We start from the raw sequence: 57,671 nt of genomic DNA, 5'->3' as shown, positions 1-57,671 counted from the left end.
CGCCGGGCGTCCCCGTGCCGCAGCACGTTCGTCGTCCCCTCCCGCACCACCCAGGCGAGCGCCGACTGGACCCGCGCCGGCAGCTCCGCCTCCGCAGAGGCCTCCGCCGCGTCCACCGTGCACGCGATCCCGGCCGCCGCCAGCACGCTCCGCGCGCCCTCCAGCTCCGTGTGCAGATCGGCCTCCCGGTAGCCGCGCACCACGTCCCGCACCTCCCGCTGGGACTCCTGGGCGATCCGCTGCACCTCGGCCATCTGCTCCACGGCCACCTCCGCCTTGCCCCGCCGGGCGAGCTGCACGGCGAGCTCGCTCTTCAGGGCGATCACGGACAAGTTGCGGCCCATCACGTCGTGCAGGTCCCGCGCGAACCGCAGCCGCTCCTCCGCGACCGCGAGCCGAGTCTGGAGCTCCCGCGCCGCGTCCAGCTCCCACACCGCCCGCAGCAGCCAGCCCGAGAACCCGCTGGTGAACGCCAGCATCAACCCGCCCATCAGGAACCCCACCGCGAACCCGGCCGCCTCCCCTCTGGACAGCCCGAGCGCCAGGCTGAACAACGCGACGCCCGCCCCCGTGGCCAGCACCAGGTACAGCATGTGCCGCACCTTGGCCATGCACAGCACCACCGAGGCGACACAGAAGCTGAGCGCCCCGATCACCACGGTGCCGGCGGTCCCCATGTCCTTGTCCAGCGCGCCGAACCTCCACAGCGCCAGCGCCCCGGCCGCCACCACCACCGACAGCGCGCCGTGCGCCGCGATGAGCCGGTACGGGCGCTCCCGCCGGCCCACGGTCCAGTCCAGCGCCCGCGACGACAGCACCCCGCCCAGCACGGCGTGGCCGCACGTCAGCAACAGGAGCCAGCCGCCCAGCGGCTGCGGCGCCCCGGTGAACGCCCGCAGCCCGATCGCGCCGATCTCGATCAGCACGAACAGATGGAACGACCAACGGGTGTAGAGCTCGACCTTCTCCGGGTTGCTCCGCCGGCTCCACCAACCAGTCAGTCCCACGTCCCGCTCCCCCTCAGCGCCGTGGCTCCCAGCGGAACCACCGTTGCACAGCAAACACCGAGATCACCGTCCAGGCCAGCGCCGTCAGCGCCGCGCCCACCAGCTCCTTCGCATCGCCCCCGCCACCCAGCCAGCCGGCCCGTACGAGCGTCATCACGCCCGACAGCGGCAGCAGTTCGCACACCGAGGCGACCCTCTCCGGGAGTATCTCCAGCGGGACGAACAGCCCGGATCCGAACGCCGAGATCAGGAACAGCGGCATGGTGGTGATCTGGGCGCTCTCCACGGTCCGGGTGACCGCCGCCGTCGCCCCGGCGAGCGCGATCAGCATCACCACACCGAACAGCACGCCGCCGGCGAAGAGTTCGGGCCGCTGCGGCGCGCCCACGTCGAAGGCCGCCACGCCCGTCACCACCATCAGCACGGTCTGCGCCACCGCGAGCACCACGGCGGGCAGCGCGGTCCCGGCGAGGATCTCCCGGTCGGACGCCTCGCCCGCGCGCAGCCGCTTGAGCACCAGCTCCTCGCGCCGCGCCACGTACGCCGAGACGAGGTTGAGGTAGACGACGAGGATCAGCATCATCACCACGCCGCCGCTCAGCGCCGCCTCAAGCGCGGTCATCCCGACCCGGTCGAGGTCGACCCGGTCGAGCGAGGACCGCAGCACCCCCACCATCAGCACGGGCATCAGCAGCGCGGTGAACAGCGCGTACCGGTTCCGTACGAGGAGGGTCAGCTCGGCCCGCCCCAGCGCGCCCATCCGCGCCGTCATCGTGGTCGCCACGTCACACACCCACCGTTTCGTTCCGCGCGATGTCGAGGAAGGCCTCCTCCAGGGAGGCGGACCGGGCGTCCAGCCCTTCGAGCCGTACGTCCGTCTCGCGGGCCCACAGCAGCAGTTCGCCGAGCGCGTCCTGGAGTTCGTGGGTACGGATCTCGACCCTCCGCCCCGTCGCCGCGGCCCGCAGCGAAAGCGGCAGCCGCCCGGCCGGGACCCCTTCGGGAAGGACGAAGCGGATGCGGGCCGGCCGCGAGGCCGTCACCTCGGCGGGCGTGCCGGCCGTCACGATCCGCCCCTGGTGCATGATGGCCAGCCGGTCGGCGAGCGCCTCGGCCTCTTCCAGGTAGTGCGTGGTGAGCAGCACGGTCGTGCCGCCGTCCCGCAGCGCCCGTACCAACTCCCAGGTGTCGCGCCGTCCTTCCGCGTCCAGGCCGGTCGACGGCTCGTCCAGGAACAGCACCTCGGGGCGGCCGAGCAGGGCCAGCGCCAGGTCCAGCCGCCGCTTCTCGCCGCCGGACAGTTGCTTGACGCGCACCCCGGACCGGGCGCCCAGCCCGACCATCTCCAGCGCCTCCCCGGCCGGCCGCGCACCGGTGGTGCAGCCGGCCCACATCCGTACGGTCTCGGCGACCGTGAGGTCGGAGGGGAAGCCGCCCTCCTGGAGCATCACGCCGATCCGGGGCCGGACGGCGGCGCGTTCGGCGTACGGGTCGTGGCCGAGGACCCGTACGGTGCCGCCGCTCGGGCGGGCGAGGCCCTCCAGCAGTTCCACGGTGGAGGTCTTGCCCGCGCCGTTGGTGCCCAGCAGGGCGAAGATCTCGCCGCGCGCCACGGAGAAGGTGATGCCGGTCACGGCCTCGAACCCCCCGGCGTAGCTGCGCCGGACGTCTTCCGCCTCGATCACGTTGGTCATGTCTCAAGGCTTCCGCCGCCCGCCGCCCGGGGGCAGGCCGCGCTGTCACCGGTTGTCGATGACAAATGTCATCGGAGCCGAAAGCAGCGCGACACGACGAAGGCCCCGGTCGTGATGACCGGGGCCTTCGTACTCTGAGCGGACGACGAGATTCGAACTCGCGACCCTCACCTTGGCAAGGTGATGCTCTACCAACTGAGCCACGTCCGCATTGCTCCCGACCGGCTCTCACCGGGCGGTGCGAACACCACTGTACCTGATTGACCGGAGTGGTCGGTACGTGATGCAGAGCGGGTGACAGGAATCGCACACTGCGCCTTCCCCCTGGAAGGGGGATGTTCTACTACTGAACTACACCCGCACGCTGCGTGAGGTTCGGGGCCTTCCGGCCTCGCCCCTCGGCGTGATCCAGACTCTAGCGGATCACCAGGGGTGTCGCGCAACTCGGTGCTTCCAGGGGGAGGCGGCGGTGCGTCAGCTCGCCTCGCGGAACGCCTCGTAGACCCGCTTCGGGATCCGGCCGCGGGCGGGGACGTCCATCTTGTTGGACTGCGCCCAGGCGCGGACCGCCGCCGGGTCGGGTTCGAGCGAGGTGTGCTTGTACGAGGCGCGGGACTTGGCGCGGCCGGTTCCGGTGCCGCCGCCGACGGACCGCTTGCGGCCGGCCTCCACGTACGGCTCAAGGGCCTTGCGCAGTTTCTTTGCATTGGCGGGGTTGAGGTCGATCTCGTACATCTTGCCGTCGAGGCCGAAGGTGACCGTTTCCGCCGCTTCTCCTCCGTCGATGTCGTCGAAGAGCGTGACCACTACGCGTTGCGCCACGGATATCGGTCCTTTCCCGCGGTGTGCCGCCCTGACCTGCTTGACATGCCTGACGTGACATGTCTGACATGCGGCTATACCGGATTTACGGCTGTTGACGGGCAATGCTGCTTTCCGCTGTATTCCTTTGTACAGCGGATCACATGGCATTGTGAAGCCCAGGCAATTGCATCAGCGTGTCCGGCGGCAATGGCCGGTGGCATTCTTTTCCGGGATTTTTCCTGCTGGATCTCGGTGTGTTCTTGCGTCCTTTTGTAGGGTCCTCCAGATGTCTACTCGCGTAGATTTTGGAGACAGGTACGCTGAGGGAACCGCCCACGCAACACACCACCGGGAGTGCCAGTGGCACGCGTCGTAGTCGACGTCATGCTCAAGCCGGAGATCCTCGACCCGCAGGGACAGGCGGTGCAGCGCGCACTGCCCCGCCTCGGTTTCGAGGGGATCACCGACGTCCGTCAGGGAAAGCGTTTCGAGCTCGATGTGGAGGGGCCGGTCGATGACGCCGCCCTCGCCCGCATCCACGAGATGGCCGAGACGTTCCTCGCCAACACCGTCATCGAGGACTTCGTCGTGAAGGTGGAGTCGTGACCGCTCGGATCGGGGTCGTCACCTTCCCCGGGACGCTCGACGACCGGGACGCGCTGCGCGCGGTCCGGCTCGCGGGCGCGGAGCCCGTCTCGCTCTGGCACCGTGACAAGGACCTCAAGCAGGTCGACGCGGTCGTCCTGCCGGGTGGGTTCTCCTACGGCGACTACCTGCGCGCCGGTGCCATCTCCCGGTTCTCGCCGGTGATGGAAACGATCATCGAGCAGGCCAGGGCCGGAATGCCGGTCCTCGGCATCTGCAACGGCTTCCAGGTGCTGACCGAGTCGCACCTGCTGCCCGGCGCGATGCTGCGCAACAACCACCTGCACTTCATCTGCCGCGACCAGAAGCTGCGGGTGGAGAACGCGGAGACCGCCTGGACCGCCGATTACGCGCGGGGCCAGGAGATCCACATCCCGCTCAAGAACATCGACGGCCGGTACGTCGCCGACGAGCGCACGCTCGACGAGCTGGAGGCCGAGGGGCGGGTCGTCTTCCGGTACCAGGACTTCAACCCGAACGGCTCGCTGCGCGACATCGCCGGCATCACCAACGCCGCCGGCAATGTCGTCGGCCTGATGCCGCACCCGGAGCACGCCGTGGAGCCGCTGGTCGGTACGGGCCGTACCGACGGGCTCGGTTTCTTCACCTCGATCCTCAAGAAGCTGGTCAACGTCTGATGAGCCTCGACACCGTCAAGCACGCCACCGAGACCCCCGACGTCGAGCAGCCGTGGGCCGAGCTCGGCCTGAAGAAGGACGAGTACGAGCGCATCCGGGAGATCCTCGGCCGGCGCCCGACCGGTGCCGAGCTGGCCATGTACTCGGTCATGTGGTCGGAGCACTGCTCGTACAAGAGCAGCAAGGTCCACCTGAAGCAGTTCGGCGAGAAGGCCCCCGAGAACGACGCGATGCTCGTCGGCATCGGCGAGAACGCGGGCGTCGTCGACGTCGGCCAGGGGTACGCGGTGACCTTCAAGGTCGAGTCGCACAACCACCCCTCGTACATCGAGCCCTACCAGGGCGCGGCCACCGGCGTCGGCGGCATCGTCCGCGACATCCTCGCCATGGGTGCCCGTCCGGTCGCGGTCGTCGACCCGCTGCGGTTCGGCGCGGCCGACCACCCCGACACCAAGCGCGTCCTGCCGGGCGTCGTCGCGGGCATCGGCGGCTACGGCAACTGCCTGGGCCTGCCGAACATCGGTGGTGAGGTCGTCTTCGACTCCTGCTACCAGGGCAACCCGCTGGTCAACGCCGGCTGCATCGGTGTGATGAAGCACGAGGACATCCACCTCGCCAAGGCGTCCGGCCCCGGCAACAAGGTCATCCTGTACGGCGCCCGCACGGGCGGCGACGGCATCGGCGGCGTCTCGGTCCTCGCGTCCGAGACCTTCGACGACACCAAGCCCACCAAGCGGCCCGCCGTCCAGGTCGGTGACCCGTTCCAGGAGAAGCTCCTGATCGAGTGCACCCTTGAGATCTTCAAGGAGAAGCTCGTCGCCGGCATCCAGGACCTCGGTGGCGCGGGCCTGTCCTGTGCGACCAGCGAGCTCGCCTCCGCCGGCACCGGCGGCATGCGGGTCGAGCTGGACACCGTGCCGCTGCGTGACGCGTCGCTCTCGCCGGAGGAGATCCTCATGAGCGAGTCGCAGGAGCGCATGTGCGCGATCGTCGAGCCGCAGCACGTCGACCGCTTCATGGAGATCTGCGAGAAGTGGGACGTCATCGCCACCGTCATCGGTGAGGTGACCGACGGCGACCGGCTGGAGATCTTCTGGCACGGCGAGCAGATCGTGGACGTGCCCCCGGGCACCGTCGCCCACGAGGGCCCGACCTACCACCGGCCGTACGAGCGGCCCGCGTGGCAGGACGCGCTCCAGGCCGACGACGCGAACAAGCTCCCCCGGCCGTCCTCCGGCGAGGAGCTGCGCGAGCAGGTCCTCCAACTGGTCGCGCACCCGAACCAGGCCTCCAAGGCGTGGATCACCGACCAGTACGACCGGTTCGTGCAGGGCAACACCGTCCTCGCCCAGCCCGAGGACTCCGGCATGATCCGGATCGACGACGAGACCAACCTCGGCGTGGCGATCGCGACGGACGGCAACGGCCGGTACGCGAAGCTCGACCCGTACACGGGCGCGCAGCTCGCGCTGGCGGAGTCGTACCGCAATGTCGCCGCGTCCGGTGCCAAGCCGCTGGCCATCTCCGACTGCCTGAACTTCGGCTCGCCCGAGGACCCGGCGGTGATGTGGCAGTTCGCCGAGGCCACGCGCGGTCTGGCGGACGGCTGCCAGCAGCTCGGGACGCCGGTGACCGGCGGCAACGTGTCGCTGTACAACCAGACGGGCGACGTCGCCATCCACCCCACCCCCGTGGTGGCCGTGCTGGGCGTGATCGACGACGTCAACCGCCGTACGCCGATCGCGTTCGCCGAGGAGGGCCAGCTCCTCTACCTGCTGGGCGACACGCGTGAGGAGTTCGGCGGCTCGGCCTGGTCCGAGGTCGTCCACAACCACCTCGGCGGCCTGCCGCCCAAGGTGGACCTGGACCGGGAGCGACTGCTCGGCGAGATCCTGATCGCCGGCTCCCGCGACGGCATGATCGATGCCGCCCACGACCTGTCGGACGGTGGCCTGATCCAGGCGGTCGTCGAGTCCTGCCTGCGTGGCGGGAAGGGCGCGCGCCTGATCGTCCCGGACGGTCTCGACGCGTTCACGTTCCTGTTCAGCGAGTCGGCCGGCCGCGCGGTCGTGTCCGTCCCGCGCAGCGAGGAGCTCCGCTTCACCGACATGTGCGGCGCGCGCGGGCTGCCCGCGACGCGGATCGGTGTCGTTGACGGCGACGAGATCGACGTACAGGGCGAGTTCAGCATCGCGCTGAGCGAGCTGCGTACGGCGCACGAGGCGACCATCCCGGGTCTGCTGGCCTGATCGCACCCTTCTGAGAGAGCCCCTGTCCGGACCTCGTGGTCCGGGCGGGGGCTCTTTCGTCAGCTCTTCCGTCGCTGCCTTGCACGTAATTACGTAACTACGTATTCTCTGCGTCATGGAGCTGGAGGAGCGCGTCGCGGAACTGGAGCGGCGCATGGCGGCGCTGGAGAGCGGCGACCGTGCCGTACCGCCCGTCGGGGAGGGCGACTTCTGGGCCCTGGAAGGGCTCAAGGCACAGCTCGCCCAGGCGGGCGTGCCCGACGGCGGGGTGCTGTTCACCGGAGCCGTACGGCTGCCGACGGGGGAGCAGTACGAGTGGCAGTACGGCGTCCTCACCGACGAGCAGTTGGACGGCGACTGGACGGAGGCCGCCGAGTCCTTCGCGGCGCTCGGCCACCCCGTCCGGCTCCGGCTGCTGCGCGAGATCGTCGGCGGCCGGCGCACCGCCGCCGAGCTGGCCGCGCTGGAGGAGATCGGCACGACCGGCCAGATCTACCACCACCTGCGCCAACTGACCGGCGCGGGCTGGCTCCACACCGCCGGGCGCGGCCGCTACGAGGTCCCGGCGGGCCGCGTGGTGCCGCTGCTCGTGGCCCTGGCCACGGCCCGGCCGGAAGGCCCGTAAGGCCGTGACGACGTAAGGCCGTAAGACGTAGGACCGCAATCGAACACGGGGGAACACCATGTCCATGCGCAAGACCGCGGCGATACTCACCCGCGTCCTGTGGGCGCTCTTCATCGTCCAGGCGCTCGCCTCGCCCTTCGTCGACCTGCCGTACGACTACTGGGTCGGCTGGCTTCCGGCCCTGGCCGCCGTCGCCATCCGTATCGCGCTGAACCGCACGGAGGAGCGCCGTACCACCGGCACCGCACCCGCCGCACACGACGCGGTCGAGGTGGACCCGCCGGTCGCCGGCACCTGGTCCGCCCTGAACAGCCCGGCGGACAAGGTGCCGAGCCACGGCACCCACTACCTGGGCCAGACGTACGCCATCGACATCGTGGCCGAGTCGGAGACGAGCCCGAGGCCGCCCTTCGCCCCGCTGTGGCCCATCGTGCGGCGCAACGGCGACTTCCCCGCCTTCGGCGCCCCGCTCCTCGCGGTCGCGGACGCGACGGTGGTGCACGCCGAGGACCGCCAACGCGACCACCTCAGCCGGAACTCGCTGCCCGCGCTGCCGTACTTCCTGCTGGTGGAGGGCCTGTTCCGGTCACTGGGCGGGCCGCGTCACATCATCGGCAACCACATCGTGCTGGACCTCGGCGACGGTACGTACGCGATGTACGCCCACCTCCGGCGCGGCTCGCTGCGGGTACGCCCGGGTGACCGGGTCGCCGCCGGGCAGCCGATCGCCCACTGCGGCAACTCGGGCAACTCCACGGAACCGCACCTGCACTTCCAGCTCATGGACGGCCCCGACCCGCGCACCGCCCGTGGCATCCCGTTCACCTGGCGTGGTGTCGGCGTCCCGGCGGGCGGCGAGACGTTCACGGTGGGGGCGGGCGCCTACTCGGCCTGACCCCAGAAGGCGTCGGCCTCGTCGATGTCCTCGACGCACTCGTCGACGTCGGAGAACTTGCCGCCGAGGAGGGTGACGAAGAGGCCGCCCTTCATCTCGATGCCCCGGTCACCGCGGTCGCCGTGCCACTTGTGGACGGCCATGACGTGGCCCCGGCCGTCCGCGAAGACGTCCTGCAGCTCCACACGGAAGGTGCCGTGGGTCAGCTCCATGAGCTTGCCGAAGTGGGCCATCACGTTGTCACGGCCCTTGATGTGCCCGGACATCTGGCTCTCGCCGGGCGCATGGTGCGTACAGTCACCCGTCATCAGAGAGGCGACCGTATCCATGTCTCCTGTGGTGAACGCTTCGTAGGCCTTGCGCACCAGTGCGGCGTCAGGGTGTTCCGCCATGATCCTTCCACCCCTCTCGTAACCCCCCTTCCAGTCTCCGCCGGGGGATACGGCCCTGCCACACGGCGACGCGGCTAGCCTCGGCCCATGCCTCCCGCCAAGAAGCGCACCCGCAGCTACGACCCCGCCAAGACGCGGGCCGCCGTGCTCGCCCAGTTCGACCACGTACGCCAGGGGGTCCTGACCCTCACGCCCGAGCAACTCGCCCTGCCGACGCGGCTGGGCGAGTGGACGGTCCGCGAACTGGCCGCGCACATCACCATGGCCGTGCGCTCCGTGATCCGGGGCGTGGCCGCGCCCGAGCCGGCCACCCGGGACCTGGCCCTGCTCGACTGGCCGCTCGCCACCCGGAAGTACGCCGGGGACGTCGACCACGACACCCGCGAGATCGCCGAGGCGGCAGCGGAAACCCCGGGCGCGCTCGCCGAGCTGTACGAGGAGACCGGGCGGCGGCTGGCCGACGTGCTGGTGGCGGCCCCGGACGAGCGGCTGATCGTCACCCGCTTCGGCGGAGTCCGCCTCGCCGACTTCCTGGTGACCCGCACGGTCGAACTGATCGTCCACACCGACGACCTGAACGCCGCGACCGGGCTCGACCTCCCGTACGACCGCCAGGCGCTGGCCGCCTGCACCCGGCTGCTCGCCGACGCGCTCGCGGTGAAGGCCCCGGGCGGGTCGGTGGAGGTGCGGGTGCCGCCGCACGCGGTGGTGCAGTGCGTCGAGGGCCCCCGGCACACCCGTGGGACGCCGCCGAACGTCGTGGAGACCGACCCGCTGACGTGGATCCGGCTCGCCACGGGCCGCACCACGTGGGCGGAGGCCCTGTCCGCGGCGCGGGTCCACGCGAGCGGCGAACGGGCGGACCTGTCGGCCCACCTCCCGGTCCTCGGCTGAGCCCGCCCCCGGCCAACGCCCCCGGACGGCCTTGAACCCCCGGACGGCCCTGAACCCCCGGGCGGCCCTGAACCCCCGGACGGCCCTGAAACGGAACCGGCGCCCCACCCCGTCCGTCCCATCACCATGCCGACCATGCTGAAGAAACCCCCGCACCTCCCCCGGGCCGCCGCCGCGCTCGTCCCGCTCCTCGCCCTGGGCCTCACCGCCTGCGGCACCCAGAGCGGGAACGGATCGGGCGCGGGCGACGGCAGCGCCTCCGTACGCCCCGACGTGCCGGTCACCGGGGTGCACTGGACCGTCGAGAGCGTCACCGTCGACGGCAAGAAGACCGCCGCCCCGGCCGGCGCCCACGTCGAGATCGACCCCAAGGGCCAGGCCAAGGGCAACTTCGGCTGCAACCACTTCAACGCCAGGGCGGCCGTCGAGGGCGACACGATCACCCTCAGCGACACGGGCATGACCGAGATGGGCTGCCCCGAGCCGCTCCAGGGCTTCGAGGACGCGCTGAAGTCCGCCCTCACCGGCAAGCTCAAGGCCAGGCTGACCGACGGCGAGCTGACGCTGACCACCACCGACGGCGACTCGATCCGGCTCAGCGAGCAGCCCCCGGCACCGCTCGTCGGCACCAAGTGGACGGTGAACTCGCTGGTCTCCGGCCAGGCCGCCACCTCCCTGCCGGCCGGCACCGAGGGCAAGGCGTCCTTCGTGTTCGGCAAGGACGGCTCCGTACGCGGCAACCTGGGCTGCAACCGGTTCAGCGCCCCCGTCACCACCGACGGCTCGACGCTGACGTTCGGTCGCGTCACCAGCACCCGCAAGCTGTGCCCGGGCCCCGCGATGGAGCTGGAGCGTGCCCTGCTGGAGACGATGAAGGGCAAGGTCACGTACAAGATCGACCACCGCAGCCTGACGGTCACCGCGCCCGGCGGGACCGGCTTCGCGGCGGGCGCGGAGGGCGCCGAGTAGGGTCTCGCCCGGCTGCGAGGTCCGTCACACCCGGCGCGACCCGCAGCGGGCCGAGCGCCCCTGGTCAGACCCGGGCCGGGCCCCGTCCGGCCCGCTCATCGCCTACTCAGCCGCTGGTCAGGAGCCCATCGGCGGGGCGCAACCGGAATGGAGCGATCCGCTGCGCCTCCCGCCCGCTTCCCGCTCCGTCCCGTCCCCAATTCGGACCAGTGGTCGACCTCGCCTACACTCGGTGGCGTGCCACGTGGTGACGGTCGACTCAATCACGATCTGCTTCCCGGCGAGAAGGGCCCCCAGGACGCTTGCGGCGTCTTCGGTGTCTGGGCTCCGGGTGAAGAGGTCGCAAAGCTCACGTACTTCGGGCTCTACGCCCTCCAGCATCGGGGTCAGGAATCCGCGGGAATCGCGGTCAGCAACGGCTCCCAGATCCTCGTCTTCAAGGACATGGGCCTGGTCTCCCAGGTCTTCGACGAGACCTCCCTCGGCTCCCTCCAGGGTCACATCGCGGTCGGACACGCCCGCTACTCGACCACCGGCGCCTCCGTGTGGGAGAACGCGCAGCCGACCTTCCGGGCCACCGCCCACGGCTCCATCGCGCTCGGCCACAACGGCAACCTGGTCAACACGGCCCAGCTCGCCGAGATGGTCGCCGACCTCCCCAAGAAGGACGGCCGCGCCACGCAGGTGGCCGCCACCAACGACACCGACCTCGTCACCGCGCTCCTCGCGGGCCAGGTCGACGACGACGGCAAGCCGCTGACCATCGAGGAGGCGGCCGCCAAGGTCCTCCCCGAGGTCCGGGGCGCCTTCTCCCTCGTCTTCATGGACGAGCACACCCTCTACGCCGCCCGTGACCCGCAGGGCATCCGCCCGCTGGTCCTCGGCCGCCTGGAGCGCGGCTGGGTCGTCGCCTCCGAGTCCGCCGCCCTCGACATCTGTGGCGCCGCCTACGTCCGCGAGGTCGAGCCGGGCGAGATGATCGCCATCGACGAGAACGGCATCCGCACCTCGCGATTCGCGGAAGCGAAGCCCAAGGGCTGTGTCTTCGAGTACGTGTACCTGGCGCGCCCCGACACCGACATCGCCGGCCGGAACGTGTACCTCTCCCGCGTGGAGATGGGCCGCAAGCTGGCCAAGGAAGCCCCCGTCGAGGCCGACCTGGTCATAGCGACGCCCGAATCCGGCACGCCCGCCGCGATCGGCTACGCGGAGGCCAGCGGCATCCCCTTCGGCGCGGGCCTGGTGAAGAACGCGTACGTCGGCCGGACCTTCATCCAGCCGTCCCAGACCATCCGCCAGCTCGGCATCCGGCTGAAGCTGAACCCGCTCAAGGAAGTCATCAAGGGCAAGCGCCTGGTGGTCGTGGACGACTCGATCGTCCGCGGAAACACCCAGCGCGCGCTCGTCCGGATGCTCCGCGAGGCCGGGGCCGCCGAGGTCCACATCCGGATCTCCTCGCCGCCCGTGAAGTGGCCGTGCTTCTTCGGCATCGACTTCGCCACCCGCGCCGAGCTGATCGCCAACGGCATGACGGTCGAGGAGATCGGCAAGTCGCTCGGCGCCGACTCCCTCTCGTACATCTCCCTCGACGGCATGATCGAGGCCACCACCATCGACAAGCAGAAGCTGTGCCGCGCCTGCTTCGACGGTGAGTACCCGATGGAACTGCCGGACCCCGAGCTGCTCGGCAAGCAGCTCCTGGAGACCGAGCTGGCCGCCGGTCCGGCCGCCACGGCCGCGGCCGACGCGCTCCGTCGCCCGTAGGACCACCCGCAATCCCTGCAGTACGACACGAAAGTTCTCACAGTCATGTCTGAGACTGAGACCACCGGTGCCAGCTACGCAGCCGCGGGCGTCGACATCGAGGCGGGCGACCGCGCCGTCGAGCTGATGAAGGAGTGGGTGAAGAAGACCCAGCGCCCCGAGGTCCTCGGCGGCCTCGGCGGCTTCGCCGGTCTCTTCGACGCCTCCGCCCTCAAGCGCTACGAGCGCCCGCTGCTGGCCTCCGCGACCGACGGCGTCGGTACGAAGGTCGACATCGCCCGCCAGATGGGCGTCTACGACACCATCGGCCACGACCTGGTCGCGATGGTCATGGACGACATCGTCGTGTGCGGCGCCGAGCCGCTGTTCATGACGGACTACATCTGCGTCGGCAAGGTCCACCCCGAGCGGGTCGCCGCCATCGTCAAGGGCATCGCCGAGGGCTGCGTCCTGGCCGGCTGCGCCCTGGTCGGCGGTGAGACCGCCGAGCACCCCGGCCTGCTGGGCCCGGACGACTTCGACGTCGCCGGCGCCGGTACGGGCGTGGTGGAGGCCGACCGGCTGCTGGGCGCCGATCGCATCCGTACGGGTGACGCGGTCATCGCCATGGCGTCCTCCGGCCTTCACTCCAACGGGTACTCGCTCGTCCGCCATGTGCTGTTCGACCGGGCCGGGATGCGCCTGGACCAGCAGGTCGAGGAGTTCGGCCGCACCCTCGGCGAGGAGCTGCTGGAGCCCACCAAGATCTACTCGCTGGACTGCCTGGCGCTCACCCGGACCACCGATGTGCACGCGTTCAGTCACATCACCGGCGGCGGCCTCGCCGCGAACCTCGCCCGGGTGATCCCGGACGGGCTGCACGCCACGGTCGACCGGTCGACCTGGGCCCCCGGCGCGGTGTTCGACCTGGTCGGCAAGGCCGGTCAGGTGGAGCGGCTGGAGCTGGAGAAGACCCTGAACATGGGCGTCGGCATGATGGCCGTCGTCCCCGCCGAGTCGGTCGACGTGGCGCTGACCACGCTGGCGGACCGGGGCGTGGACGCCTGGGTCGCCGGTGAGATCACCGAGCGCGGCGAGCACACCACGGGCGCGACCCTGACCGGGGAGTACGCGAGCTGAGCAGCACAGAACCCGGTCCGGGGCGGGGCCCCGGACCGGGTTGAGTGAAATCAGGCGTCAAGCACCGCGACGCTGTGCCGACGGACCGGACTCGTCGTCCTCGTCATCGTCGTCGTTGTACAACTCCGCGTAGCGGGCGTACGGGTCGTCTTCCTCGTCATCGTCCTCGAAAGGCTCGCCATTCGGCGGCTGCGAGAGCGGTTGCGGAGTAGAAGCGCCCAGCTCGCTGGCCAGACGCGACAGGTCAGTCCCGCCGCTGTTGTACTTCAGCTGGCGGGCGACCTTCGTCTGCTTGGCCTTGGCCCGGCCGCGCCCCATGGCTCGACCCCCTCGGTGACGGGGCTCGACGGCCCCAGAGTCTTGACACGCGTTCATGATTCGGAACGGACTCTCCGTGGAGAGACCGGCCCGTAGGGCTTCAACGGTACCTGCTTCCGCGGCCATACGGTACGCCGCCCGCATGACGCGCCTCGGAACAGGACCGACGAGGAGCCCTGTCCTCGCTGGTCAGCAGCGATTTTAACCTCTTCTTGGCGGTCGACCCGCCGACCGGCGTGAGCCATGTCTCCCTCCGGGGAAACACGCTCACGACGGCCGGCGGGTCGACGCTGTCAACCACGGCTCACCACGGAATTACCCGCGGCGTGCCTCCGCCATGCGCTGCTCGGCGATCCGGTCGGCCGCGGCGGCCGGCGGAATCCCGTCTTCCTTCGCACGTGCGAATATCGCCAGCGTGGTGTCGAAGATCTTCGCGGCCTTCGCCTTGCACCGGTCGAAGTCGAACCCGTGCAGCTCGTCGGCCACCTGGATCACGCCACCGGCGTTGACGACGTAGTCGGGGGCGTAGAGGATCCCGCGGTCGGCGATGTCCTTCTCGACGCCCGGGTGCGCGAGCTGGTTGTTGGCCGCGCCGCACACCACCTTCGCCGTCAGTACGGGCACGGTGTCGTCGTTCAGCGCGCCGCCGAGCGCACACGGGGCGTAGACGTCCAGGCCCTCGGTGCGGATCAGCGCGTCGGTGTCCGCGACCACGGTGACCTGCGGGAACTTGTCGGTGATCCGGCGCACCGACTCCTCCCGTACGTCCGTGATGACGACCTCCGCGCCGTCCTCCAGCAGGTGCTCCACCAGGTAGTGGCCGACCTTGCCGACGCCCGCGACACCCACCTTGCGGCCGCGCAGCGTCGGGTCGCCCCAGGCGTGCTGGGCGGAGGCGCGCATGCCCTGGAAGACGCCGTAGGCGGTGAGGACGGAGGAGTCGCCGGCGCCGCCGTTCTCGGGGGAGCGGCCGGTGGTCCAGCGGTTCTCCCGGGCGATGATGTCCATGTCAGCCACATAGGTGCCGACGTCGCAGGCCGTGACGTACCGGCCGCCGAGCGAGGCCACGAACCGGCCGTACGCGAGCAGCAGCTCCTCGGTCTTGATCAGCTCCGGGTCACCGATGATCACGGCCTTGCCGCCGCCGTGCTCCAGGCCGGCCATGGCGTTCTTGTACGACATTCCCCGGGACAGGTTCAGCGCGTCGGCGACGGCGTCTTCCTCGGAGGCGTACGGGTAGAAGCGGGTACCGCCGAGGGCGGGGCCCAGGGCGGTCGAGTGGATGGCGATGACGGCCTTCAGGCCGGAGGCACGGTCCTGGCACAGCACGACTTGTTCGTGGCCCCCCTGCTCCGATCGGAACAGGGTGTGCAGGACGCCGTCGGTCACATCGGTCACGGTGGTGACTCCCAAGTACGAAGCGGCGGATGAGGCCCTCCTGCGGGTGGGGGAGGACCTTGACGGCAAGAGAGTAAGTCCTACCTGCGCGTAGATGAGAGCCAGTGCCGCGGATCACCCCCTCGCGGAGTACGGGCGTGGAAGGATTCGTGACATGCCAGCCGTCTCCTCGGTCCTCATCCCGTACGCGTCGTACCTGCGGGTGTACGAGCCGCTGGCGGCCTTCCCCGAGCCGGAACGCGGCCACTGGGCCCGGTACGCGCGCCGGGGTACCGCGCCGTCCGCCCAGGACGAGCTGCGCCGCTCGCTGGTGGGCCTGCTGGCCACGCCGCCGGTCGCGGTGCCCGTGCAGGAGAGCGCCGACGCCTTCGTGGTGGAGGTGGACGGCGTGGTGTGCGTGTGCCCGTGGCGGACGCGGTTGCGCGGCTGGCTGGCCCTGGAGGAGCTGCCGGGCACGCTGCCGCCGGCGGTCCTGGACGCGGCGCTGCCGCCGGTGGTGCGGGAGCAGGCGGAGGCGGACTACGAGCGGTGGCGGGAGCGGAACCCGGACGCGCGGCCGTGGATCCGTACGGCGGTGTGGCAGGTGCCGGTGCGGTGGTTCGCCCTGTTCTCGGACGAGGAGCGGGAGTACGTCGCGGCCGGCGGCCCCGGCAAGGCGCCGGTGCTGCGGTACCGGACGCCGATGGTGCAGGCCCGGCGGCGGGTGGCGCGGGCGCTGAAGACGCTGCGCGAGTCGATCGACGAGGGGCCGCTGACCGAGGGCCTGGTGGACGTGGGGCGCTGGCTGGAGGAGTTCCACCCGCGCTCGCTGGTCGAGCTGGACTACGGCGGGCTGGTGCACGCCCTGCCGGAGGAGCTCCTGGCCGAGGACCGGTCGGCGGCGGACGTGGCGGCGGGCATCGCGGCGCTGAGGGCCGGGGACGGCGAGGCGGCCGGGAAGGCGTACGAGCGGCTCACGGAGCGGTGGCGCGCGGTGCGCGACCGGCAGCACGCCAACTGAGATGATGATCTTGGTCTGAGGCGGTCCGCCACCGGGGACCGCCGGGGATCGCCGAAGATCGCCGAAGATCGCCGAAGACTACGGATTCCGCTATGGATCTGGCGGGCGTTCTACCGGATGATCTCGCTCCGAGGACATTCGGGTGTTCCGGTGGGGCCCTTGGTCCCGATCCGGGCCTTTGTGTCAAGGGTGACGGATAGCACTAACAGGGCTCTTGCGCCCATCGCCCAACCTCATGCCAAAATAGGACAAGGAGTCCGGGGAGGGCTCCTTCCGTCCAAGTATGGGCGGAAGGCTCAGCATTGCACGCTATGGGGGGTCCTGTTGACTCCTGATCGCTCTGTGACTGATCGTCACTGTGACGTGACTGTCCGCTATGGCATGGTCCATCGGCTTCCGCCGCTGATGAACACCTGAGAGGGCAATTCCATCGGTTTGGCCGAACGTGGCTGGACAGATGGTGTAGTTGTAGTGCCGAGGACAAGCCGTTCGTCCTATAACCGACTCGGCTCGCGTCCGCCATTTCGGGCAACGCGGGTCAAGGTGCAGAATTTAGAGGAAAGAACCGAGAAGGTTCGGTTCTCCCGAGGAGGCCGCTCATGACCGCTCGCACCCCTGATGCCGAGCCGCTGCTGACCCCCGCTGAGGTTGCCACGATGTTCCGCGTGGACCCGAAGACGGTGACCCGCTGGGCAAAGGCGGGCAAGCTCACGTCCATCCGCACGCTTGGTGGACACCGCCGGTACCGCGAGGCAGAGGTCCGCGCACTGCTTGCGGGTATCCCGCAGCAGCGCAGCGAGGCCTGAACACCCCGATGAACCGGGCATTTCCGGGTCCCCCAACCCGGTCCGCCCGCCCATAGCTCCACCGACGTGAGCCCGCCCCAACGGGCCTTCGTCATCGATCGCGCTGGACTCCGCCGGGTCCAGCGCGATCTTTTTGTGCGCCTATCGCCGGCCGGTGCGGTGATGGTGCCGGGCCGTCACGGCGGTTGCCGGAGGCCCTCCGGGCAGGTGCAATTGCACATATTAAATGGGGTGGTTGTAGGGAGGGTGTAAGTTGAGCGGTTTTCAAAAGAGGTTTCGTGACTCGCGTCACACTCATTCGGCGCCGTTCGCGGGGTCCTCGGACCGCTCCTCGGCCCCGTTGCCGTCGCTCTCCGGCTCCTCCTGGACCGGGTCCGGGTACTCCATGGCGAGCCTCAGGAGGCGGTGACAGACGGGGCAGTGGCGCGTGATGTGGCGGTAGCCCGATGCGGCCGCCAGATGGGCGCGGAGCAGCGCGCGTGTCTCGTGCCTGGCTGTGGATGCCGCCGCCATGCGCGTCACCTCCGGTGAAGGGCCCCCGCTTCCCTGTTGCTTGGGTACCGGTGGCAGATGACCGCGTCAAGGCGTACAGCAGAAGGGCCCGCATCCCTGGGGGATACGGGCCCTTCTGTTACTTCCGGTTGCGATCCTGACGGGACTTGAACCCGCGACCTCCACCTTGACAGGGTGGCGAGCTAACCAACTGCTCCACAGGACCTTGATTCGCGGCCGACCGCGCGGCTGCGAATCACACTGTACAGCAGGTCAGAGGGTCCGGTCGACCTCACTCATGGCAACCTGCCGGTCACTCCTAGGGCGCCGCCGCGTCGATGGCCTTGATGATGCGCTTGTCGGAGACCGGGTGGGCCGTGCCCAGGGCGTGGGCGAAATAGCTGACGCGCAGCTCCTCGATCATCCAGCGGATGTCCAGCACCTCCTGCGGGACGGGACGGCCCTTGGGGAGCTGCTCCAGCAGCCAGGCGTACTCGTCCTGCATCTCGTGGACCTTCTCCATCCGCGTGGTGTCGCGCTGGACGGACGTCGGCATCTGCTGGAGCCGCCGGTCCACCGCCACCAAGTAGCGCATCAGGTCCGGCAGCCGCCGCAGGCCGGTCTTCGTCACGAAGCCGGCCGGCATGAGGGCCGCGAGCTGCTCGCGGACGTCCTGAACGTTGTTCACCAGGGCCAGGCTGTTCGTGGCCTTCAGGCGGCGTTCACAGGCCTGCCAGGCGGCCAGGATCTGCTGCACCTGGTCCACCGTACGGATCGTCAGCTCGACGAGGTCGGCGCGGACCTTGTCGTACAGCTTCCGGAACGACTCCTCGTCCCACACCGGGCCGCCGTGGTCGGCGATCAGCCGGTCGGCGGCGGCGGTCGCGCAGTCCTCGAACAGCGCCTGGACAGAGCCGTGCGGATTGCGGGAGAGGGCCAGCTTCTGCTGGTTCGTCAGCCTGTCGGAAGCGAACTTGGCGGGGTTCACCGGGATGTTCAGCATGATCAGCTTGCGGGTGCCGCGCCACATCGCCTGCGCCTGCTCGGCCTCCGTGTCGAAGAGCCGTACGGAGACGGTCTCGCCGGCGTCGACCAGGGCCGGGTAGGCCTTGACGGGCTGGCCGGCGCGCCGGGTCTCGAAGACCTTGGTGAGCGTGCCGATCGTCCAGTCCGTCAGCCCCGTGCGCTCCAGGGACTGCCCGGAGCCCGAAGGGCCGGCGGTGGCGGCCTTGGCGGCCTTGGAGAGCGCCTGGCGGGCCTTGGGGCGCAGTTGCAGCTTCAGCGCCTCCAGGTCCTTGTCCTCGGCCAGTTGCCGGCGCCGCTCGTCGACGATCCGGAAGGTGATCTTCAGGTGGTCGGGGACGCGGGAGAGGTCGAAGTCGTCGGCGTCGACCGGTACGCCGACCATCCGCTGGAGCTCGCGGGCGAGCGTGACGGTGATCGGCTCCTGGAGGGGATGGGCGGTATCCAGGAACCTCTTCGCGAAGTTCGGCGCCGGGACGTAGTGGCGGCGGATCGGCTTGGGCAGCGAGCGGATCAGTTCCGTGACGACCTCCTCGCGCAGGCCGGGGATCTGCCAGTCGAAGCCCTCGTCGGTGACCTGGTTCAGCACCTGGAGCGGGATGTGCACCGTGACGCCGTCCGCGTCCGCGCCCGGCTCGAACTGGTACGTGACGCGGAACTTGAGCGCGCCCTGCCGCCACGAGTCCGGGTAGTCGGCCTTGGTGACCGCGCCCGCCTTCTCGTTGATGAGCATCTCGCGCTCGAAGTCGAGCAGGTCCGGCTCCTCGCGGCGCTTGTGCTTCCACCACGAGTCGAAGTGCGCGCCCGACACGACGTGTTCGGGCACCCGCTGGTCGTAGAAGTCGAACAGCGTCTCGTCGTCCACGAGGATGTCACGGCGCCGGGCCCGGTGTTCCAGCTCCTCGACCTCCGTCAGGAGCTTGCGGTTGTCCGCGAAGAACTTGTGGTGCGTGCGCCAGTCGCCCTCCACCAGCGCGTTCCGGATGAACAGCTCGCGGCTGACCTCCGGGTCGATGCGGCCGTAGTTGACCTTGCGCTGGGCGACGATCGGCACGCCGTACAGCGTGACCTTCTCGTACGCCATGACCGCCGCCTGGTCCTTCTCCCAGTGCGGCTCGGAGTAGGTGCGCTTCAGCAGGTGCCCGGCCAGCGGCTCGATCCACTCGGGCTCGATCTTCGCGTTGACCCGCGCCCACAGGCGGGACGTCTCCACCAGCTCGGCCGACATGATGAAACGGGGCGGCTTCTTGAAGAGCGCCGAGCCGGGGAAAACCGCGAACTTGGCGCTGCGCGCGCCCAGGTACTCGTTCTTCGCGCCGTCCTTGATGTCCTTCATCCCGATGTGGGAGAGCAGCCCGGCGAGCAGCGAGACGTGCACGCGGTCCTCCGGCGCGTCCTCCTCGTTGAAGTGGATGCCCATCTGCTTGGCGACCGTGCGCAACTGCGTATAGATGTCCTGCCATTCGCGGATGCGCAGGTAGTTGAGGTACTCCGACTTGCACATCCGGCGGAAGGCCGAGGACGACAGCGCCTTCTGCTGCTCGCGGATGTAGCGCCAGAGGTTCAGGAACGCGAGGAAGTCGGACGTCTCGTCCTTGAAGCGGGCGTGCTGCTGGTCGGCCTGCGCCTGCTTCTCGGCCGGCCGCTCGCGCGGGTCCTGGATGGACAGGGCGGCCGCGATGACCATGACCTCGCGCACGCAGCCGTTCTTGTCGGCCTCCAGGACCATGCGGGCCAGGCGCGGGTCCACCGGGAGCTGGGCGAGCTTGCGGCCCTGCTGCGTGAGCCGCTTCTTGGGGTCCTTCTGCGCCGGGTCGATCGCGCCCAGCTCCTGGAGGAGCTGCACGCCGTCGCGGATGTTGCGGTGGTCCGGCGGGTCGATGAAGGGGAACTTCTCGATGTCGCCGAGCCCGGCCGCCGTCATCTGGAGGATGACCGACGCCAGGTTCGTCCGGAGGATCTCGGCGTCCGTGAACTCCGGGCGGGCGAGGAAGTCGTCCTCGTCGTACAGCCGGATGCAGATGCCGTCCGACGTACGGCCGCAGCGGCCCTTGCGCTGGTTGGCGCTGGCCTGGCTGATCGGCTCGATCGGCAGGCGCTGCACCTTGGTGCGGTGGCTGTAGCGGGAGATGCGGGCGGTGCCCGGATCGATGACGTACTTGATGCCGGGGACCGTCAGGGACGTCTCGGCGACGTTCGTCGCCAGGACGATCCGCCTGCCGGAGTGCGGCTGGAAGACCCGGTGCTGCTCGGCGTGCGAGAGGCGGGCGTAGAGGGGGAGGACCTCGGTGTTGCGGAGCTTCTTCTTGATCAGCGCGTCCGCCGTGTCGCGGATCTCGCGTTCACCGGAGAGGAAGACCAGGATGTCGCCCGGGCCCTCCGCCTGGAGTTCGTCGACCGCGTCGCAGATGGCGGTGATCTGGTCGCGGTCGGACTCGTCGGAGTCCTCTTCGAGCAGCGGGCGGTAGCGGACCTCGACCGGGTACGTACGGCCGGAGACCTCGACGATCGGCGCGTCGCCGAAGTGGCGGGAGAAGCGCTCGGGGTCGATGGTCGCGGAGGTGATCACGACCTTGAGGTCGGGGCGCTTGGGGAGGAGCTGGGCGAGGTAGCCGAGCAGGAAGTCGATGTTGAGGCTGCGTTCGTGGGCCTCGTCGATGATGATCGTGTCGTACGCGCGCAGCTCGCGGTCCGTCTGGATCTCGGCGAGCAGGATGCCGTCGGTCATCAGCTTGATGAAGGTCGCGTCCTGGTTCACCTGGTCGGTGAAGCGGACCTTCCAGCCGACCGCCTCGCCCAGCGGCGTCTTCAGTTCGTCCGCCACGCGCTCGGCGACCGTGCGGGCGGCGATGCGTCGGGGCTGCGTGTGGCCGATCATGCCCCGGACGCCGCGCCCCAGCTCCAGGCAGATCTTGGGGATCTGGGTCGTCTTGCCGGACCCCGTCTCACCGGCGACGATCACGACCTGGTGGTCGCGTATCGCCTCCAGGATGTCGCCCTTCTTCTGGCTGACCGGCAACTGTTCGGGGTACGTGATCTCCGGCACCCGTGCCGCGCGCTCGGCGGTGCGGGCAGCGGCCTTCCCGGCCTCTGCGGCGATCTCGTCCAGCACGGCCTGCCGGGCTTCGGGCTTGCGGATGCGGCGGGCGCCTTCGAGACGGCGGCCGAGCCGGTGCGCGTCGCGCAGCGAGACCTCGGCCAGCAGGGTCTGGAGGTCGGCGAAGGAAGTAGACATACCTGATCCAGGATCTCACTCGCGGCGACGGAGTGGCGAACCGATTTCCCCGTACCATTTCCGGCGAGTCGACGACCCCCGGATGACCTTGGAAGGCGGTGCCCATGCCTCGTGCCGGCAGCCGGTGGTGCCGCCTCGCCGCCGCCGCGCTCGTGCTGCTGGGCACGCTGCTGGTGTGCGGCACGGTCGCCGGTCAGGGCACCGGTCACGCCGGGCACGACATCGGGCACGACGTGGTGGCCGCCGCCGGTGCGTCGGGCCAGACGCCCGGGTGCGACCCGCTCGACGACGAGGGCGGACTGGCGCCCGCCGTGCCGCCCCGCCCGGGCACCCTCTGCGAGCTGCTGCCCGCCCTGCACCACGCGCGCGTGGCGACCGGCGCGTGGGTCGTGGACGAGACGGAACCGGACGTCCGGCCGCGGCGGGGGCCGCCGCCGCTCGTGCCGCTCTCTCCGCTGGACCTGTCGATCCTGCGCGTATAGCCGGCGCGGTATCCCCGGCCGGTCACTTCCCCATGCGTACAGGAGCTCCACCATGCCCAAGTCCAAGCCCTACCTCATCGGCGCCGGTGTCGTCGCCGCCGCCGCGCTGCTCGGCGTCGTCTCGTACACCGCCACCAAGCCGTCCGAGCCGTCCGCGTCGCCTTCCGTCGTCGTCGAGCAGACCGTGGAGCCGCGCTCGTCCGCGGAGCCGCAGTCCGGCGTCTACCCCGAGCTGGAGAAGTACGCCCGGCGCGACGCCAAGGACCCGCTCGCCGTCGGGCGCGCCGACGCCCCCGTCGTACTGATCGAATACGCCGACTTCAAGTGCGGCTACTGCGGCAAGTTCGCCCGCGAGACCGAGCCGGAGCTGATGAAGAAGTACGTCGACGAGGGCACCCTGCGCATCGAATGGCGCAACTTCCCGATCTTCGGCGAGGAGTCCGAGCGCGCGGCACGCGCCGCGTGGGCGGCCGGGCAGCAGGGGCGGTTCTGGCAGTTCCACAAGGCCGCGTACGCCGAGGGCGCGAAGGAGAAGGGCTTCGGCAAGGACCGGGTGCTGGCGCTCGCGCGGGAGGCGGGCGTGCCTGATGCCGACCGCTTCGGCCGTGACCTCGACAGCGAGGCGGCGCGGCAGGCCGTGGCGAAGGACCAGGAGCAGGCGTACACGCTGGGCGCCACGTCCACGCCGTCGTTCCTGGTGAACGGCCGGCCCATCGCGGGCGCCCAGCCCATGGAGACGTTCACGACCGCAATCGAATCGGCGCGGCGCGAGGCGGCGAAGTGACGGACATCGGCTACCTGGCGGCGTTCCTGGGCGGCCTGCTCGCGCTCCTGAGCCCGTGCAGCGCGCTGCTCCTGCCCGCGTTCTTCGCGTACTCCATCGACACCCCGGCCCGGCTGCTCGCCCGGACCGGCATCTTTTACGCCGGTCTCGCCACCACGCTCGTCCCGCTGGGCGCGGCGGGGTCCTTCGCGGGGCGGCTCTTCTACGGCCACCGAGACCTGCTGGTCGCCGTCGGCGGCTGGACGATCGTCGCGCTGGGCGTGGCGCAGATCCTGGGCCTGGGCTTCGCCTCGCGCCGGACCGCCGAGGTGAGCGGCCGTATCCGCCCGGTGTCGGCGCTCTCCGTGTTCGCCCTGGGCCTGGTCTACGGCCTGGCCGGCTTCTGCGCGGGCCCGATCCTGGGCAGCGTCCTGACCGTGGCGGCGCTCAGCGGCAGCCCGGCGTACGGGGGCCTCCTGCTGGCCGTGTACGCGCTCGGCATGGCCGTACCGCTGTTCCTGCTGGCCCTGCTCTGGGAGCGCTACGACCTGGGCCGGCGCGGCTGGCTGCGGGGACGTGCCCTGCGCGTGGGGCGCTTCGAGCTGCACAGCACGTCGCTGCTGTCGGGCCTGTTCTTCATCGCCCTCGGCGCCCTCTTCCTCGCCTTCGACGGCACGACCGCCCTCCCGGGCCTGCTGTCGGTCGACGACTCGTACGCGGTGGAGGAATGGGCGTCCGGTCTCGGCCGCGCGGTGCCGGACTGGGCGCTGCTGGTGGGGGTCGTCGCCGTCGTCGCGATCACCCTGGGCGTCCGGGGCTGGCGCGGTCGCGAGCGCGTCTGACCTGGCACGTCTTGCACCTCACGTAACGTGACGCCCTACCGTCCCCGGTCATGAAGATCATCGTTCATGACACGGAGTCCGCCATGTCCGCCCTCCTACGGCGCCCCCTGGAGGAGCGGCCCGACGCCCTCCGGGAGCTGCTCGGCCCGCTGCACGGCGTGCTGTCCGCCGTGGGCGTGGACGTGGTGCGGATGCACCGGCTGGGCAGCGGCTTCCGGGTCGATCGTGACGACCCGCGCCACCTGACGGCCCTGGAGCGGATGCGGGACGCAGGGGTGTGGGAGCGGATCGAGGAGTGCCTCGCCACGGCGTGGGAACGACTGAGCGGTGCGGTGCCCGGGGTCAAGGGCGCCGACACCGTGCACGTCGTGCTGGTGCTCGGTGATCCCGACGACGAGCTCCTGACGGTGAGCAACGCGGGCTACCTCGGTATGGGCGGCATCCCGGGCGCCATCCACCTGACGATGTGGCCGACCGAGACCAGCCTGGCGAAGATCGGCCACGTCGCCGCGCACGAGCTCCACCACAACGTGCGGTACGCCAATGTGGTCTGGAACCCGACGACGGTCACCGTCGGCGAGCAGGTCGTGGCCGAAGGGCTGGCCGAGGCGTTCGTACGGGAACTGGCGGGCGAGTGGGCCATGGGGCCCTGGGCGACGGCACTGTCCGGCGCGGAACTGGACGACGCCTACGAGAAGGTCACGGCCGCGATCGACGTGGCCGGGATGTCGAACCTGCCCGCGTACGTTTACGGCGACGCCACCGCGCGGCGCATGGGGCACGCCCCCGTGGGCCTGCCCGACTTCGCCGGCTACGGGGTCGGCCTCCGCATCGTGGACGCCCACCTCGCCGCCTCCGGCCTGACCGCCGCCCAGAGCACCACACTCCCGGCCCGCGAGATCCTCACGAACGCGGGCGTCCCGACGAACACGTGACGTGCGCGGCGGTACGGCCACGGGGTGGGGGTACGACGAAGGCCCCGTCCATCGGACGGGGCCTTCGTGGCGGTGGCTGGGGCCGGGGTCGAACCGGCGACCTTCCGCTTTTCAGGCGGACGCTCGTACCAACTGAGCTACCCAGCCACGCAGCTCTTTCGAGCCGCAGCGGTCCTGACGGGATTTGAACCCGCGGCCTCCACCTTGACAGGGTGGCGAGCACTCCAAACTGCTCCACAGGACCAAGCAATGTGCGAAAACCAGTCTCGCACACGGTGATGCGTGCCCCCAACGGGATTCGAACCCGTGCTACCGCCTTGAAAGGGCGGCGTCCTGGGCCACTAGACGATGAGGGCTGATGGCCCGCCTGGGCGCTTCGTCAGCGCGTCGGGGACGTGAGAAGCATATGGGATGCGAGGACGGTTCGCCAAAACGGTTATGGGGAGCGGGGTGGGGAGGGGCTTCCGGAGCGGGGTGCCGAGGGGGTTCCGGAGGGGGTGGCCGGGGCGTTCTCCTCGGGGACGTGGCGGCTGACCTCGGCGGTCGTCAGGCCCAGGCCGCCCAGGGTGATCTCGTCCCAGGCCTGGAGGCGGCGGGTGTCCCGGTCCAGGTAGAGGACGGAGGCGTGGACCTTCTCGGGCTGGTCGCCCTCCAGGGCGCGCAGGCCGCCGCCGCCCGTGGAGCCCTCGATCTTGAGGCGGGTGCCGTCCGGCAGGAGCTTGTTCACGCGGCGGTGGACGTGGCCCGCCAGGACCAGGGGGACGTGGCCGTCGGTCTCCTGGGCGGCCACTGGGTTGTGGGCCACCGCGATGTCGGCGGGCGTGCCCCGCCGGGCCTGCTCGCGCAGGGCCGCCGCAAGCCGGGCGCCCGCCGCCCGCTCGGCGTCGTCGCCGGCCGCCACCACCGAGCGGTCCGGCGTGAACTGCGGGTCGCCGGTGCCGGCCACCCGGAGGCCGGCGACGGTGACGGCGCGGCCCTGGTCGAGGACGTGGACGTTCCGGAGGCCGGCCAGGTACCGCTGGGTGACCTGGGAGTCGTGGTTGCCGCGCACCCAGACGTACGGCGCGCCGAGGTCGCTGATCGGGTCGAGGAAGCCGTTCTCGGCTGCGGTGCCGTGGTCCATGGTGTCGCCCGAGTCGATGATCACGTCGATCCGGTACTGCTCGACGAGCGAGCGGATGATCTCCCACGCGGCCGGGTTCAGGTGGATGTCGGAGACGTGCAGCACGCGCATGGTGCCCGGGTCCGGCTGGTACGTCGGGAGCGTGGAGGCGGCGTCGTACAGCTTCGTCACATTGGTGACGAGACGGGCGAGTTCCTTCTGGTAGACGTCGAACTCGGTCACGATCGAGCGGGCGTTGCCCACCACGGACGGCGCCGACGAAAGGAGCCCGGAGAACTTGGGCTCCAGCACGGACTTGGGGTTCCACGTGGCGTACGCGGACGCCCCGGAGGCGGCCAGCAGCGCGAGCGCCAGGCCCCCGGCCGCCAGGGCGCGGCGCGGGCGGCGGTAGACGGCGAGCCCGAGGGCGGTGGCGCCCGACACGACGGCGACGCAGGAACGCCACGCCAGCTCCCGGGTGCCGTCGGCGACGTCCTGGGTGATCTCGTCCTGGAGGCCGGTGATCCGCTCGGGGTGCTCCACCAGGGCCTGGGAACGCACCGGGTCGAGCTGGTCGACGTCCACGTCGAGGCGGATGGGCGCGGTGTGCGAGTCGAGCTCCAGCGCGCCCAGCGGCGAGACGTTGATCTTCGTACCGCCGGAGAGGGACGGGCGCAGGGTCATGCTCGTGTCCATCGGCCCCACGGGCGTACGGACGCTGCCGACGATCAGCAGGCCGAGCCACGCCCCCATCAGTACGACGGCGACCAGACCGAAGGCGCGGGCATATGGGTGAGGGGTGTGGACCAGGGCGGAGGTGGGGTCGGTGTGGTGGGAGCGGTAGTGGCGCAGCAGGCGGGCGTACGTGGTGCGGAGGGCAGCTCGGGCGGCCATGGGCGCCGTATGCCCATGAGGACCGGTCACTATGCCCGGCCATCCCTGACAATGGCCGGGTGCTGGAGATGACACGCGAGGAGTTCGAGGAACTGGTCGCCGAGGCGCTGGACCGGATCCCGCCCGAGCTGACGCGGCTGATGGACAACGTCGCGGTGTTCGTGGAGGACGAGCCGTCGGCGGACGATCCGGATCTGCTGGGTCTGTACGAGGGGACTCCGCTGACCGACCGGGGCGAGTGGTACGCGGGCGTGCTGCCCGACCGGATCACCATCTACCGGGGGCCGACGCTGCGGATGTGCGACTCGCGGGAGGACGTGGTGGCCGAGACCGAGGTGACCGTCGTGCACGAGATCGCCCACCACTTCGGGATCGACGACGAGCGGCTGCACGAGCTCGGGTACGGCTGACGGCCCCCGCGTGCGGGCGTGTCCTTGTGGGGCCTGGGGAGTTGGGCAGGGAAACCCCGTCCAGCACCCATGGAGGTGCCCTCGTGCGCCATTTGCCCGTCCCCGTCCGATGGGCCGTCACCGCGCTGGCGGTAGCGGCCTCCGCAGGCTCCGTCAGCGGCTGCATGAGCGTGTCCGACGCGGGCGCCAAGCCGGGCCCCGCCCGGTCCGCCGGCCCGTCGGGCGCCGCGGCGGCCGAGCCGGACGGCGGTGCCGACGCGCCGGGCGGCCGGCACGACGTACGCACCGGGCCGGGGCTGGAGGGCGAGGCGGGCGCGCCGGGCGAGGAGGACGGTGCCTCGCCGGAGCCGGGCGACGGGACCGGTTCGGCGGAGCCGTCGGGGGCGCCGTCCGGGAAGCCGTCGGCGGACGGCACGCCCGGGGCGCGGCCCGCGCGGCCGCCCGCTCCCTCGCCGACCGGCGACGGTGGCGCAGGCGGTGGCACGGGTGGCGGTGGCGGTGCCTCGCCGAGCCAGCAGCCGACGCCGCCGGAGCCCACGACGCCGCCGGAGCCGACGCCCCCGTCGACGCCGCCCGCCGAGCCGAGCCCCGACCCGTCGGACCCGCCGTCCGCCTCGCCGGCCGCCGACACGCGGACGCAGGCAATGGGCGCGCCGGAGGACCGGTGGGACGGGCCGGGGGCGGAACCCGAGGCGTCGCCGCAGGTGGCACCGGCGTGAGTGACGTGGCGGGCGCGGCGCGTGGCGGGGCTTCGCGCGTGGCGGAGGGCGCGTGGCGGAGCCTTCACGGGTGTGGTGCGTGGCGTGGCGGAGCCTTCACGGGCGTGGCGGGGCTTCGTCGGCGTGGCGCGGGCGGTGGTGAGGCGGACGTCACAGACGGGGTGACGTGGGCCGGTTTGCGCTGAGTGGGGGAGAGTGCGTATGGTGGTAGATCGTTTGATCCCATGTTCCCCTTTGCCCGGCGCCACTACCGAGAGCGCCGCGTGTGGCGCGTACTCTCCCTTGCCGTGGCTGACCGCATAGAGGCGGTCGAATTGCGAAACACGGAGTTGACGGGCGCGTGCCGAGACTCCGGAAGGTTTCGCATTTCGCATGTCCATTTTCAGTCCTGACCACGCCGTCATGCCCGAGAACGCCGACCTCGACGAGAGCGTCGCTCTCGCGGACGAGGCTCCTGAGGCGCCCGAGCAGCAGACCGCCGACGAGCCCCAGATCACCTTCGGCGACCTGGGCCTGCCCGAGGGCATCGTCCGCAAGCTCGCCCAGAACGGCGTGACCACCCCCTTCCCGATCCAGGCCGCGACCATCCCGGACGCCCTGGCCGGCAAGGACATCCTCGGCCGCGGCCGCACCGGCTCCGGCAAGACCCTCTCCTTCGGTCTGCCGCTGCTCGCCACCCTGGCCGGGGGCCACACCGACAAGAAGAAGCCCCGCGGCGTTATCCTCACCCCGACCCGTGAGCTCGCGATGCAGGTCGCGGACGCCCTCCAGCCGTACGGCGACGTCCTCGGCCTCAAGATGAAGGTCGTCTGCGGCGGTACGTCGATGGGCAACCAGATCTACGCCCTGGAGCGCGGCGTCGACATCCTCGTCGCCACCCCGGGCCGGCTGCGCGACATCATCAACCGCGGCGCCTGCTCCCTGGAGGCCGTGAAGATCGCGGTCCTCGACGAGGCCGACCAGATGGCCGACCTGGGCTTCATGCCCGAGGTCACCGAGCTGCTCGACCAGATCCCCGAGGGCGGCCAGCGTCTGCTCTTCTCCGCCACGCTGGAGAACGAGATCGACAGCCTGGTCAAGCGCTACCTGGTCGACCCCGTCACGCACGAGGTCGACCCGTCCGCCGGTGCCGTCACGACCATGACCCACCACGTCCTGGTCGTGAAGCCCAAGGACAAGGCGCCGGTCACCGCCGCGATCGCCGCCCGCAAGGGCCGCACCATCATCTTCGTCCGCACCCAGCTCGGTGCCGACCGCATCGCCGAGCAGCTCCGTGAGGCGGGCGTGAAGGCCGACGCGCTGCACGGCGGCATGACGCAGGGCGCCCGTACGCGCACCCTGGCGGACTTCAAGGACGGGTACGTCAACGCGCTCGTCGCCACCGACGTCGCCGCTCGCGGCATCCACGTCGACGGCATCGACCTGGTCCTGAACGTGGACCCGGCCGGTGACCACAAGGACTACCTGCACCGTTCGGGCCGTACGGCCCGTGCGGGCAAGTCCGGCGTGGTCGTCTCGCTGGCCCTGCCGCACCAGCGCCGCCAGATCTTCCGCCTCATGGAGGACGCGGGCGTCGACGCCACGCGCCACATCGTGGGCGGTGCCGGGGCGTTCGACCCGGAGGTCGCCGAGATCACCGGCGCCCGGTCGCTGACCGAGGTGCAGGCCGACTCCGCGAACAACGCCGCCAAGCAGGCCGAGCGCGAGGTCGCCGACCTCACCAAGCAGCTCGAGCGGCTCCAGCGCCGTGCCGTGGAGCTGCGCGAGGAGGCCGACCGCCTGGTCGCCCGTGCCGCCCGCGAGCGGGGCGAGGACCCGGAGGCCGCCGTCGCCGAGGTGACGGAGGCCGCGGAGGCCGAGGTCCAGGCCGCGATCGCGTCCGTACCGGCGCAGCCGGCGCGCGAGTCCCGTGACTCCCGTGACGAGCGGGGCAACTTCGAGCGCCGCGACCGCCGCGACGACCGGGGCAACTACGAGCGCCGCGACCGCGACGACCGTGGTGGCCGTTCGTTCGAGCGCCGTGACGACCGTGGCGGCTTCCGCCGTGACGACCGTCGTGACAACGACCGTGGTGGCCGTTCGTTCGAGCGCCGTGACGACCGTGGCGGCTTCCGTCGCGACGACCGCCGTGACAACGACCGTCCGTCGGGCGGCTTCCGTCGTGACAACGACCGTCCGGCCTCCGGTGGCTTCCGCCGGGACAACGACCGCCCCTCGGGTGGCTTCCGTCGTGACAATGACCGTCCGGCCTCCGGTGGCTTCCGCCGGGACAACGACCGTCCGGCCTCCGGTGGCTTCCGCCGCGACAACGACCGTCCCTCCGGTGGCTTCCGCCGCGACGACCGTCGCGACGACCGCCCCACCGGCGGCCACCGCGGCAGCGACCGTCCGTTCAACCGTGACCGTCGAGACGACCGTCCCTCGGGCGGCGGCTTCCGCTCCGGCGGCCACGAGCGCCCCTACGGTCGCCGTGACGACCACCGCGGTGGCTCGAACTCCGGCTCCTCCTTCGGCCGCCGTGACGACAAGCCGCGCTGGAAGCGCAACGGCTGACGCGTGACGCACTGACGCGTAAGCACTGATCAGGGCCCGTATCTCGCACAGAGATACGGGCCCTGTCCTGTTACGATCCCGCTCACTCGCTGCGGGGGTCGCGTCCGGGGGGATTTTCAAGCCGGCGCACCGTTCCCGCACTTTTCCTGGGGAGGAACCTGAGTGCCTCGACGCGCTCTCATACGCCATTCCATCGCCGCCGTCGCGGCGGTGACGCTCATTTCCGGGATCGGGCCGCTCGCCCCGGCCGCGGTCGCCGCCGACGCGCCCGGCGCCGTCTTCGAGGCCACCAAGGCCGCCCACCCGAGGAGCGTGATCCCGCTCTCCGCCGGCCCGAACGGGTACCTGCGGTACGAGGAGGGCCGCGGCCACTTCTGGGCCACGTACTCGGGGACGACGTCTCCCGTGTACAACGAGGCCGAGGGCCCCGAGGAGGGCGCCACCTACGGCGCCGGTTCCGATGTCGTCGCCGCGCACGGGACCGGCCCCACCAGCGCGGGGCGCGTCCGTCTCTTCGACCCCGTCGCGGGAACCAACCAGTACATCGACGTGCCCTCCGGTCACCGGTACGTCGGTACGTACGGCTCCACGGTCGTGACGTACAGCCAGGCGAGCAGCACCGCCGAGCCCGAGTGGCACACGCACCGCCTGTCGGGCGGCACGGTGTCGAGCACGCAGGTCACCGGCTGGCCCACGGGCGCCGAACGGCCGTACAAGATCCAGTCGGCGGACGCCGCCGGAGTGGTCACGGTCTACCGCAAGGACGGTGTGACCCGCCCGGTCTGGATCAGTGGCGGCCAGGTGAGGCAGCTCGCCCGCACCACGGCCGCCGAGACCGCCGGCACCGTGCTCACCCCCGACCACGTCGTGGAGTGGACCAAGGACGGCAAGGTCACGTTCTACGCCAAGAGCGGCGTGACGCCCGAGGGCGCGCTCACGCAGGCCCGGACCGCTGACCTGCCGTACCGGGAGGGCGACAAGCTCCTCGGCGTCATCGGCGACCAGGCGTTCGTGGCCCGCCAGTCGGGGCTGGGCGGCACCGCCCCGTACCGCGTCGTGACCGTACCGCTGTCCGGCGGGGCGGAGACGACCGTCCTCGCGTACGCACGCGCCCACGCACAGCCCACGCCCGACGGCACGCAACTGCTGCTGGTCGGCGGGGACAGCGCCGACGCGCTGGGCGTCCAGCTCGTCGGCGTCACGGACTCCGCGCCCACGGTCCGCAAGCTGACCGACATCACGCCCCTGACGTCCCTGCCCCGGTCCTCCAGCTTCGCCAACGGCAAGCTGTACTCGCTGGAGCGGATGCCGGACGCGAGCAACGCGTTCCGCACCCGGACCGTGTCGGTCACCGGCGCGCTGACCGCCGGTGCCACGGACGACCTCGGCACCCTCGGCATGGACCTCACCGGCTGCACGGACAGCGAGGGCTGCCCGGAGATCACGGCCACGGGCGACGGGCGCCTGCTGCTCCGGCCGGACGGCAACCACGGCGACTTCCCGCTGCTGGTGCGGCCCGGCGCCACCCAGGGCACACCGGTGACCGCGGGCCTCGCCCGGCTCGGTGCGGTGGACGCGTCCGGCCGTTACCTGGCCGCCACCGGCGAGCGTGCCGACGGCTCGTACACGGGCCTGATCACGGTCGACCTCGACACCGGTAAGCAACTCGCCTCCTTCCCCGGCGTCAACGCGTGGGACTCCGACCTGTACGGGGACACCGTCTGGGCCGCCGGTGAGGTGGCCGGCACGGTGAAGGGCTACGACGCCAGGACCGGCGCGGTGAAGCGGACCGTCAACCTGGGCAGCGGCTGCAAGGCCGAGTCCATCAAGGTGACCGCGCACTGGCTGAGCTGGGACTGCGCGGGATGGCCCACCAAGCGCGGTGTCTTCGACCTCGACAAGGGCGTCAACCACACCACCACGGAGCCGGTCTCCGAGCTCGGTGACGGCTATGTCGTGTGGGGCAACGGCTCCGACGTCAAGGTGACCGACATCCGGGGTGCCCAGCCCGTGCATGTCGCCACCCATCAGGTCGCCGACGACAACGAGCGGCACTACAGGTACGCCGTCGACCCCGCGACCGGCCGGATCGCCCTCACCGCCAACACCGATGGCGACATCCGGGTCGTGGACGCGGGCGTGCCCGCATCCCCGATCGCCCGTATCGACGCCGACGTCCCGGCCGCGCACGACGTCAAGGGCGGCAGCGCGCCCTGGAAGCCCCGCTGGTGGCTGTCCAAGCCCGCCGCTTCCTGGCAGCTCACCGTCAAGGACGGCTCCGGCGCCGTGCGGCGCACGCTGACGGGCGGTGAGGCCCGGGGCGTTCTCGGCGCCGCCTGGGACGGCAAGGACGCGGCCGGCAAGATGGTCGGCAACGGCTCGTACACCTGGTCGTTGACGGCGCTTCCGGCGGACGGGCAGGGTGCGGAGCTGGTGCAGTCCGGCACGGTCACGCTGTCGGGCACCACGACGGCGCGGCGCGACCACAACGGCGACGGCGTCGCGGACCTCGTGTCGCTGAACTCGTCGGGGGTCCTCGCGGTCCGGTACGGAACGGGCGCGGGCACGCTCTCCGGGGCGGTGAGCGGCAGCGGCTGGTCCACGTCCACCGTGGCGGTCCCGTTCGGCGACCTGAACGGTGACGGCTGCAACGACGTGCTGGTGCGGATGCCGAGCGGTGAGCTGCGGGCCTACCGGCCGGGGTGCGGCAAGCCGTTGGTGCCGTCGGCTCCGTACACCTCGCTGGGCACCGCGTGGGCGCAGTTCAACGTCCTGACCTCGCCCGGTGACCTGACCGGTGACGGCCGGCCGGACCTGGTGGCTCGTCAGGCGACCACGGGTGACCTCTACCTGTACGCGGACGACGGCGCCGGCAAGCTGAAGGCGCGGGGCCGGATCGCCACCAACTGGAAGGCGTACCGGGCGGTGTTCGGCGCCGGTGACCTGAACGGCGACGGTGTCGGCGACCTGCTCGCGGTGGACGGTGCCAACGCGCTGTGGCGGATGAACGGCACGGCGACGGGCACGCTCAAGGCGCGCGCCCTGGTGTTCGGCAACAACTGGGGTAGCGGCCGTAACGCCTTCGTCGGCGTCGGTGACCTGAACAGGGACGGCAGGGCGGACCTGATCTCCCGTAACGCCGCCGGTGACCTGCTGCGCAACAACGGCAACGGCGCCGGGTCGTTCGGCTCCACGGTCAAGCTCGGCACTGGCTGGCAGGGGTACAAGGGCCTGTTCTGAGCCCTGATACAACCACTGGGCCGTGCGGGTGGTCATAGCTTCCAAGAGGTTGGGGCGGCCACCAGGGGGCTGATCATGATCACCCGCACGGCACGACGCACATCACTCACATCACGCGCATCGCTCACATCGCTCACCATCGCGATGGCGCTCGCGGCCGCGGCCCTGGGCGTCCCCCCGGCCTCCGCCGCTCCGGCGGCCGACGACGAGGCCCTCATCACGCTCGGCACCTGGCAGGGCGGCACGGCGAGGGTCGATGGGATCGCCCTGGGCGGTGGCCGGCTCAGTGTGATCGGCTGGGCGGACCCGGAGGAGTGGCGGGGGCTGTACGAGTACGACCTGCCGGCCGTCGGGTCCGTCGAGCCCGGTCCCCGCCGGCTGGCCGACTCCGGCTTCTGGGTGCGGTGGCCGTGCGGGCCGCAGGCCGGGGAGCAGTGCGACGGGTTCGAATCCCGGCTGTGGGCGCTCGGTGACGGCCGGGTCGGCTACAGCACCCCGCTCGGCGACCAGGAGGCGTCGGGCGGGCAGGTGCCGAAGAGCCATGCCGTGCTCGGCTGGTGGGAGGCGCCCGACCTGGTGGTGGGGGCGGCGGGGCCGTACATCGTCGTCAACAACACCCGGCAGGGCAAGCAGCTCATCGGGTCCTTCGACGCCTCCGACCGCGACCCGCTGGGGGACGCCCAGGGCCTGGTCCACACCCGCTCGATCACGGCCTCCGCCGTGTGGGGCGACAAGCTGTGGAAGCCGGGTACCCGGCGCGGCACCGTCAACTCCTACGACCTCCGCACCAAGGCCAACTCCCCGGAGCTGGCGCTCGGTTCCGACTGCCGGCCCGACGAGCTCCAGGCCGTCGGGCGCTGGCTGTACTGGCGCTGCACCGCCGAGGCGAAGTCGGGCGTGTGGGACCACACCGCACGCCGCGGCATCCCGGTGCCGGTTGTCCAGCGCGCCCAGCTCGGGGACGGCTTCCTCGTCCACCGCACCGCCGACGAGACCCAACTGCGCCTGGTCGACTTCCACCGTGGCGCCGGCCGGCCCGCCACCGAGCAGGTGATCGTGGAGCGGGAGCACGTGGGGGAGTGGACGGTCGACAAGTACGGCGGCCACCTCGCGTACACCGACGAACAGCGGCGGGTCCACCTCAAGCGCGTGACCGTGCCGCGATCCCCGCTGACCTTGCTCGACACGCGGACGGACCCCGCACTGCGGCTGGGGACGGACGGGGCCCGGTGGCGGGGGCACTGGCGGCTCAGCCGCCCCGCCGCCTCCTGGACGTTCACCCTGAAGGACGCGTACGGGCGGGTGGCGCGCGTCCTGTCGGGTACGGACCGGAGCCCCGAGCGGGACGGGGCGGCGCTCCGGATCGGTTGGGACGGGCGCATGGCCGACGGGCGCCCGGCGGTCAGCGGGCCGTACACCTGGAGCCTCACCGCCGACCCCGGCGACGGCACGGGGGCGCGGGCCCTCGGCTCCGGCTCGCTGCGCGTGACGGGCGGACGGTCCGCCTTCCGGGACGCCAACGCGGACGGGCTCGGCGAGTACTACGCGATGACGACGGGCGGGCAACTGTCCGGCCACCGCATCGGCGCGAGCGGCTACTGGGCGAGCGGCCCGTGGAACCCGGCGACCCGGTTCGTCCCGTTCGGTGACATCGACGGCGACGGCTGCGAGGACATGCTGCTGCGCACGGTGGACGGCAAGCTGTGGCGCACGGGCGGCCGCTGCACGGGCGTCCACTTCCCGCCCGGTCAGGGCTCCGAGCACGTCCAGATCGGTACGGGCTGGAACAGCATGGACGCCTTCGCCGCCCCGGGCGACCTCACCGGCGACGGCCGCCCCGACCTGCTGGCCCGCCACGCCACGACCGGCAACCTCCACCTCTACCGCTCCAACGCCCGCGCGGGGTTCGACCCGGGCGTCGTCATCGGCTCCGGCTGGAAGGGCCACCGCCTGATCGGCGCGGGCGACACCGACCGCGACGGCCACGGCGACCTGCTGGCCCGCGACCCGTCGGGCGAGCTCTGGCGCTACGGCGGCACGGGCACCGGCACGCTGAAGCCCCGGGCGCTGGTCTTCCGCGACTGGGGCGCGGGCCGCACCGACATCCTGGGCGTCGGCGACATCACCGGCGACGGCCTGCCCGACCTCCTCTCCCGCGACGCCAACGGCAAACTGCTCCGCAACAAGGGTGACGGCAAGGGGTCGTTCGGCGCGACCGTGACCATCGCCACGGGCTGGCAGCACTACCGCACGCTGTTCTGACGATCCCACCCCCTCCGCGGCGCGACGGCGCCCGTTCACCCGATACCCGATCGGATGCCGGGCGCCGTGGGGCTATGCTCAGGGGTGACTCGCCGAGGGCCGTTAGCTCAATTGGCAGAGCAGCGGACTTTTAATCCGTTGGTTGTGGGTTCGAGTCCCACACGGCCTACCGGGTCGTGAGCCCTTGCCGGGCTCTGACCAGCAAGTTTGTGCCCCGGCCACTTTCCCTGGCCGGGGCACAGGCGTGTCAGGACGCCCTTTGCGTGCGCGATGCGTGAACTCCCGTACTCCGTCACGTCGCCCGATCGTGCCGCCGCGTTGCCGGGCGCGTTCGAGGTGTGGGGACGGGGGCCGGGATGTCGCGGCGGATGGCGCGGGCGATGCGCCGCACCTGTACTTCGCCGGCTACACCAACCCCCTCACCGGCGGGCTGCACCAGGCGGGCATCGAGGCGCGGGACATCACCCGCGCCATCCTCCGCGAGGCCGGCCCCGCACCGGTCCCCTCACCACGCGTGGGCGACCCCGCCGCCGGAGAGGTGTACGGAGAGGTGTACGGAGGCCCTCTTCGGTGAGCCCGCGGACCCGTTCCGTTCCCGTCGCCCCGGGTGCGCTTCCCGGAGTGGGCCACGCCTGGGCGCTGTTGCGCAGCCCGCTGGATTTCGTCGGCTCGCTGCCCGAGCACGGGGATCTGGTGGAGGTCCGCCTCGGGCCGTTCCGTACGTACGTGCCGTGCCATCCGGAACTGCTGTGGCAGGTCCTCACCGATGACCGGACGTTCGACAAGGACGGCGCCTTGTACGTCAAGGTGCGGGCTGTGGCGGGTAACGCGCTGCCGCTGTGCGCCCGACGGGACCACCGCCGACAGCGCCGGCTGATCCAGCCGGCCTTCCACCGCGACCGCATCGAGCAGTTCAGTACGGTCATGGTGGACGAGATCACGGCGCTGACCTCTCGCTGGTCGGACGGTCAGGTCGTCGACATCTTCTCCGACCTGTTCGACATGGCGGTGCGGACCGTCTGCCGCACGTTGTTCTCGACCAGCCCCACCCCGGCCGCCGCGCGGGAGTTCCGGCGGGCTCTCGCGGTGGGGCTGCGGGGCTTCCTTCCCGGCTTCCTGCTCCCTCCCCGCCTCGAACGGCTGCCCTTGCCGCTCATCCGGCATCCGCGACTGATGCGGGGGCTCCTCGACGCCCGTGACCTCCTCCTGGCTGCCCCGCGCCGTCCTGAGGACGCGGGCGACGACCTGATCGCCACCCTCACGTCCACCGGCCCGGACGGCTGCCGTGCCATGACCGCCCAGGAAATCCACGAGCAGATCGTTCCGATGATCAGCGCGGGCGCCGACACCGCGACATCAGCGCTCTCCTGGGCCCGGTACCTCCTCGCGCAGCACCCCGAGGCCGAGCGGCGACTCCACGCGGAGGTCGACACCGAACTGGGCCACGGGCCCGCACGGTGGGGCGACTTGGACCGCCTGCCCTACACCACCCGGGTCCTCACCGAGACCCTGCGGCTCTACCCGCCCGCCTGGGTGATGCCCCGGGTGACCACCGCCCCGGCCCGCCTGGGCCGCGCCGACCTGCCGGTGGGCGCCTCGGTCCTGTTCTGCAGCGCCGCCGTCCACCGCCACCCGGATGTCTACGCCCACCCCCACACCTTCGACCCCGACCGCTGGCTGCCGCACCGGGCCCGGGCACTGCCCCGCGGCGCGTTCGTACCCTTCGGCGCCGGGCCACGCAAGTGCATCGGCGACCATTACGGCACGGTCGAGGCGACCCTGGCACTCGCCACCATCGCGCGCCGCTGGCAACTGGGTGTCCATCCCCGAGCCGATCCCCGCCCCGCCGCGCTGGGCACTGTCCTGACCCCGCGCCGCCTCCTGATGCGCGTCCACGCGAGGGGTGGGGTGAATGCCCACAGAAACGTCCCCACACGGCCCACCAGGGATATTGGTTAGGGATCGTGCGCCGGATGGCGTAAGGTGGTGTTCACCGACGCGGGGTGGAGCAGCTCGGTAGCTCGCTGGGCTCATAACCCAGAGGTCGCAGGTTCAAATCCTGTCCCCGCTACTGATGACGAAGGCCCGGTGCATTGCGCACCGGGCCTTCGTCGTGTTCGCGTTCCGGGACGGTGTCGCTCGGTCGGCGGACGGCGGGTCGCCGCGCGGCGCGGCTCCGGGGAGCCTGGGTGGGGCGCGGTACCGTCCGCAGCCGTGGGCGGAGCGGGCAGGAGGCCAGTGGTGGGGCAGCGAGGCCGGGACGGTGGCGACGGGCGCGGGGGTGCCCGGCGGTTCGCCCGTGCGTTGCCGGCGCTGCTGATCGTGGGGGGTGTGGTGTACGACGTGTCGACCCCGCCGCGCTTCACCGCCGTACCGCTGTTCGCCGCCGCCCCGCTGGTCGCGGCGCCGCTGTTCGCCGCCCGGACGACGCTGCTGTCGGGGCTGTGCGCGGTGCTGGCGGTGCTGTTCCTGCACCTGGGCAACGGCACCCTGGACGAGGTGCAGGCGCCGACCGAGATCCTCACCGTGGCGGTGGTCGCGGCGCTCGCGCTGCTGATCAACCGCGTGGTGCGGCGCAGTGGGGAGCGGCTCGCCTCGGCGCGGGTGATCGCCGAGACCGCGCAGCGGGCCGTGCTGCCGACGCCGGCCGAGCGGATCGGGGGGTTGCAGGTGGCGGCGCGGTACGAGGCGGCGCAGGCGGACGCGTTCATCGGGGGTGACCTCTTCGCCGTGCAGGACACGCCGTACGGGGTGCGGCTGGTGGTCGGGGACGTGCGGGGCAAGGGCATGGGCGCGGTCGAGGCGGTGGCGGTGGTCATCGGGGCGTTCCGGGAGGCGGCCGAGCAGGAGAGCTCGCTGGAGGGTGTGGCGCAGCGGCTGGAGCGGGCGCTGGCGCGGGAGGGGACGCGGCGGGACGGGCTGGACGCCTTCGAGGGGTTCACCACGGCGGTGCTGGCGGAGGTGCCGCGCGGGGAGGCCGTGGTGCGGGTGGTGGACCGGGGGCACCCGGAGCCGCTGATGCTGTACGCGGACGGGCGCGCCGAGCTGCTGGAGCCGGCCGAGCCCGCGCTGCCGCTGGGCATGTCGGACCTGGGGACGTGGCCGGACCGGGCGTACGAGGTGCCGTATCCGGCGGGGGCGACGCTGCTGTTCTACACGGACGGGCTGTCCGAGGCCCGGGACGCGGACGGGGTCTTCTACGATCCGGTCGCGCGGCTGTCGGGGCGGCTCTTCCCGGGGCCCGACGCGATGCTGGACGCGCTTGTGAGCGACGTACGGCGGCATACGGGTGGCGGGGCGACGGACGACCTGGCGCTGCTGGCGGTCACCCGGCCGGCGGAGGGGCAGCCGGAGCGGCGCAGGACGATGCCGGTCGTGCCGTAGCGGCGTCCACCGCGCCAGCGACTGTCGGCACGGTGCGTAGTCGATGCGTGTCACTCCGCATAACATATGACACACCGTCAGTACTACTGTGGCCGGCGAACCTTTCTGATGTGCGGTCAACTCGCCCCGTTGTGCCCGATTGTGGGCCGGTAGATCCCGGGGCCGTCCAGTTAATGATCAGTAGGAACGGCTTGGAATCCGGAGCCCGCGTCTATTAACGTTCGATAACGCAGCGCGGTCGTCCCAGCCGTCGCAAGAGACGGCACCGTGCGCGTGCGCCGAATCCCGTGAGGGAACCGGGGAACCACCTTTTGGGGTGAATCGGGCTGAACCAGGCCCGTAGGAGACCTTCCTGCTCCGAACCCGTCAGCTAACCCGGTAGGCGAGAAGGAAGGAAAGGAGTGCGCCTCCGTGGCGTCCAACAGGCCTGCCCCCGAAGCTCCGTACGGCTCGATCGCCTCGTTCAACACTTCGGGTGTCCCGGACGCCGCCCCCGTAAACGGGCAGTGGGAGGAATGGAACCCCACCGAGGAGACCGTCCGCCCCGTCCGCGGCCGGCACCGCATCGCCAAGCAGCGCGGCGGCCTCGCCCGTAGCTCCACCGTCCTCGGCGTCGGCGTGATCGCGGCGGTCGGCGCGGGTGGCATGGCCACCGCGCAGGACAAGCCCGCGGTCTCCATATCCCTGCCCGACGTCGTCACGGACAACCTGCCCGACGCCGAGTCCCTGCCCGGCATCGGCTCCCTGATGTCCGACGACTCGGACTCCGGGGACTCCGGCGAGGCGGGCACCACGGACAGCGGGCCGCTCACCGCCGCGTCCCTCACCGGCTCGGCCGACGCCACCGCGCAGCAGAGGAGCGGCGCCGACGCGGGTGAGGCCCTGCGCGCCCGCATCCTCCAGCAGGCCGAGCAGCAGCAGGCGTCCGCCGACGCGGAGGCGAAGGCCGCGGCCGAGGCGGCCGCCGCCGAGCAGGCCGCCGCGGAGGCGAAGGCCCAGCAGACCGCCGCCGAGGAGCTGGCCGCCAAGCAGGCCGCCGAGGAGAAGGCGAAGGCCGAGGCCGAGGCCGCCGCCAAGGCGAAGGCCGCCGAGGAGGAGCGGCTGGCCAAGCTCGCCGGGAGCTGGTCCCTGCCGACCTCCTCGTACACCATCACCTCCACCTACGGCCAGGCCGGCAACATGTGGTCCTCCGGCTACCACACCGGCCTCGACCTGGCCGCGCCCACGGGCACGCCCGCCAAGGCCGTCCACGGCGGCACCATCAAGTCGGCCGGATGGTCCGGCTCGTACGGCTACCGCATCGTCCTGGAGCTGGAGGACGGTACCGAGGTCTGGTACTGCCACCTGTCGTCCATGACGGTCGGCGCCGGGCAGACGGTCGCCACCGGCGAGACCATCGGACGCGTCGGCGCCACCGGCAACGTGACCGGGCCGCACCTGCACCTGGAGGTGCACACGCCGGGCGGCGACGGGATCGACCCGCTGGCGTGGCTGCGCGGCAAGGGCCTCACCGTCTGAGCACCCGCTCCTCGAACCTCGTACCCCTCGTGCGCCTCGTACTCCGGCGGCTCTGGCGGCACACCCCCCGACGCCAGGGCTGCCGGGCCTAGGCCGTTTCCTAGTACCGGTACGGGTTGTAGCCGCCGTAGTTCAGATGCGGGGGCGGCGTCCACACCCGGCCGGTGGCCTGCGCCGCGTACGTCAGCGCGGGCCCGGCTATCTCCTTGCGCTGCCACAGGTGGTGCAGCAGCTCCTGCTCGCGCGCGATGAAGTCGTGGCCGACCACGCCCCGGCGGGCCCGGTGGCGAAGGAACGCCAGCGACGTCGCGAACGCCTCGTACTCGCCGACCGCGCGCGCCGCCGCCGGGCCGAAGCAGCGCGCCGCGTACCCACGGGCCAGACCCCGCGCCCGCATCGAGGACAGCGCCAGCGGCTCGGCCGGGCTGAGCCAGCCCGCCGCGGCGTACGCCGGGAGCTCGCCCGATATCGTGCGCAGCTCGCGCTGGCGCGACCAGACCGCCAGCCACGTCAGCAGCCCGAACGCGGGCACCATGAACGCCCCGTACACGGCGTAGAACCCCCACGGCCCGAGCGCCGCCGAGCCGTTCCACAGCGCGTGCATGCCCATCGCCAGGGCCAGCCCGAGCACCGGCAGCGCGATGCGGCGGACCTTCTTGCGGCGCGCGGTGATCGCGGCGATGCCGAAACCGATGCCGGTGAGCACGGTGAACAGCGGGTGCGCGAACGGCGACATCACGATCCGTACGAAGAAGGTCGCGGCCGTGACGGACGCCAGCCCCGACGTCCCGATCTGCTGGTCCTCCCCGAAGGCGTTGCCGAGGTACAGGATGTTCTCGGTGAAGGCGAAGCCCGTCGCGGTGAACCCGGCGATGACGACGCCGTCCACGATCCCGGTGAAGTCCCGTCTGCGGAAGACGAAGATGAGCAGCACGGCGGCGGCCTTCGCGCTCTCCTCCACGATCGGCGCTATGACGGTGGCACCGAGGGTGTCCGCGGACGACGGGTCGGCGGTGGCGGTGGCTATCCAGCGCGTCGCGAAGGTGTTGGCGACGATCGCGACCAGCGCGGCGGCGCACGCCCCCCACGCGAACGAGAACAGCAGGTTCTTCCACGGGCCCGGCTCGACCCGGTCCAGCCAGCGGAACGCGGCCATCAGGAGCGGGACCGGCAGCACGGCGAGGCCGAGCCCCACCAGGAAGCCCTGCGTGCCGGTCTGCTCCCGCACCAGCGCGAGGATCACCAGCCCGCACAGGGCGAGCACGATGACGACCGCGGAGGCCCGCACCGCCTTGCTGCGCCAGAAGGCGCGGCGGGGCTTGTAGCGCCAGCGGGCCCGCTCCGGCACGGCGTCGAACGACGGCTGTGGTTCATACGCCGGGACGGCCGGATACGGCGACTGGGCTTGCGCAGACGAGTAGGACACGTGATCGACCCTAACGACCGCCACTGACACTCCGCGACGGCTTTGCTACGGACGCACGGCCGCGTCCGGGGTCACACCCGCTTGAACAGCAGGTCGTGCACCACGTGGCCCTTGTCCAGGCCCTGCCCCTCGAAGCGGGTGAGCGGCCGGAAGGCGGGCCGGGGCGCGTAGCCGCCGCCGGGCACGGTGTTGGCGAAGTCCGGGTGCGCGGTCAGCACGTCCAGCATCTGCTCGGCGTACGGCTCCCAGTCCGTGGCGCAGTGCAGGACGGCCCCGGGCTTCATCCGGGCGGCCACCAGGCTGAGGAACTCGGGCTGGATCAGCCGGCGCTTGTGGTGCCGCTTCTTGGGCCAGGGGTCGGGGAAGTACACGCGTACGCCGTCGAGGGCGGCGGGCGGCAGCATCTCCCGCAGCAGGATGATCGCGTCGCCGTTCGCCACGCGTACGTTGGTCAGGCCGGCCTTCTCGGCGAGCGCGAGGAGGTTGCCCTGGCCGGGCGTGTGCACGTCGACCGCGAGGATGCCGGTCGACGGGTCGTCGGCGGCCATCTGCGCGGTGGCCTCGCCCATCCCGAACCCGATCTCCAGCACGACCGGCAGGCCGCCGAACATCTCGCCCAGGTCGAGGGTGCGCTGCCCGTCGATGTCCAGTCCCCACACGCCCCACAGCCGCCGCAGTGCGTCGCCCTGCCCGGGCGTGACACGGCTGCGCCGGGGCTGGAAGCTGCGGATCCGCCGCTCGAAATGCGACCCGGCGGGGTCGGGCGCGGGCCCCTCGGGGAATCGGGGCTCGCCCTTGGGGCGGCGGTGCAGGGCGGTTTCACGGGACTCAGACACAATGCCCAAAGTCTACGGCGCCCCCTGAGCGGCCCAGGTCGTAGTGGCCCAGGTCGTAGTGGCACAGACCACAGCGGCCCGGACCACAGCGGCCCGGGTCACAGCCGCCCGGGCCACAGCCGCCCGGGTCACAGATGCGCCAGCGCCCGGCGGGCGATCTCCCGCCCGATCGGGAGGGACGCCGTGGCCGCCGGGGACGGGGCGTTCAGCACGTGGACCGTCCGGCGGGCCTCGCGGATCAGGAAGTCGTCGACCAGCGTGCCGTCCCGCAGCACGGCCTGCGCCCGGACGCCCGCCGGGGCGCGGCGCAGGTCCTCGGGGGTCACCGCCGGGAGCAGGCGCCGTACCGCCTCCGTGAACGCCCGCTTCGAGGCCGACCGGTGCAGCTCACCGGCCCCGTAGCGCCAGTGGCGGCGGGCGATCCGCCAGGAGCCGGGCCAGGCCAGCGTCCCGGCCAGCTCGCCGGGCCGGACGACCGACCAGCCGTACCCCTCGCGGCTCAGCGCGGGCACCGCGTTCGGCCCGACGTGGACGCCCCCGTCGATGCCCCGCGTCAGGTGCACGCCCAGGAAGGGGAACGCCGGGTCCGGCACCGGATACACCAGGCCCCGCACCAGCTCGGGCCGGCCCAGCTCGTAGTACTCGCCCCGGAACGGCACGATCCGCATGCCCGGGTCGTCGCCCGCCAGGCGCGCCACGCGGTCGCAGTGCAGCCCCGCGCAGTTCACCAGCACCCGGCCCCTGAGGACCGTCCCGTCCGCCGTCCGCACGGCGACGCCCCAGGGGCGGCGGTCCACGGCGGTGACCTCCGCCCCGTACCGGATCTCCGCGCCGGACGCCTCCGCGAGCTGCGCCGCCACCGCCCCGTAGTCGCACACCCCGGTCGTGCCGACGTGGATCGCGGCCAGGCCCCGCACCTCGGGCTCGTACTCGGTGATCTGTGCCGGGCCCAGCTCACGGACCGGAATGCCGTTCTCCCGGCCGCGCTGGACCAGCGCGTGCAGCCGGGGCAGCTCGGCCCGCTCGGTGGCCACGATCAGCTTCCCCGTGACCTCGTACGGCAGGCCGTACTCGGCGCAGAACTTCACCATCTCCGCGGCGCCCCGCACCGCGTACCGCGCCTTGAGCGAGCCCGGCCGGTAGTAGATCCCGCTGTGGATCACCCCGCTGTTGCGCCCGGTCTGGTGCCGCGCCGGGCCCTGCTCCTTCTCCAGCACGACCACCCGCGTGCCCGGGGCGGCACGCGTGATCGCGTACGCCGTCGACAGCCCGACGATCCCGCCGCCGATCACGAGCACGTCGCAGTCGAAACGGTCGAAGCCCTTACTGCCGGAACTGCCGTACGCGGACACCTGTGCCACCTCCCACCCCAGATAGTGCACTGGCCCACTGACAATGCGCGCAAACCTGGGGAGGTGAAGGTCACGCCGGAGTCATCAGCAGCGGGCGCGCCCGCTCCCGCAGCTCCGCCACCCGGGGCTCGTCCCCGTACGGCTCCAGCCGGTGCAGCAGGTCCCGTACGTACTCGGTGGTACGCGCCGATGAGATCCGCCCGGCCACCTCCACCGCGCGCGTGCCGGCCGCGCAGGCCGCGTCCAGGTTGCCCGACTCCAGTTCGGCGACGGCGCTCACGACCAGCCGTAAACCGTGCGACCGGACGTACTCCTCCGTCGGCCGCGACAGGGCCTGCTCCGTGAAGCGGCGCACCTGGCGCGGCGCCTTGAGGTCCCGGTAGCACTCCGCCGCGTCCGCGCAGAACCGGTCGTACGAGTAGAAGCCCAGCCAGGACGGGTCCGCGTCGCCCTCCCGCGACCGCTCCAGCCACCCCTCGGCGGCCCGCAGCGCCGCCCCGGCGGAGGCGCCGTCGCCCGCCTTGGCGTGCGCCCGTGCCTCCACCAGCCGGAAGAAGGACATGGTCCGCGCGGTGGCCAGGCCACGGTTGCGCTCCAGCGCCGCCTGCGCCAGGTCGACGCCCTCGTCGGCGAAGCCCCGGTAGGTGGCCTGGAGCGACATCGACGCCAGCACGTACCCGCCCAGCGGCACGTCGGCGGCCGCGCGCGCGAGCCGCAGCGCCTGGATGTAGTAGCGCTGGGCGGCCTCCTGCTGGCCCGTGTCGAAGGCCATCCAGCCCGCCAGCCGGGTCAGCTCGGCGGTCGCCCCGAACAGCGCCCGGCCGACCTCGTCCGAGTAAGAGCCCAGCAGCAGCGGCGCCGCGTCCACCCGCAGGCACTCGGGCACCATCGACGAACGCCAGTCCCCGCCGCCGTACTTGGAGTCCCAGCGCCGCGCGTCCTCCGCCGCCTCCCGCAGCTTCGCCACGTCGCTGTGCCCCACCCGGACCGCGCCGCCCTCGTCGGCGCCGCCCTCGGGCGTGGCCGCCACCGACCGTTCCACCGACGAGTCGGCGGGGGTTATCAGCCACCGGGACGCGGGCGTCGCGTACGCGCTGACCGCGAAGGACCCGGCCAGGGACTGCCAGATCCCGCCGCCGCCCGCCCGCCGCCCGGCCAGGTCAAGCCGGTACAGGTCGGTCGCCGACTTCACCGCCTCACCCACGTCGCGCGGGAAGGCCAGCCCCACCTCGGGCGCGGGGTCCGCGTCGGCGAGGCCGATCTCGTGCAGCGGGACCGGACGGCCCAGCTTCTGCCCGATCGCGGCCGCGATCAGGTGCGGTGCGGCGCCCTGCGGCACCATGCCCTTCGACACCCACCTGGCCACCGACGTCTTGTCGTACCGAAGGGTCAGACCGCGCTGCGCTCCGAGGTCGTTGACCCGCCGGGCCAGGCCGGCGTTGCTGATTCCCGCGAGGGCGAGAACGGTGCCGAGCTTCTCGTTCGGCCCGCGTTGCTCCCTGGACATGCGCCACCCCTCGACCCACAGACGGCCGCCACGACGCCAGGCATAGGCGCGCGGCATTCGTAAACCCAGCGTAGTTCGCCGCATCCCCACCGTTAAGGGGCGGTGTTCCGTATGGCGAGATGTTGTGCGTTCGTCCGGCCGCGCGGGAGGGCCCGTACGTGGACGCGCCCGGCCGCCGTGCTCTCGTCGTGCCCTCGTCGTGCTCCGGGTGTGTGGCCGTGCGCCCGCCCGTGCGCTCTGGCCGCTGCCGCGGGGGAGCGCTTCCATGGGTGCTGCGTGGGTCGGCCCGCTGTACTGGAAGCAGCGGGCTGGGGGACACCGCCGCCTCAATCCCCGCGGGTGGCGGACCGGTCCGGGAGGCGGACAGCGCCTCCCGGACTGAGGTTTGTGAGTAGGTGTGTAAACAAATGTACGGTTAGGGCTGGCCCGGAGATTGGCTGAATGATGCCCATCTGACGCCCATCCGACGCCCGTCTGATGCCCATGGTCCGGCGGGGCGAAAACCTTCCCCCATACCGTTACCAAGTGGCCAATGCCAGGGGCGCGTTCCCATTTCACGGGGCGCGGCCCGTAGCCACTCCTGTGCGCCGTTGTCGTGGCAGCATGTCTCCATCAAGAGTGCTGAGTTGTCCACAGGCTGTGGAGGCGGCGATGCGGTGGCTGGTGGGGTGGAGCAGTATCGCCGCGAGCTTCGGTACGGCCGGGGCCGTCGGGACCGATGACGAGAACGCCACCGTGCACCCCGTCGGCGCCCAACTCCTGTGGGGCGACCCCGATCCGCTGTGGGCGGTCGGCGACTGGCGCCCCGACGAGGTGCGCGTCGTCACCGTCGACCCTTTCACCCGCCTCGCCGTACTGGGCTGTTGCGCGGCGAGCGACGACCAACTGAGGGTGGGGCTGTTCGCCGCGCGCGGCGGCGCCATGCGCCACCTCACGGCCTGGCCGGGCAGCTACACCGCCGTCGTCCAGGTCGGCCGACGCATCATCGTCACCGGTGACCTGGCGGGCGCGCGGCCCGTCTTCCACACCCCGTGGGCGAACGGCACGGCGTACGCCACCGCAGCCCTGCCCCTCGCCGACCTCATCGAGGCCCAGCTCGACATCGGCCACCTGGCCGCCCTGCTCGCCTGCCCCGAAACCCCGGAGGCGCTGCGCGACTCCACCCCGTACGCCGGCGTCAAACGCGTCCCGCCCGGCCACGCGCTCGTGCTGCGCGAGGGCTCGCGCGAGATCACCGGGTACGAACCGGTCGCCTCGCTCGCCGTCGCCGCGCCCCAGATCGACCCCGACCGGGCCGTGGACGGCGTACGGGACGCCCTGGTCGAAGCCGTACGGGCACGCCTCACCGCGCCCCGGCACGCCCCCGAGACGCTGCCGCCCGACCCCGGGCCCGTCCCCGGCATGGGCCCCGCCGAACGGCGCGCCGCCCGCGGGGCGCCCGCCCCCGGCATCGGCGCCGACCTGTCCGGCGGCAGCGCGTCCGGCACGCTGGCCCTGCTCGCGGCGGGCCTGCCCGGCGTACCCGGCACGATCCTCGGACACGGCACGGGCGCGGGCGAACGGCTGCTCGCCGTCACCTTCAACGACCTGGCCACCGGCGGGCGGGACGCCGAGGCGGAACGCGCCCGCGCCCGCGCGATCGCCGAGAACCCGCGCCTGCACCACGTCGTCGTGGCCGCCTCCGAGGAGGCGCTCCCGTACGCCGAACTGGAGGGCCCCCTCACCGACGAACCGGGGCCCTCCCTGGTGACCGCCGAACGGCACCGGCGGCGCCTCGCGGCGGGCAGCGCCGACCATTTCACCGGGCACGGCGCACGGCAGGTGCTCGACGCCCACCCCGCGCGCCTGGCCGACCTCCTGATGGACCGCAGACGCCGGCACCTGCTGCGGCCCGTCACCGCCCTCGCCAAGGCCACGGGCCCGTCCGCCGGTTCGCTGCTCGTCCCGCTCACCGTCTACCGGGCGGCCCGCAAGCTGGCCCGTACGCCCTACCGCGCAGGGCTGGAATCGGCCGCCGACCGGCTCCTGGAGGCCAACCGGTCGGCGCCCGCCGCGAACGGCCCGCTTTCCGCCTCCCTCGCCGCCCTCGCCTGGGCCCGGCCCGGTCCCGCCGCGCGCTGGCTGACCGGCGAGGCCCTCGCTGAAGTATCGGTTCGCCTCAACCAGGCGGCCACCAGGCCCACTTCGGTCCAGCGCCCGGGCGAGGCACGCGCGCGTGCCGCCCTCGCCCGGTACGCCGCCGACCACCGCATCCTGGAGCAGGCCGCCGAGGTCCGCAGCCAGCGCCTCCACTCGCCCTTTCTGGACAACCAGGTCGTACGTGCCTGCCGCGACCTGCCCGAATCGCTGCGCGTCCAGCCCGGAGCCCGCGCCGCGATCCTGCGCACCGTCCTCGCGGGCGCGGGCATCCACGACCTGCCGCCCGGCTGGGGCGCCACCTCACACGCCCCGGCGGCCGCCGCCAACCGCGCGGGCCTGCGCGCCGCGCTGCCGCAGCTCATGGCCCTCTTCGACGCGCCGCTCCTCGCCGACGCCGGCCTGATCGAGGCCCGCGTCGTCCGCAAGGCGCTGCGCGCCGCCACCGAGGGCGAGCCGGTCCCCGTGGACGGGCTGGCCGACCTGGTCTCCACGGAGCTGTGGCTGCGCCGCCTCCTGGCCCGCCGGGGCACCTGCTGGACGGGCACGGCGGCACCGCGCCGGCGCGCCGTGGCGGCGGGGGTGCCCCCGCGCCCCACGCTCCGGTCGTAGCCCGTCGGGCCGCCGGACACTCCCTAGCCGCAGATGATCCGCGACTCCGCCCAGTCGGCGGGCGCCACGGAGCTCAGCGGCGTGGCCGGGTCCGGTTCGACGACCAGGCGGATGGTCTTCCGTCCGGAGATGCCCACGTGCAGCGGCACGGCCGCGTCGCCGCCGCGCAGCACCGGCGACCGCCAGAGCCGGGCCCCGTCCCCGTACACGGAGAAGCGCACCGCGCCCATCCCCAGCGCCATGTCGTCCACGCCGGCGAACGCCTCGTAGGCCGAGCACCGGCGGTTGAGGTCGATGGTGAGCGACGACCGGGCGTGCACGGTCACACCGTGCCCGTACCGCTTGCCGCCGATCGACATGCCCCAGCGCTGCCACATCCAGCTCGACGCCCCGAGCCGGACCTCGGGCCCGGTGTGGTCGCCGTAGAGGCTGTAGTCGAGCCGGTTGACCTGGTAGACGGTGGGCGGGGGCGGCGGTGCGGGAGGCTTCGGCGCCGGTGCCGTCGGGCTCGGCGGCGGTGGGGTGGGCGTGGGTGTGGGCGTCGGCTTCGGGGTCGGCTTCGGCTTCGGGGCGGCGGGCGCCGGCGGAGCGGGGGCGGGCGTGGGGTCGGCGGACGGTGTCGGTTTCGCCGGGGCCGGCGCGGGAACGGCCGGTTCCGGCGTGGGCGGCGGCGTCGGCCTGCTGGGGGCCGGGGCAGGCGGCGGTACGACGGGCTCGGCGGCGGGCGGGCGTGCCTCCGGTGCGGGCGTGGGCGCCGGGCTTCCGGAAAGGGCCCACACCACGCCCGCTACGGCGGTGACGGCCACCGACACCGCGATGCCCGCCTTCGCCGGGGCACCGAGTCCTTCGGCCGCGGCTCCGCCGGCGGCCCCGCCCGACGCCCCGGACGCCGCGCCTCCGGAGCCGCTCGCCGCGGCCGCCGCACCGGCACCGGCGCCCGCCGCTCCCGCGGCCCCACCGGCTACCAGCCCGGCGGCCTTCAGCGAGTACCCGGCCGCGAACCAGCCGATGACGGCGACCGGCAGCAGCGCGGGGATCCCGGCGTTGACCTGCTCCAGCTCACCCACCGCCAGCCGGCACCGGGCGCACTCCTCCAGGTGCTTGCGAAGGCCCCGCTCGGCCCGCATCCGCAACCCGCCCCGGGCGTAGGCGCCCAGCCGGTCCGCATGGCGCGCGCAGTCGCCGCCGGCGGTGAGCGACCGGCTCACATGCGCCTGCAAGTACGCCTGCTTCAGCCCCTCACGGGCCCGGCTGGCCAGCACCGCCGTGGCGTTGGCGGTCAGCCCGAACAGCGGCGCCACCTCGCTCGGCGACTCCTCCTCGACCGTGGTGTGCCACAGCACGGCCTGCCACCGCTCGGGCAGCGAGCGGAAGGCCCGCACGGCGAGCGACTGCTCGGCCTCGTGCATCGCCCGCACGTCGGCGCCCAGTTCCAGCGTGTCGGCGTCGGACATCTCCGAGGCGCGCACCGCCTGCGCGGCGAACACCGCGAAGTCCTCGACGAGCTGCTCGCGCCTGGACGTCTTCGTCCACGCGGCGGCCACGCGCCGGACCGTCGTCAGCAGGTACGCGCGCACGGCCTGTTCGGGCCCCGCGCCGCCGCGCACGGCCTGGAGCGTCCGCGCGAACACCTCCGCCGTCAGGTCGTCCGCGGTGTGCGCGTCCCGGCAGCACGTGCGGGCGTAGCGCCGTACCGCCCCCGAGTGCCGGACGAACAGCTCCTCGTAGGCGGTGTCGTCACCGTCCCGCATCCGCTGGACCAGCTCGGCGTCCGACGGCGGCAGCTCGATGGGCGGCGGCAGTACGGAGTCGTCGCCGCCACTCTCGCGCCCCTCGCGCCGCCCGCCCTGGCTCGGCACCTTCGGCGAGGCCGCACCGTCGGCCGATGCCCCGCTCCCGAGCGGCTCACCGCGACCGTCACCGCTCATCGCGGAAGCCCCCGTACCCCTGCTCAGACCCGGACACCGGGCAAGAGTGCCACAGAGCACGGCCCTTGTCGGGGCGAGAGCGCGTCAACCACTCATCCGGGGAAACCACCCGAACGCCGGCCCGAACCGTTCCCCGCCCCGCCACTCACGCCGGTCGGGACCTCACGCCGGTCGGGACCGGAGCCCCTCCAGCAGGATGTCCAGGAGCCGTGCCGACGCCGCGCTCTGCTGGGCCGCGTCCGGCAGCGAGGGCGCCGCCGTGGCGATGACCAGCAGCACGTCCGCCACCGTCACGTCCGCCCGCAGCTCACCCGCCTCCCGGGCCCGGTCGACGAGCTGCCCCACGACCTCCAGCAGCTCCGACGCGCCCGCGTCGTCCAGCTCGGCCGCCACCGTCGCGCGCGTGGGAACCACCCGCAGCTCCGGCTGCCCCGCCACCGCGGGCACGGCCGACACCGCCGAAGCACCACGCTGCTGCGGCACCCGCGCCTCGTCCGCCTGCCCGGCGCCCACCGCACCGGCCCCGGCCGCGCCCGGCTCGTCCACGCCCACGCGCAGCACGTGCGGCGGCAGCAGACGCCCCGCGCCCGAGGCCACCGACGTCCGCAGGAACCGGGAGAGCGCCGACCACGGCTCGTCCTCCTGGCCCAGAGCCGTACGCGCCTGCTCGGTGAGCCGGGAGGTCTCCTCCTCGGCTATGCGCCGCACCAGCACGTCCTTGCTCGGGAACCGCCGGTAGACCGTGCCGACCCCGACCCGCGCCCGGCGCGCCACGTCCTCCATCGGCGCCCCGTACCCGAGCTCGCCGAACACCTCCCGAGCGGCGCGCAGCACGTGCTCGAGGTTCCGCTGCGCGTCCACCCGCAGTGGTGCCGTACGGCTCGACGGCCCGCCGACCCCGACCCTGCCGTTCATCCCTCCGCCGAGCCCCTCCGCGGACGAAGACGACGAAGTGGACGCCGACGCGACAGCGGTCGACCAACGGGAATCCTGAATATGCATGAATGTTCCCCCGGTAATGATGTGTCTCCCCCCGGAGACTCCCCCACCCTGACAACCGGGGCCCGGACCGCGCGCTCAGGTCATGCGCAGCGTCCCGACTCCCCGACGACATACGAACATAGTTGAGTCGAGGTCAATTCAGAAGGGGCAGTTCCGACCGGTGCGCCCCCCGATCGGAGCAAGGACCGGAACACTCCCGATTCTGCCCCCTCCCGCCACCCCCCTCCCACCCCCTGACCTGGGCACCTTCCCCCACACGCACCTCCCGCGCCACCCCAGGCCCCGCACGGCCTCCGGTCACACAATTTGCCGGGCCTGTGGACAAACCCCGAAGCCCGTTGCGTCATGGGATGGTGACCGAACCTGTGCGCATTCTCGTTGTCGGCGGTGGCTACGTCGGGATGTACACCGCCCTGCACCTCCAACGGCACCTCAAGGCCGAGCTGAGAAGCGGCACGGCCGAGATCACCGTGGTCACACCCGACCCGTACATGACGTACCAGCCCTTCCTCCCCGAGGCGGCGGCCGGCAACATCTCGCCCCGGCACGTCGTGGTGCCGCTGCGGCGGGTCCTCGACAAGTGCAGGATCGTCATCGGCGAGGCCAAGGCCGTCGACCACGCCAAGCGCACGGCGACCATCACCACCCTCGCCACCGAGGAGGAGGGCGCCGGACCGGTCCAGCTCTCCTACGACGAACTGGTCATCGCGCCCGGCTCCATCTCCCGCACCCTCCCGGTCCCGGGCCTGGCCGACTACGGCATCGGGTTCAAGACCGTCGAGGAGGCCATCGGGCTGCGCAACCACGTCATCGAGCAGATGGACATCGCCTCCTCCACCCGCGACCCCGCCATCCGCGACGCCGCCCTCACCTTCGTCTTCGTCGGCGGCGGATTCGCCGGCGTCGAGGCCCTCGGCGAGCTGGAGGACATGGCCCGCTACACCGCGCGGTACTACCACAACATCAAGCCGCAGGACCTGAAATGGGTGCTCGTCGAGGCGAGCGACCGCATCCTGCCCGAGGTCGGCGAGGAGATGGGCAGGTACGCGGTGCGCGAGCTGCGCGCCCGCAACATCGACGTACGCCTCGAAACGCGCCTGGAGTCGTGCGAGGACCGGGTCGCCGTCCTCAGTGACGGCAGCCGTTTCCCCACCCGTACGGTCGTGTGGACCGCCGGGGTGAAACCCGCACCCGTCCTCGCCAACACCGACCTGCCCCTCACCGAGCGCGGCCGCCTCAAGTGCACCGCCCGCCTCGGCGTCGAGGGCGTCGAACACGCCTGGTCCGCCGGGGACGCCGCCGCCGTCCCGGACATCACCGCCGACGAGCCCGGCCGGGAATGCGCACCCAACGCCCAGCACGCCGTGCGCCAGACCAAGGTCCTCGCCGAGAACCTCGTCGCCTCCCTCCAGGGCCGGCCGCTCAAGGACTACGCTCACAAGTACGCGGGGTCCGTCGCCTCCCTCGGCCTGCACAAGGGCGTCGCCCACGTCTACGGCCGCAAACTCAAGGGCTACCCCGCCTGGTTCATGCACCGCGCGTACCACCTCAGCCGCGTGCCCACCTTCAACCGCAAGGCGCGCGTCCTGGCCGAGTGGACCCTCGCGGGCCTGTTCAAACGGGAAATCGTCTCCCTCGGCTCCCTGGAGCATCCGCGCGCCGAATTCGAACTCGCCGCCGGACCCCCGCCGCCCGAACCCGATGACGAGGCGTCGAAAGGTGGAACCGCGGACGGCGGAGCGAAGTCCGACTGACGGCACCGCTGACGAGGCCGAGTTCCGACAGACGCCTCTTGTCAGTGCGGTCGGTCACACTGGACGTGTGACCATAGGTGGGCTCACACCTGCACAGAGTGACTCAGCACGGCAACGCACGGCAACGACACCATGAGGCATACAGATCCGTGAACTTCACGCGTTGGAGCGCCCGGCTCCCCGGTACGCAGCGCCGCGCCGCCGCGCGCGGCACCGGCCATGGGGTCTCGCCGGCGCAGCGGGGGGACTCCGTACCCGCGGCGCGAGGTGAGTCCGACCAGCAGTTGGAGCCCCTGCCCGACGACGTCCCCGCCGCGGAGGACTTCTCCGTACGGGAGATCCTCGGCCGTCTCCCCGGCCTCGTCGCCCTCACCTACGGCACCGACCACCGCGTCGCGTACGTCAACGACGCCTACGCCACCGCCTTCGGCCCCCGACCGCCCGGCGCGCCCGTCGCCGCCGCCTGCCCCGAGCTCGCCGAACTGGGCCTGCTGCCGCTCATGGACCAGGTGCTGCGCAGCGGAAAGCCCCGTACGGTCAAATCCCGCCGCACGCACGCGGGGGGCTCGTACACGGTCACCTGCCTGCCCGTCGACACGCGCGGCGGCGCCGAATCCGGCGTCCTCGTCCACGCCGCCGACGTCACCGACCACGCCGAGGCCGCCGAGCGGCTGCGCGCCAGCGAGCGCCGCCACCGCGAGACCGCCGTCACGCTGCAACGCTCGCTGCTGCCCCAGGAGTTGGAGCAGCCCGACGACCTCCGCGTCGCCGCCACGTACCAGCCGGGCGGCACGGACGCGGCGGTCGGCGGCGACTGGTACGACGTCATCACCCTCGGCGCCGGCCGCACCGCCCTCGTCATCGGCGACGTCATGGGCCGAGGCGTCCGGGCGGCGGCCGTCATGGGACAACTGCGCACCGCCGTACGGGCCTACGCCCGGCTCGACCTGCCGCCCCACGAGGTGCTCCAGCTCCTCGACGGCCTGGCCGCCGAGATCGACGCCAGCCAGATCGCCACGTGCGTCTACGCCGTCCACGACCCCAACGAGGGCCGCCTCGTCTACGCCTCCGCCGGGCACCTCCCGATCCTCGTCAGGGACGAGGACGGCAGCGTGCGCCGTGCCGAGGAGCCGACCGGCCCCCCGCTCGGCACCGGCGGCTGGCTGCACACCTCCGGGACCATCGCCCTCCCGCCCGGCTCCACCGCCGTCCTCTACACGGACGGCCTGGTCGAGCGGCGCCGGGAGGACATCGACGAAGGCGTCGCCGCCCTGGAGCGTGCCCTGTCCGGCGCCACCGGCAGCCCCCAGGTGGTCTGCGACCGGCTGCTGCGCTCCCTGGGCGTCACCGCGGAGCACGACGACGACGTCGCCGTCCTGGTCCTCCAGCACCCTTCCCGCACCGGGGCGGACGCGGAGCTGTTCCACAACGCCGCCCTCGACCTGCTCGGCGGCGTCGAAGCGGCTCCACGCGCGCGTGCCTTCGCCTCCGGCGTCCTGTCGAGCTGGCGCTTCCCGGTCGAGCTGCGTGACCTGGGAGTCCTGGCGACCAGCGAGCTGGTGGCCAACTCCCTCCAGCACGGCACACCGCCCATGCGCCTCAGACTCCGCCGCACCGACCGGCGCCTGATCATCGAGGTGACGGACGGCGACGACCACCTGCCGCGCCGCCGCCGCGCCGAAACGGAGGACGAGGCGGGTCGCGGCATCTCGATCATCGCCACGATCGCCTCGTCCTGGGGCAGCCGCCGCACACCCGGGGGCGGCAAGGCCGTCTGGTGCGAGTTCGCCCTGCCGGGTTAGGCGGCCGCCTCGACCGGCTGCTCCGGCTTGTGCTGGGCGACCACCCGCGACTTCGCCACGAGGTACGGGTGGTCCTGCGCCGGCGTCAGTTGCCTGCCCAGCCGCAGGGCCAGCACGGTGATGCCCAGCGAGAAGAGCACGAAGGTGATGATGTACGGCCCGTGCAGCGCGGCCCCCATGGGCCCGCCCACGGCCGGCCCGACCGCCAGCGCGAGCTGCTTGACCAGGGCGAACGCCGAGTTGTACTGCCCGACCATCGAATCCGGCGCCAGGTCGGCCACCAGCGGCGCCACGGTCGGCGACAGCATCGCCTCACCCAGGCCGAACAGCCCGTAGGTCGCGATGAACGCCGCCGTCGCCATCGCCTGGCTGCCGTGCCCGAGCCCGGCGTACCCCGCGAACAGCCACGCCACGGTCCAGATCAGGCCCACCCACGCGATCACCCGCGTCCGCCGGCGCCGCTCCACGAACCGCAGCACCAGGAACTGGGCGACCACGATGACCGCCGTATTCGCCGCCAAGGCCATCCCCAGCACCGACGGCTCGATCCCGGCGGCCTCCGTGCCGTACGCCGCGAGGCCCGACTCGAACTGCCCGTAGCAGGCGAAGAACAGCACGAAGCCCAGCACACAGAGCTGCACCATCGCCCGGTGCCCGAGCAGCGCCCGCAGCCCGCCCCGGCTCTCCGGCCGCGCGTCGGTGATCGACGGCGTACGCGGCATCCTCACGGTCGCGGCGATCCCCGCCAGCACCAGGAACATCGCGGCCTCGATCGAGAAGAGCAGCAGGAAGCTGCCCGGCCGGCTCTCATCGACGAGCTGCCCGCCGATCAGACCGCCGATGCCGAGCCCAAGGTTCTGGAGGAAGAACTGCACGGCGAACGCGCGGGTGCGCGTCGACGTGGACGAGCACCAGACGATCATCGTGGCGAGCGCCGGCTGCATCACGGCCGTGCCGGCCCCGAGCAGCGCCGCCGCACCCACGACGGCCGCGACGCCTGACGCGAGCCCCATGGCCAGGGCCCCGACGGCGGCCAGCAGAGAGGCCCCCACCAGCACGGGCAGAGGCCCCCGGCGGTCGATCGCCCGCCCGGTGAAGGGGAGGACCACCAGAGCGGCCATGGCGAAGACCGCCAGCACGGCCCCCGCCGCACCGGCGCCCAGGTCCCGCACCTGAGCCACATACACATAGAGATACGGAACGGTGAACCCGAGCCCGAACGCGCTCAGCACGTTCCCTGCCTGGATCCGGCGCATCGCTGCGCCCATCGCCTTGGTCACACTCACCTACTTCGACTCTGTAGGACTCAGTCCTGAAGACTTCAACACTAAAGTTCGATGCTTAACTGTACACATTGAAGGACTTCAACGCCAACGAGTGCCGTGGGATACTCCCCGCATGTCCGACACGCAGGAACCGAGCCTCGACGAGCAGATCGCCGCCTATCAGCGCGAGTTCCGCGACCTCGACCCCCAGGTCGAGAAGGTGGTCTCGGCCCTGGGCCGGCTGAACCGCCGCATGAACGTCGCGTACGGCCGCCAGGTCGCCGAGCTCGGCATCAGCAGCGCCGAGTGGGAGGTCCTCAAGCACCTCGTCCTCTCCGGTGCGCCCTACCGCCTCGGCCCCGGCGACCTCGCCAAGCGCCTCGGCCTCACCCCGGCGGCCATGACCCACCGCATCGACCGCATGGCCGCCGACGGCCTGGTCACCCGCGACCGGGACGAGAACAACCGGGTGCGGGTCATCGTGGAGCTGACGGACGAGGGCCGCGCCAAGTGGCTGGAGGCGATGCGCATGGCCACCGCCTTCGAGGAGGACCTGCTCCAGGACCTGTCGCCGGAGGAGCGCGGGGCACTGGGCGAGATGCTGATCCGCCTGCTCCGCCGCGTGGAGCACGCCCAGCCGGACGCGGGTGGCCGGCTCAAGGACCTCGACTAGCCCGACTCGGGGCCGGGTTGACACCGCTCCCCCCGATGCGTAAAGTTCTTCGGGTTGCCGCGGAGCCGTAACGGTTCTGCGACAGCCGATCCCGCCGCGAACGCGGCAACCAAACTCAGCACGAACTCCCGACCGGGACATATTTCGGCATGCCGAAATTCGTTTCGAAGGCTCGATTATGAGCCGCCCGGGAAATCCGCTAGAGTTTGAAACGTCGGAACGGCCCAACAGCCGGAAAGACAACCCCCTCTGACTGGGAATCAGGCCCGAAAGGATCTGATAGAGTCGGAACCGCCGGAAAGGGAAA

General features: G+C 72.0%; 44 protein-coding genes, 8 tRNA genes and 1 riboswitch (1 of these 53 running past the window's edge). Of the genes, 29 read left to right on the top strand and 23 right to left on the bottom strand.

Features of this window, described 5'->3' with window-relative positions:
- From AB0J57_RS11645 to AB0J57_RS11620, 6 genes are all read right to left on the bottom strand, one after another.
- Nucleotides 1-1,007, bottom strand: partial view of a histidine kinase gene (locus tag AB0J57_RS11645; protein WP_366127880.1) — the 5' portion only. Its footprint begins 364 nt before the window's first position; 1,007 of the gene's 1,371 nt are visible here — the first part of the coding sequence; the start codon lies at nt 1,005-1,007; the stop codon falls past the left edge of the window.
- Between the two features lie 13 nt (nt 1,008-1,020).
- Nucleotides 1,021-1,779, bottom strand: coding sequence for an ABC transporter permease (locus tag AB0J57_RS11640; protein WP_366128494.1), 759 nt, complete (start codon nt 1,777-1,779; stop codon nt 1,021-1,023).
- 13 nt (nt 1,780-1,792) lie between these two features.
- The gene (locus tag AB0J57_RS11635) at nt 1,793-2,701 is read right to left on the bottom strand and encodes an ABC transporter ATP-binding protein (protein ID WP_366127879.1); all 909 of its coding nucleotides are present in this window, start codon (nt 2,699-2,701) and stop codon (nt 1,793-1,795) included.
- A gap of 137 nt (nt 2,702-2,838) precedes the next feature.
- A tRNA-Gly gene (locus tag AB0J57_RS11630) sits at nt 2,839-2,911 on the bottom strand.
- Between the two features lie 79 nt (nt 2,912-2,990).
- A tRNA-Gly gene (locus AB0J57_RS11625) sits at nt 2,991-3,062 on the bottom strand.
- Nucleotides 3,063-3,175: 113 nt separating this feature from the next.
- Nucleotides 3,176-3,523 carry an Lsr2 family protein gene (locus AB0J57_RS11620; RefSeq protein WP_366127878.1) on the bottom strand — a complete coding sequence of 116 codons (348 nt, stop codon included), beginning with the start codon at nt 3,521-3,523 and terminating at the stop codon, nt 3,176-3,178.
- Between the two features lie 342 nt (nt 3,524-3,865).
- On the opposite strand from AB0J57_RS11620, the gene purS reads away from it, so the two are divergent.
- The 5 genes from purS to AB0J57_RS11595 all read left to right on the top strand — a co-directional run bounded on the left by purS (nt 3,866) and on the right by AB0J57_RS11595 (nt 8,557).
- Complete coding sequence (purS, locus tag AB0J57_RS11615) at nt 3,866-4,111, top strand: phosphoribosylformylglycinamidine synthase subunit PurS (protein ID WP_366127877.1); 246 nt, start codon at nt 3,866-3,868, stop codon at nt 4,109-4,111.
- Entirely contained in the window at nt 4,108-4,788 is a 681-nt protein-coding gene (purQ, locus tag AB0J57_RS11610) for a phosphoribosylformylglycinamidine synthase subunit PurQ (RefSeq protein WP_366127876.1), read from the top strand. The genes purS and purQ overlap by 4 nt, the downstream gene beginning before the upstream one ends.
- Nucleotides 4,788-7,037 (top strand): phosphoribosylformylglycinamidine synthase subunit PurL, encoded by a 2,250-nt coding sequence (gene purL / locus AB0J57_RS11605; protein ID WP_366127875.1) that lies wholly within the window; start codon nt 4,788-4,790, stop codon nt 7,035-7,037. The genes purQ and purL overlap by 1 nt, the downstream gene beginning before the upstream one ends.
- A gap of 115 nt (nt 7,038-7,152) precedes the next feature.
- Nucleotides 7,153-7,662 (top strand): helix-turn-helix domain-containing protein, encoded by a 510-nt coding sequence (locus AB0J57_RS11600; RefSeq protein WP_366127874.1) that lies wholly within the window; start codon nt 7,153-7,155, stop codon nt 7,660-7,662.
- A gap of 58 nt (nt 7,663-7,720) precedes the next feature.
- On the top strand, nt 7,721-8,557 hold the full coding sequence (locus tag AB0J57_RS11595; protein WP_366127872.1) for a M23 family metallopeptidase: 837 nt from the start codon (nt 7,721-7,723) through the stop codon (nt 8,555-8,557).
- Here the strand turns inward: AB0J57_RS11595 and AB0J57_RS11590 are convergent.
- A complete protein-coding gene (locus AB0J57_RS11590) occupies nt 8,545-8,949 on the bottom strand; it encodes a nuclear transport factor 2 family protein (protein ID WP_366127870.1) in 405 nt (134 codons plus the stop codon). The genes AB0J57_RS11595 and AB0J57_RS11590 overlap by 13 nt on opposite strands.
- Before the next feature lie 87 nt (nt 8,950-9,036).
- Between AB0J57_RS11590 and AB0J57_RS11585 the strand changes: the two genes are divergently transcribed.
- The 4 genes from AB0J57_RS11585 to purM all read left to right on the top strand — a co-directional run bounded on the left by AB0J57_RS11585 (nt 9,037) and on the right by purM (nt 13,695).
- Nucleotides 9,037-9,843: a sterol carrier family protein gene (locus AB0J57_RS11585; protein ID WP_366127869.1), complete on the top strand. Its 807-nt coding sequence runs from the start codon at nt 9,037-9,039 to the stop codon at nt 9,841-9,843.
- 135 nt (nt 9,844-9,978) lie between these two features.
- Nucleotides 9,979-10,812: an META domain-containing protein gene (locus tag AB0J57_RS11580; RefSeq protein WP_366127868.1), complete on the top strand. Its 834-nt coding sequence runs from the start codon at nt 9,979-9,981 to the stop codon at nt 10,810-10,812.
- A 237-nt stretch (nt 10,813-11,049) separates the two neighbouring features.
- Nucleotides 11,050-12,576 (top strand): amidophosphoribosyltransferase, encoded by a 1,527-nt coding sequence (gene purF, locus AB0J57_RS11575; protein WP_366127867.1) that lies wholly within the window; start codon nt 11,050-11,052, stop codon nt 12,574-12,576.
- Between the two features lie 45 nt (nt 12,577-12,621).
- Nucleotides 12,622-13,695: a phosphoribosylformylglycinamidine cyclo-ligase gene (purM, locus tag AB0J57_RS11570; RefSeq protein ID WP_366127866.1), complete on the top strand. Its 1,074-nt coding sequence runs from the start codon at nt 12,622-12,624 to the stop codon at nt 13,693-13,695.
- Nucleotides 13,696-13,752: 57 nt separating this feature from the next.
- Here the strand turns inward: purM and AB0J57_RS11565 are convergent, their stop codons facing one another.
- Complete coding sequence (locus AB0J57_RS11565) at nt 13,753-14,013, bottom strand: DUF3073 domain-containing protein (protein ID WP_366127865.1); 261 nt, start codon at nt 14,011-14,013, stop codon at nt 13,753-13,755.
- Nucleotides 14,014-14,328: 315 nt separating this feature from the next.
- Nucleotides 14,329-15,411, bottom strand: coding sequence for a Glu/Leu/Phe/Val dehydrogenase dimerization domain-containing protein (locus tag AB0J57_RS11560; protein ID WP_366127864.1), 1,083 nt, complete (start codon nt 15,409-15,411; stop codon nt 14,329-14,331).
- Nucleotides 15,412-15,565: 154 nt separating this feature from the next.
- Between AB0J57_RS11560 and AB0J57_RS11555 the strand changes: the two genes are divergently transcribed.
- Both AB0J57_RS11555 and bldC read left to right on the top strand, forming a co-directional pair.
- A complete protein-coding gene (locus AB0J57_RS11555) occupies nt 15,566-16,411 on the top strand; it encodes a hypothetical protein (protein ID WP_366127863.1) in 846 nt (281 codons plus the stop codon).
- Nucleotides 16,412-17,010: 599 nt separating this feature from the next.
- Entirely contained in the window at nt 17,011-17,217 is a 207-nt protein-coding gene (gene bldC, locus AB0J57_RS11550) for a developmental transcriptional regulator BldC (protein WP_003949541.1), read from the top strand.
- Between the two features lie 294 nt (nt 17,218-17,511).
- Here the strand turns inward: bldC and AB0J57_RS11545 are convergent, their stop codons facing one another.
- From AB0J57_RS11545 to hrpA, 3 genes are all read right to left on the bottom strand, one after another.
- Nucleotides 17,512-17,730, bottom strand: coding sequence for a DUF6274 family protein (locus AB0J57_RS11545; RefSeq protein ID WP_366127862.1), 219 nt, complete (start codon nt 17,728-17,730; stop codon nt 17,512-17,514).
- Between the two features lie 131 nt (nt 17,731-17,861).
- Nucleotides 17,862-17,935, bottom strand: a tRNA-Asp gene (locus AB0J57_RS11540).
- Between the two features lie 93 nt (nt 17,936-18,028).
- Nucleotides 18,029-21,967, bottom strand: a complete 3,939-nt coding sequence (gene hrpA / locus AB0J57_RS11535; RefSeq protein WP_366127861.1) for an ATP-dependent RNA helicase HrpA — start codon at nt 21,965-21,967, stop codon at nt 18,029-18,031.
- Between the two features lie 104 nt (nt 21,968-22,071).
- On the opposite strand from hrpA, the gene AB0J57_RS11530 reads away from it, so the two are divergent.
- Genes AB0J57_RS11530 through AB0J57_RS11515 form a run of 4 tightly spaced genes read left to right on the top strand, consistent with a single transcriptional unit; the run spans nt 22,072 to nt 24,989 of the window.
- Nucleotides 22,072-22,449, top strand: coding sequence for a hypothetical protein (locus AB0J57_RS11530; protein WP_366127860.1), 378 nt, complete (start codon nt 22,072-22,074; stop codon nt 22,447-22,449).
- 52 nt (nt 22,450-22,501) lie between these two features.
- Nucleotides 22,502-23,233, top strand: a complete 732-nt coding sequence (locus AB0J57_RS11525; protein ID WP_366127859.1) for a DsbA family protein — start codon at nt 22,502-22,504, stop codon at nt 23,231-23,233.
- Complete coding sequence (locus AB0J57_RS11520; RefSeq protein ID WP_366127858.1) at nt 23,230-24,054, top strand: cytochrome c biogenesis CcdA family protein; 825 nt, start codon at nt 23,230-23,232, stop codon at nt 24,052-24,054. Before AB0J57_RS11525 ends, AB0J57_RS11520 begins: the two co-directional genes overlap by 4 nt.
- Before the next feature lie 50 nt (nt 24,055-24,104).
- Nucleotides 24,105-24,989, top strand: coding sequence for a DUF2268 domain-containing putative Zn-dependent protease (locus tag AB0J57_RS11515; RefSeq protein ID WP_366127857.1), 885 nt, complete (start codon nt 24,105-24,107; stop codon nt 24,987-24,989).
- 73 nt (nt 24,990-25,062) lie between these two features.
- Here AB0J57_RS11515 and AB0J57_RS11510 read toward each other — a convergent pair.
- The 4 genes from AB0J57_RS11510 to AB0J57_RS11495 form a co-directional block, all read right to left on the bottom strand.
- Nucleotides 25,063-25,136: transfer RNA gene (locus AB0J57_RS11510), tRNA-Phe, on the bottom strand.
- Nucleotides 25,137-25,158: 22 nt separating this feature from the next.
- Nucleotides 25,159-25,233, bottom strand: a tRNA-Asp gene (locus AB0J57_RS11505).
- A 39-nt stretch (nt 25,234-25,272) separates the two neighbouring features.
- Nucleotides 25,273-25,345 (bottom strand) — tRNA-Glu (locus tag AB0J57_RS11500).
- Between the two features lie 80 nt (nt 25,346-25,425).
- Nucleotides 25,426-26,985 (bottom strand): metallophosphoesterase, encoded by a 1,560-nt coding sequence (locus AB0J57_RS11495; RefSeq protein WP_366127856.1) that lies wholly within the window; start codon nt 26,983-26,985, stop codon nt 25,426-25,428.
- A 59-nt stretch (nt 26,986-27,044) separates the two neighbouring features.
- On the opposite strand from AB0J57_RS11495, the gene AB0J57_RS11490 reads away from it, so the two are divergent.
- From AB0J57_RS11490 to AB0J57_RS11445, 10 genes are all read left to right on the top strand, one after another.
- Nucleotides 27,045-27,395, top strand: a complete 351-nt coding sequence (locus AB0J57_RS11490; protein WP_185923670.1) for a metallopeptidase family protein — start codon at nt 27,045-27,047, stop codon at nt 27,393-27,395.
- Between the two features lie 164 nt (nt 27,396-27,559).
- Complete coding sequence (locus AB0J57_RS11485) at nt 27,560-28,114, top strand: hypothetical protein (RefSeq protein WP_366127855.1); 555 nt, start codon at nt 27,560-27,562, stop codon at nt 28,112-28,114.
- Between the two features lie 372 nt (nt 28,115-28,486).
- Nucleotides 28,487-30,667: a DEAD/DEAH box helicase gene (locus AB0J57_RS11480; RefSeq protein ID WP_366127854.1), complete on the top strand. Its 2,181-nt coding sequence runs from the start codon at nt 28,487-28,489 to the stop codon at nt 30,665-30,667.
- 162 nt (nt 30,668-30,829) lie between these two features.
- Nucleotides 30,830-33,907: an FG-GAP-like repeat-containing protein gene (locus tag AB0J57_RS11475; protein ID WP_366127853.1), complete on the top strand. Its 3,078-nt coding sequence runs from the start codon at nt 30,830-30,832 to the stop codon at nt 33,905-33,907.
- Between the two features lie 144 nt (nt 33,908-34,051).
- On the top strand, nt 34,052-36,169 hold the full coding sequence (locus AB0J57_RS11470) for an FG-GAP-like repeat-containing protein (protein WP_366127852.1): 2,118 nt from the start codon (nt 34,052-34,054) through the stop codon (nt 36,167-36,169).
- A gap of 96 nt (nt 36,170-36,265) precedes the next feature.
- Nucleotides 36,266-36,338: transfer RNA gene (locus AB0J57_RS11465), tRNA-Lys, on the top strand.
- 401 nt (nt 36,339-36,739) lie between these two features.
- Nucleotides 36,740-38,128 (top strand): cytochrome P450, encoded by a 1,389-nt coding sequence (locus AB0J57_RS11460; protein ID WP_366127850.1) that lies wholly within the window; start codon nt 36,740-36,742, stop codon nt 38,126-38,128.
- A gap of 38 nt (nt 38,129-38,166) precedes the next feature.
- Nucleotides 38,167-38,240, top strand: a tRNA-Met gene (locus AB0J57_RS11455).
- Between the two features lie 170 nt (nt 38,241-38,410).
- Nucleotides 38,411-39,553, top strand: coding sequence for a PP2C family protein-serine/threonine phosphatase (locus AB0J57_RS11450; protein WP_366127849.1), 1,143 nt, complete (start codon nt 38,411-38,413; stop codon nt 39,551-39,553).
- A 266-nt stretch (nt 39,554-39,819) separates the two neighbouring features.
- A riboswitch (cyclic di-AMP (ydaO/yuaA leader) is annotated at nt 39,820-39,953 on the top strand.
- A gap of 53 nt (nt 39,954-40,006) precedes the next feature.
- Nucleotides 40,007-41,071, top strand: a complete 1,065-nt coding sequence (locus tag AB0J57_RS11445; RefSeq protein WP_366128493.1) for a M23 family metallopeptidase — start codon at nt 40,007-40,009, stop codon at nt 41,069-41,071.
- A gap of 100 nt (nt 41,072-41,171) precedes the next feature.
- On the opposite strand, the gene AB0J57_RS11440 is transcribed toward AB0J57_RS11445, so the two are convergent.
- The 4 genes from AB0J57_RS11440 to AB0J57_RS11425 form a co-directional block, all read right to left on the bottom strand.
- On the bottom strand, nt 41,172-42,497 hold the full coding sequence (locus AB0J57_RS11440; RefSeq protein ID WP_366127848.1) for a PrsW family intramembrane metalloprotease: 1,326 nt from the start codon (nt 42,495-42,497) through the stop codon (nt 41,172-41,174).
- A 71-nt stretch (nt 42,498-42,568) separates the two neighbouring features.
- Nucleotides 42,569-43,333 (bottom strand): tRNA (guanosine(46)-N7)-methyltransferase TrmB, encoded by a 765-nt coding sequence (gene trmB / locus AB0J57_RS11435; RefSeq protein WP_366127847.1) that lies wholly within the window; start codon nt 43,331-43,333, stop codon nt 42,569-42,571.
- A gap of 128 nt (nt 43,334-43,461) precedes the next feature.
- Entirely contained in the window at nt 43,462-44,694 is a 1,233-nt protein-coding gene (gene lhgO / locus AB0J57_RS11430; protein ID WP_366127846.1) for an L-2-hydroxyglutarate oxidase, read from the bottom strand.
- 61 nt (nt 44,695-44,755) lie between these two features.
- Entirely contained in the window at nt 44,756-46,192 is a 1,437-nt protein-coding gene (locus tag AB0J57_RS11425; protein WP_366127845.1) for an MFS transporter, read from the bottom strand.
- Between the two features lie 651 nt (nt 46,193-46,843).
- Between AB0J57_RS11425 and AB0J57_RS11420 the strand changes: the two genes are divergently transcribed.
- Entirely contained in the window at nt 46,844-48,940 is a 2,097-nt protein-coding gene (locus AB0J57_RS11420) for an asparagine synthase-related protein (RefSeq protein ID WP_366127844.1), read from the top strand.
- A 23-nt stretch (nt 48,941-48,963) separates the two neighbouring features.
- Here the strand turns inward: AB0J57_RS11420 and AB0J57_RS11415 are convergent, their stop codons facing one another.
- Together AB0J57_RS11415 and AB0J57_RS11410 are read right to left on the bottom strand one after the other, a co-directional pair.
- The gene (locus AB0J57_RS11415; protein ID WP_366127843.1) at nt 48,964-50,868 is read right to left on the bottom strand and encodes a sigma-70 family RNA polymerase sigma factor; all 1,905 of its coding nucleotides are present in this window, start codon (nt 50,866-50,868) and stop codon (nt 48,964-48,966) included.
- A 162-nt stretch (nt 50,869-51,030) separates the two neighbouring features.
- Nucleotides 51,031-51,870 carry a helix-turn-helix domain-containing protein gene (locus AB0J57_RS11410; RefSeq protein WP_366127842.1) on the bottom strand — a complete coding sequence of 280 codons (840 nt, stop codon included), beginning with the start codon at nt 51,868-51,870 and terminating at the stop codon, nt 51,031-51,033.
- A gap of 350 nt (nt 51,871-52,220) precedes the next feature.
- Between AB0J57_RS11410 and AB0J57_RS11405 the strand changes: the two genes are divergently transcribed.
- Both AB0J57_RS11405 and AB0J57_RS11400 read left to right on the top strand, forming a co-directional pair.
- Entirely contained in the window at nt 52,221-53,624 is a 1,404-nt protein-coding gene (locus tag AB0J57_RS11405) for an NAD(P)/FAD-dependent oxidoreductase (protein ID WP_366127841.1), read from the top strand.
- Nucleotides 53,625-53,773: 149 nt separating this feature from the next.
- A complete protein-coding gene (locus tag AB0J57_RS11400) occupies nt 53,774-55,426 on the top strand; it encodes a SpoIIE family protein phosphatase (RefSeq protein ID WP_366127840.1) in 1,653 nt (550 codons plus the stop codon).
- Here AB0J57_RS11400 and AB0J57_RS11395 read toward each other — a convergent pair.
- Nucleotides 55,423-56,682 (bottom strand): MFS transporter, encoded by a 1,260-nt coding sequence (locus AB0J57_RS11395; protein WP_366128492.1) that lies wholly within the window; start codon nt 56,680-56,682, stop codon nt 55,423-55,425. The two genes, AB0J57_RS11400 and AB0J57_RS11395, sit on opposite strands and share 4 nt — an antisense overlap.
- A 142-nt stretch (nt 56,683-56,824) precedes the next feature.
- On the opposite strand from AB0J57_RS11395, the gene AB0J57_RS11390 reads away from it, so the two are divergent.
- Nucleotides 56,825-57,364 (top strand): MarR family transcriptional regulator, encoded by a 540-nt coding sequence (locus tag AB0J57_RS11390; RefSeq protein ID WP_366127839.1) that lies wholly within the window; start codon nt 56,825-56,827, stop codon nt 57,362-57,364.
- Nucleotides 57,365-57,671: the final 307 nt, after the last annotated feature.

Origin of the sequence: Streptomyces sp. NPDC049837 (assembly GCF_040674455.1) — a bacterium.
In the GTDB taxonomy this organism is placed as follows: domain Bacteria; phylum Actinomycetota; class Actinomycetes; order Streptomycetales; family Streptomycetaceae; genus Streptomyces.
This window is presented reverse-complemented; position numbering and strand designations above follow the sequence as displayed.

Coding starts and splice junctions, on each gene's coding strand:
- AB0J57_RS11480 (WP_366127854.1), top strand. CDS start 28,487: ATGTCCATTTTCAGTCCTGACCACGCCGTCATGCCCGAGAACGCCGAC.
- AB0J57_RS11425 (WP_366127845.1), bottom strand. CDS start 46,192: ATGTCCAGGGAGCAACGCGGGCCGAACGAGAAGCTCGGCACCGTTCTC.
- AB0J57_RS11545 (WP_366127862.1), bottom strand. CDS start 17,730: ATGGCGGCGGCATCCACAGCCAGGCACGAGACACGCGCGCTGCTCCGC.
- AB0J57_RS11405 (WP_366127841.1), top strand. CDS start 52,221: ATGGTGACCGAACCTGTGCGCATTCTCGTTGTCGGCGGTGGCTACGTC.
- AB0J57_RS11515 (WP_366127857.1), top strand. CDS start 24,105: ATGAAGATCATCGTTCATGACACGGAGTCCGCCATGTCCGCCCTCCTA.
- hrpA (WP_366127861.1), bottom strand. CDS start 21,967: ATGTCTACTTCCTTCGCCGACCTCCAGACCCTGCTGGCCGAGGTCTCG.
- AB0J57_RS11415 (WP_366127843.1), bottom strand. CDS start 50,868: ATGAGCGGTGACGGTCGCGGTGAGCCGCTCGGGAGCGGGGCATCGGCC.
- AB0J57_RS11410 (WP_366127842.1), bottom strand. CDS start 51,870: ATGCATATTCAGGATTCCCGTTGGTCGACCGCTGTCGCGTCGGCGTCC.
- AB0J57_RS11390 (WP_366127839.1), top strand. CDS start 56,825: ATGTCCGACACGCAGGAACCGAGCCTCGACGAGCAGATCGCCGCCTAT.
- AB0J57_RS11495 (WP_366127856.1), bottom strand. CDS start 26,985: ATGGCCGCCCGAGCTGCCCTCCGCACCACGTACGCCCGCCTGCTGCGC.
- AB0J57_RS11420 (WP_366127844.1), top strand. CDS start 46,844: ATGCGGTGGCTGGTGGGGTGGAGCAGTATCGCCGCGAGCTTCGGTACG.
- AB0J57_RS11595 (WP_366127872.1), top strand. CDS start 7,721: ATGTCCATGCGCAAGACCGCGGCGATACTCACCCGCGTCCTGTGGGCG.
- AB0J57_RS11580 (WP_366127868.1), top strand. CDS start 9,979: ATGCTGAAGAAACCCCCGCACCTCCCCCGGGCCGCCGCCGCGCTCGTC.
- purL (WP_366127875.1), top strand. CDS start 4,788: ATGAGCCTCGACACCGTCAAGCACGCCACCGAGACCCCCGACGTCGAG.
- AB0J57_RS11635 (WP_366127879.1), bottom strand. CDS start 2,701: ATGACCAACGTGATCGAGGCGGAAGACGTCCGGCGCAGCTACGCCGGG.
- AB0J57_RS11525 (WP_366127859.1), top strand. CDS start 22,502: ATGCCCAAGTCCAAGCCCTACCTCATCGGCGCCGGTGTCGTCGCCGCC.
- AB0J57_RS11485 (WP_366127855.1), top strand. CDS start 27,560: ATGAGCGTGTCCGACGCGGGCGCCAAGCCGGGCCCCGCCCGGTCCGCC.
- AB0J57_RS11600 (WP_366127874.1), top strand. CDS start 7,153: ATGGAGCTGGAGGAGCGCGTCGCGGAACTGGAGCGGCGCATGGCGGCG.
- purM (WP_366127866.1), top strand. CDS start 12,622: ATGTCTGAGACTGAGACCACCGGTGCCAGCTACGCAGCCGCGGGCGTC.
- AB0J57_RS11395 (WP_366128492.1), bottom strand. CDS start 56,682: ATGCGCCGGATCCAGGCAGGGAACGTGCTGAGCGCGTTCGGGCTCGGG.
- AB0J57_RS11590 (WP_366127870.1), bottom strand. CDS start 8,949: ATGGCGGAACACCCTGACGCCGCACTGGTGCGCAAGGCCTACGAAGCG.
- AB0J57_RS11530 (WP_366127860.1), top strand. CDS start 22,072: ATGCCTCGTGCCGGCAGCCGGTGGTGCCGCCTCGCCGCCGCCGCGCTC.
- AB0J57_RS11565 (WP_366127865.1), bottom strand. CDS start 14,013: ATGGGGCGCGGCCGGGCCAAGGCCAAGCAGACGAAGGTCGCCCGCCAG.
- AB0J57_RS11585 (WP_366127869.1), top strand. CDS start 9,037: ATGCCTCCCGCCAAGAAGCGCACCCGCAGCTACGACCCCGCCAAGACG.
- bldC (WP_003949541.1), top strand. CDS start 17,011: ATGACCGCTCGCACCCCTGATGCCGAGCCGCTGCTGACCCCCGCTGAG.
- AB0J57_RS11555 (WP_366127863.1), top strand. CDS start 15,566: ATGCCAGCCGTCTCCTCGGTCCTCATCCCGTACGCGTCGTACCTGCGG.
- AB0J57_RS11640 (WP_366128494.1), bottom strand. CDS start 1,779: ATGACGGCGCGGATGGGCGCGCTGGGGCGGGCCGAGCTGACCCTCCTC.
- AB0J57_RS11470 (WP_366127852.1), top strand. CDS start 34,052: ATGGCGCTCGCGGCCGCGGCCCTGGGCGTCCCCCCGGCCTCCGCCGCT.